The organism is Streptomyces sp. NPDC041205 (assembly GCF_055591765.1).
The window spans coordinates 111,434-166,085 of record NZ_JBVIZH010000005.1 but is presented as its reverse complement, the minus strand read 5'-3'; the positions used below and the strand labels follow the sequence as shown (position 1 = coordinate 166,085).

Annotated in this window: 54 protein-coding genes (2 of these 54 cut by a window edge); 30 read left to right on the top strand and 24 right to left on the bottom strand. The window is 71.9% G+C overall.

From position 1 onward, the window contains the following. A protein-coding gene (serC, locus tag ACZ6BG_RS23315; protein ID WP_469004466.1) for a phosphoserine transaminase crosses the window boundary here: on the top strand, nt 1-397 show its final stretch. It extends 722 nt beyond the left edge of the window; 397 of the gene's 1,119 nt are visible here — the last part of the coding sequence; its start codon lies off the left edge, out of view; the stop codon is at nt 395-397. A 119-nt stretch (nt 398-516) separates the two neighbouring features. On the opposite strand, the gene ACZ6BG_RS23310 is transcribed toward serC, so the two are convergent. Together ACZ6BG_RS23310 and ACZ6BG_RS23305 are read right to left on the bottom strand one after the other, a co-directional pair. Beyond that, a complete protein-coding gene (locus ACZ6BG_RS23310; RefSeq protein ID WP_469004462.1) occupies nt 517-1,398 on the bottom strand; it encodes an ABC transporter permease in 882 nt (293 codons plus the stop codon). Then, the gene (locus ACZ6BG_RS23305; RefSeq protein ID WP_469004460.1) at nt 1,395-2,483 is read right to left on the bottom strand and encodes an ATP-binding cassette domain-containing protein; all 1,089 of its coding nucleotides are present in this window, start codon (nt 2,481-2,483) and stop codon (nt 1,395-1,397) included. The genes ACZ6BG_RS23310 and ACZ6BG_RS23305 overlap by 4 nt, the downstream gene beginning before the upstream one ends. Nucleotides 2,484-2,584: 101 nt before the next feature. Between ACZ6BG_RS23305 and ACZ6BG_RS23300 the strand changes: the two genes are divergently transcribed. Continuing rightward, the gene (locus ACZ6BG_RS23300) at nt 2,585-3,346 is read left to right on the top strand and encodes a TetR/AcrR family transcriptional regulator (RefSeq protein ID WP_469004457.1); all 762 of its coding nucleotides are present in this window, start codon (nt 2,585-2,587) and stop codon (nt 3,344-3,346) included. 17 nt (nt 3,347-3,363) lie between these two features. Here ACZ6BG_RS23300 and ACZ6BG_RS23295 read toward each other — a convergent pair whose 3' ends face one another. Continuing rightward, a complete protein-coding gene (locus ACZ6BG_RS23295; RefSeq protein WP_469004454.1) occupies nt 3,364-4,389 on the bottom strand; it encodes a TolB-like translocation protein in 1,026 nt (341 codons plus the stop codon). Nucleotides 4,390-4,500: 111 nt separating this feature from the next. On the opposite strand from ACZ6BG_RS23295, the gene ACZ6BG_RS23290 reads away from it, so the two are divergent. After that, nucleotides 4,501-5,172, top strand: coding sequence for a GDSL-type esterase/lipase family protein (locus ACZ6BG_RS23290; protein ID WP_469004451.1), 672 nt, complete (start codon nt 4,501-4,503; stop codon nt 5,170-5,172). A gap of 215 nt (nt 5,173-5,387) precedes the next feature. Here the strand turns inward: ACZ6BG_RS23290 and ACZ6BG_RS23285 are convergent, their stop codons facing one another. After that, complete coding sequence (locus ACZ6BG_RS23285) at nt 5,388-6,302, bottom strand: MBL fold metallo-hydrolase (protein ID WP_469004449.1); 915 nt, start codon at nt 6,300-6,302, stop codon at nt 5,388-5,390. A 135-nt stretch (nt 6,303-6,437) separates the two neighbouring features. On the opposite strand from ACZ6BG_RS23285, the gene ACZ6BG_RS23280 reads away from it, so the two are divergent. Beyond that, complete coding sequence (locus ACZ6BG_RS23280) at nt 6,438-7,508, top strand: AraC family transcriptional regulator (protein ID WP_469004447.1); 1,071 nt, start codon at nt 6,438-6,440, stop codon at nt 7,506-7,508. Here the strand turns inward: ACZ6BG_RS23280 and ACZ6BG_RS23275 are convergent. Then, nucleotides 7,505-7,978: a profilin gene (locus ACZ6BG_RS23275; RefSeq protein ID WP_469004445.1), complete on the bottom strand. Its 474-nt coding sequence runs from the start codon at nt 7,976-7,978 to the stop codon at nt 7,505-7,507. The two genes, ACZ6BG_RS23280 and ACZ6BG_RS23275, sit on opposite strands and share 4 nt — an antisense overlap. A gap of 217 nt (nt 7,979-8,195) precedes the next feature. Here ACZ6BG_RS23275 and ACZ6BG_RS23270 point away from each other — a divergent pair, with 217 nt between their 5' ends. Then, entirely contained in the window at nt 8,196-8,810 is a 615-nt protein-coding gene (locus ACZ6BG_RS23270; RefSeq protein ID WP_469004441.1) for a hypothetical protein, read from the top strand. Here ACZ6BG_RS23270 and ACZ6BG_RS23265 read toward each other — a convergent pair. Then, complete coding sequence (locus ACZ6BG_RS23265) at nt 8,779-9,444, bottom strand: TetR/AcrR family transcriptional regulator (RefSeq protein ID WP_469004439.1); 666 nt, start codon at nt 9,442-9,444, stop codon at nt 8,779-8,781. The genes ACZ6BG_RS23270 and ACZ6BG_RS23265 overlap by 32 nt on opposite strands. Nucleotides 9,445-9,630: 186 nt before the next feature. Here ACZ6BG_RS23265 and ACZ6BG_RS23260 point away from each other — a divergent pair, with 186 nt between their 5' ends. Then, entirely contained in the window at nt 9,631-10,470 is an 840-nt protein-coding gene (locus ACZ6BG_RS23260; protein WP_469004436.1) for an NAD(P)H-binding protein, read from the top strand. 67 nt (nt 10,471-10,537) lie between these two features. Then, nucleotides 10,538-12,352, top strand: a complete 1,815-nt coding sequence (locus ACZ6BG_RS23255; protein WP_469004434.1) for a tetratricopeptide repeat protein — start codon at nt 10,538-10,540, stop codon at nt 12,350-12,352. 4 nt (nt 12,353-12,356) lie between these two features. Here ACZ6BG_RS23255 and ACZ6BG_RS23250 read toward each other — a convergent pair whose 3' ends face one another. Both ACZ6BG_RS23250 and ACZ6BG_RS23245 read right to left on the bottom strand, forming a co-directional pair. Further along, entirely contained in the window at nt 12,357-13,364 is a 1,008-nt protein-coding gene (locus tag ACZ6BG_RS23250; protein WP_469004432.1) for a hypothetical protein, read from the bottom strand. 106 nt (nt 13,365-13,470) lie between these two features. Further along, complete coding sequence (locus ACZ6BG_RS23245; protein ID WP_469004430.1) at nt 13,471-13,890, bottom strand: hypothetical protein; 420 nt, start codon at nt 13,888-13,890, stop codon at nt 13,471-13,473. An 83-nt stretch (nt 13,891-13,973) separates the two neighbouring features. Here ACZ6BG_RS23245 and ACZ6BG_RS23240 point away from each other — a divergent pair, with 83 nt between their 5' ends. From ACZ6BG_RS23240 to ACZ6BG_RS23220, 5 genes are all read left to right on the top strand, one after another. Then, nucleotides 13,974-14,783, top strand: coding sequence for a helix-turn-helix domain-containing protein (locus tag ACZ6BG_RS23240; RefSeq protein ID WP_469004428.1), 810 nt, complete (start codon nt 13,974-13,976; stop codon nt 14,781-14,783). After that, the gene (locus tag ACZ6BG_RS23235; RefSeq protein ID WP_469004426.1) at nt 14,780-15,046 is read left to right on the top strand and encodes a DUF397 domain-containing protein; all 267 of its coding nucleotides are present in this window, start codon (nt 14,780-14,782) and stop codon (nt 15,044-15,046) included. Before ACZ6BG_RS23240 ends, ACZ6BG_RS23235 begins: the two co-directional genes overlap by 4 nt. Nucleotides 15,047-15,093: 47 nt before the next feature. After that, nucleotides 15,094-16,380 (top strand): DUF418 domain-containing protein, encoded by a 1,287-nt coding sequence (locus ACZ6BG_RS23230; RefSeq protein WP_469004423.1) that lies wholly within the window; start codon nt 15,094-15,096, stop codon nt 16,378-16,380. Nucleotides 16,381-16,492: 112 nt separating this feature from the next. Then, complete coding sequence (locus ACZ6BG_RS23225) at nt 16,493-17,962, top strand: FG-GAP and VCBS repeat-containing protein (protein ID WP_469004422.1); 1,470 nt, start codon at nt 16,493-16,495, stop codon at nt 17,960-17,962. Nucleotides 17,963-17,964: 2 nt separating this feature from the next. Next, nucleotides 17,965-20,226 carry an FG-GAP repeat domain-containing protein gene (locus tag ACZ6BG_RS23220; RefSeq protein ID WP_469004420.1) on the top strand — a complete coding sequence of 754 codons (2,262 nt, stop codon included), beginning with the start codon at nt 17,965-17,967 and terminating at the stop codon, nt 20,224-20,226. A 67-nt stretch (nt 20,227-20,293) separates the two neighbouring features. On the opposite strand, the gene ACZ6BG_RS23215 is transcribed toward ACZ6BG_RS23220, so the two are convergent. From ACZ6BG_RS23215 to ACZ6BG_RS23200, 4 genes are all read right to left on the bottom strand, one after another. After that, nucleotides 20,294-20,779, bottom strand: a complete 486-nt coding sequence (locus ACZ6BG_RS23215; RefSeq protein WP_469004418.1) for an iron chaperone — start codon at nt 20,777-20,779, stop codon at nt 20,294-20,296. 82 nt (nt 20,780-20,861) lie between these two features. Then, nucleotides 20,862-21,314 carry a pyridoxamine 5'-phosphate oxidase family protein gene (locus ACZ6BG_RS23210; protein ID WP_468457542.1) on the bottom strand — a complete coding sequence of 151 codons (453 nt, stop codon included), beginning with the start codon at nt 21,312-21,314 and terminating at the stop codon, nt 20,862-20,864. Nucleotides 21,315-21,380: 66 nt separating this feature from the next. Further along, nucleotides 21,381-21,794, bottom strand: coding sequence for a VOC family protein (locus tag ACZ6BG_RS23205; protein WP_469004416.1), 414 nt, complete (start codon nt 21,792-21,794; stop codon nt 21,381-21,383). A gap of 68 nt (nt 21,795-21,862) precedes the next feature. After that, nucleotides 21,863-22,324, bottom strand: a complete 462-nt coding sequence (locus ACZ6BG_RS23200) for a carboxymuconolactone decarboxylase family protein (protein ID WP_469005223.1) — start codon at nt 22,322-22,324, stop codon at nt 21,863-21,865. Between the two features lie 65 nt (nt 22,325-22,389). On the opposite strand from ACZ6BG_RS23200, the gene ACZ6BG_RS23195 reads away from it, so the two are divergent. The 3 genes from ACZ6BG_RS23195 to ACZ6BG_RS23185 all read left to right on the top strand — a co-directional run bounded on the left by ACZ6BG_RS23195 (nt 22,390) and on the right by ACZ6BG_RS23185 (nt 24,717). After that, the gene (locus ACZ6BG_RS23195) at nt 22,390-22,998 is read left to right on the top strand and encodes a MarR family winged helix-turn-helix transcriptional regulator (protein WP_469004413.1); all 609 of its coding nucleotides are present in this window, start codon (nt 22,390-22,392) and stop codon (nt 22,996-22,998) included. Between the two features lie 72 nt (nt 22,999-23,070). Next, a complete protein-coding gene (locus tag ACZ6BG_RS23190; protein ID WP_469004411.1) occupies nt 23,071-23,664 on the top strand; it encodes a Uma2 family endonuclease in 594 nt (197 codons plus the stop codon). A 60-nt stretch (nt 23,665-23,724) separates the two neighbouring features. Continuing rightward, on the top strand, nt 23,725-24,717 hold the full coding sequence (locus tag ACZ6BG_RS23185; protein WP_469004409.1) for an aldo/keto reductase: 993 nt from the start codon (nt 23,725-23,727) through the stop codon (nt 24,715-24,717). 314 nt (nt 24,718-25,031) lie between these two features. On the opposite strand, the gene thpR is transcribed toward ACZ6BG_RS23185, so the two are convergent. After that, nucleotides 25,032-25,622, bottom strand: a complete 591-nt coding sequence (thpR, locus tag ACZ6BG_RS23180; protein ID WP_469004407.1) for an RNA 2',3'-cyclic phosphodiesterase — start codon at nt 25,620-25,622, stop codon at nt 25,032-25,034. Between the two features lie 17 nt (nt 25,623-25,639). Here thpR and ACZ6BG_RS23175 point away from each other — a divergent pair, with 17 nt between their 5' ends. Beyond that, complete coding sequence (locus ACZ6BG_RS23175) at nt 25,640-26,173, top strand: GNAT family N-acetyltransferase (RefSeq protein WP_469004404.1); 534 nt, start codon at nt 25,640-25,642, stop codon at nt 26,171-26,173. 95 nt (nt 26,174-26,268) lie between these two features. Here the strand turns inward: ACZ6BG_RS23175 and ACZ6BG_RS23170 are convergent, their stop codons facing one another. Together ACZ6BG_RS23170 and ACZ6BG_RS23165 are read right to left on the bottom strand one after the other, a co-directional pair. Continuing rightward, the gene (locus ACZ6BG_RS23170; RefSeq protein WP_468457327.1) at nt 26,269-27,618 is read right to left on the bottom strand and encodes an MFS transporter; all 1,350 of its coding nucleotides are present in this window, start codon (nt 27,616-27,618) and stop codon (nt 26,269-26,271) included. A gap of 25 nt (nt 27,619-27,643) precedes the next feature. Further along, nucleotides 27,644-28,081: a MarR family winged helix-turn-helix transcriptional regulator gene (locus tag ACZ6BG_RS23165; RefSeq protein ID WP_030361471.1), complete on the bottom strand. Its 438-nt coding sequence runs from the start codon at nt 28,079-28,081 to the stop codon at nt 27,644-27,646. Between the two features lie 165 nt (nt 28,082-28,246). On the opposite strand from ACZ6BG_RS23165, the gene ACZ6BG_RS23160 reads away from it, so the two are divergent. Continuing rightward, the gene (locus ACZ6BG_RS23160) at nt 28,247-28,423 is read left to right on the top strand and encodes a ribbon-helix-helix protein, CopG family (protein ID WP_289949335.1); all 177 of its coding nucleotides are present in this window, start codon (nt 28,247-28,249) and stop codon (nt 28,421-28,423) included. Between the two features lie 73 nt (nt 28,424-28,496). Here the strand turns inward: ACZ6BG_RS23160 and ACZ6BG_RS23155 are convergent, their stop codons facing one another. After that, nucleotides 28,497-29,942, bottom strand: a complete 1,446-nt coding sequence (locus ACZ6BG_RS23155; RefSeq protein WP_469004401.1) for an NCS2 family permease — start codon at nt 29,940-29,942, stop codon at nt 28,497-28,499. A gap of 204 nt (nt 29,943-30,146) precedes the next feature. Here ACZ6BG_RS23155 and ACZ6BG_RS23150 point away from each other — a divergent pair, with 204 nt between their 5' ends. Further along, nucleotides 30,147-30,410 (top strand): DUF2530 domain-containing protein, encoded by a 264-nt coding sequence (locus ACZ6BG_RS23150; RefSeq protein WP_469004399.1) that lies wholly within the window; start codon nt 30,147-30,149, stop codon nt 30,408-30,410. Nucleotides 30,411-30,543: 133 nt separating this feature from the next. Further along, entirely contained in the window at nt 30,544-32,946 is a 2,403-nt protein-coding gene (locus ACZ6BG_RS23145; protein ID WP_469004397.1) for a cation-translocating P-type ATPase, read from the top strand. Between the two features lie 90 nt (nt 32,947-33,036). Here the strand turns inward: ACZ6BG_RS23145 and ACZ6BG_RS23140 are convergent, their stop codons facing one another. From ACZ6BG_RS23140 to ACZ6BG_RS23120, 5 genes are all read right to left on the bottom strand, one after another. After that, nucleotides 33,037-33,816, bottom strand: coding sequence for a calcium-binding protein (locus ACZ6BG_RS23140; protein ID WP_469004395.1), 780 nt, complete (start codon nt 33,814-33,816; stop codon nt 33,037-33,039). A 165-nt stretch (nt 33,817-33,981) separates the two neighbouring features. Continuing rightward, on the bottom strand, nt 33,982-34,761 hold the full coding sequence (locus ACZ6BG_RS23135) for a DUF5707 domain-containing protein (protein WP_469004393.1): 780 nt from the start codon (nt 34,759-34,761) through the stop codon (nt 33,982-33,984). A gap of 91 nt (nt 34,762-34,852) precedes the next feature. Next, nucleotides 34,853-35,710, bottom strand: coding sequence for a calcium-binding protein (locus tag ACZ6BG_RS23130; protein ID WP_469004389.1), 858 nt, complete (start codon nt 35,708-35,710; stop codon nt 34,853-34,855). Between the two features lie 182 nt (nt 35,711-35,892). Then, nucleotides 35,893-39,165: a sacsin N-terminal ATP-binding-like domain-containing protein gene (locus ACZ6BG_RS23125; RefSeq protein ID WP_469004387.1), complete on the bottom strand. Its 3,273-nt coding sequence runs from the start codon at nt 39,163-39,165 to the stop codon at nt 35,893-35,895. 669 nt (nt 39,166-39,834) lie between these two features. Further along, nucleotides 39,835-40,773 (bottom strand): DUF3027 domain-containing protein, encoded by a 939-nt coding sequence (locus ACZ6BG_RS23120; protein WP_469004384.1) that lies wholly within the window; start codon nt 40,771-40,773, stop codon nt 39,835-39,837. A gap of 591 nt (nt 40,774-41,364) precedes the next feature. Here ACZ6BG_RS23120 and ACZ6BG_RS23115 point away from each other — a divergent pair. The 4 genes from ACZ6BG_RS23115 to ACZ6BG_RS23100 all read left to right on the top strand — a co-directional run bounded on the left by ACZ6BG_RS23115 (nt 41,365) and on the right by ACZ6BG_RS23100 (nt 44,906). Then, the gene (locus ACZ6BG_RS23115) at nt 41,365-42,738 is read left to right on the top strand and encodes an MFS transporter (protein ID WP_469005221.1); all 1,374 of its coding nucleotides are present in this window, start codon (nt 41,365-41,367) and stop codon (nt 42,736-42,738) included. Between the two features lie 71 nt (nt 42,739-42,809). After that, on the top strand, nt 42,810-43,310 hold the full coding sequence (locus ACZ6BG_RS23110; RefSeq protein WP_469004382.1) for a DUF2771 domain-containing protein: 501 nt from the start codon (nt 42,810-42,812) through the stop codon (nt 43,308-43,310). Continuing rightward, entirely contained in the window at nt 43,274-44,050 is a 777-nt protein-coding gene (locus ACZ6BG_RS23105) for a futalosine hydrolase (protein WP_469004380.1), read from the top strand. Before ACZ6BG_RS23110 ends, ACZ6BG_RS23105 begins: the two co-directional genes overlap by 37 nt. Continuing rightward, complete coding sequence (locus tag ACZ6BG_RS23100; RefSeq protein WP_469004378.1) at nt 44,043-44,906, top strand: 1,4-dihydroxy-6-naphthoate synthase; 864 nt, start codon at nt 44,043-44,045, stop codon at nt 44,904-44,906. Before ACZ6BG_RS23105 ends, ACZ6BG_RS23100 begins: the two co-directional genes overlap by 8 nt. 204 nt (nt 44,907-45,110) lie before the next feature. On the opposite strand, the gene ACZ6BG_RS23095 is transcribed toward ACZ6BG_RS23100, so the two are convergent. Continuing rightward, nucleotides 45,111-45,494, bottom strand: a complete 384-nt coding sequence (locus ACZ6BG_RS23095) for a cold-shock protein (protein WP_030363393.1) — start codon at nt 45,492-45,494, stop codon at nt 45,111-45,113. Between the two features lie 210 nt (nt 45,495-45,704). Here ACZ6BG_RS23095 and ACZ6BG_RS23090 point away from each other — a divergent pair, with 210 nt between their 5' ends. Next, nucleotides 45,705-45,968 (top strand): hypothetical protein, encoded by a 264-nt coding sequence (locus tag ACZ6BG_RS23090; RefSeq protein WP_380846252.1) that lies wholly within the window; start codon nt 45,705-45,707, stop codon nt 45,966-45,968. On the opposite strand, the gene ACZ6BG_RS23085 is transcribed toward ACZ6BG_RS23090, so the two are convergent. Continuing rightward, nucleotides 45,932-46,588 (bottom strand): HAD family hydrolase, encoded by a 657-nt coding sequence (locus tag ACZ6BG_RS23085; RefSeq protein WP_469004375.1) that lies wholly within the window; start codon nt 46,586-46,588, stop codon nt 45,932-45,934. The genes ACZ6BG_RS23090 and ACZ6BG_RS23085 overlap by 37 nt on opposite strands. A gap of 99 nt (nt 46,589-46,687) precedes the next feature. On the opposite strand from ACZ6BG_RS23085, the gene ACZ6BG_RS23080 reads away from it, so the two are divergent. Genes ACZ6BG_RS23080 through ACZ6BG_RS23065 form a run of 4 tightly spaced genes read left to right on the top strand, consistent with a single transcriptional unit; the run spans nt 46,688 to nt 50,704 of the window. After that, on the top strand, nt 46,688-47,686 hold the full coding sequence (locus tag ACZ6BG_RS23080; RefSeq protein WP_469004373.1) for a FecCD family ABC transporter permease: 999 nt from the start codon (nt 46,688-46,690) through the stop codon (nt 47,684-47,686). Further along, entirely contained in the window at nt 47,683-48,816 is a 1,134-nt protein-coding gene (locus ACZ6BG_RS23075) for a FecCD family ABC transporter permease (RefSeq protein ID WP_469004371.1), read from the top strand. Before ACZ6BG_RS23080 ends, ACZ6BG_RS23075 begins: the two co-directional genes overlap by 4 nt. Further along, the gene (locus ACZ6BG_RS23070; RefSeq protein ID WP_469004368.1) at nt 48,813-49,730 is read left to right on the top strand and encodes an ABC transporter ATP-binding protein; all 918 of its coding nucleotides are present in this window, start codon (nt 48,813-48,815) and stop codon (nt 49,728-49,730) included. Before ACZ6BG_RS23075 ends, ACZ6BG_RS23070 begins: the two co-directional genes overlap by 4 nt. Continuing rightward, nucleotides 49,727-50,704, top strand: coding sequence for an ABC transporter substrate-binding protein (locus ACZ6BG_RS23065; RefSeq protein WP_469004366.1), 978 nt, complete (start codon nt 49,727-49,729; stop codon nt 50,702-50,704). The genes ACZ6BG_RS23070 and ACZ6BG_RS23065 overlap by 4 nt, the downstream gene beginning before the upstream one ends. A gap of 41 nt (nt 50,705-50,745) precedes the next feature. Here ACZ6BG_RS23065 and ACZ6BG_RS23060 read toward each other — a convergent pair whose 3' ends face one another. Continuing rightward, nucleotides 50,746-51,990 carry a hypothetical protein gene (locus ACZ6BG_RS23060; protein WP_469004364.1) on the bottom strand — a complete coding sequence of 415 codons (1,245 nt, stop codon included), beginning with the start codon at nt 51,988-51,990 and terminating at the stop codon, nt 50,746-50,748. Nucleotides 51,991-52,291: 301 nt separating this feature from the next. On the opposite strand from ACZ6BG_RS23060, the gene ACZ6BG_RS23055 reads away from it, so the two are divergent. Then, the gene (locus tag ACZ6BG_RS23055; RefSeq protein WP_469004361.1) at nt 52,292-53,209 is read left to right on the top strand and encodes a trypsin-like serine peptidase; all 918 of its coding nucleotides are present in this window, start codon (nt 52,292-52,294) and stop codon (nt 53,207-53,209) included. A 141-nt stretch (nt 53,210-53,350) separates the two neighbouring features. Further along, nucleotides 53,351-54,652 carry the 5' portion of a helicase-associated domain-containing protein gene (locus ACZ6BG_RS23050; protein WP_469004359.1) on the top strand. Its footprint extends 1,239 nt past the window's final position, so the window shows 1,302 of its 2,541 coding nt (coding positions 1-1,302); it begins with the start codon at nt 53,351-53,353; its stop codon lies beyond the right edge, outside the window.

Here is a 54,652-nt window from a genome sequence, read left to right as displayed (position 1 = left end):
CAAGAACCAGACGTACAACACCCCCGCGCTCGCGACCCTGTTCCTGCTCGGCGAGCAGTTGGACTGGCTCAACGGCCAGGGCGGCCTCGACTGGTCGGTGCGGCGCACGGCGACGTCGGCGCGGACGCTGTACGGCTGGGCGGAGGAGTCGAAGTACGCGACCCCGTTCGTCACGGACCCGGCGAAGCGCTCGCAGGTCATCGGCACGATCGACTTCACCGACGAGATCGACGCGGCGGCCGTCGCCAAGGCGCTGCGCGCGAACGGCGTCGTGGACACGGAGCCGTACCGCAAGCTGGGCCGCAACCAGCTGCGCGTGGCGATGTTCCCGGCGATCGACCCGGCGGACGTCGAGGCACTGACGAAGTGCGTGGACTACGTGATCGAGAAGCTGTAGCCCCGAGCACCGAACACCCCGTACGGGGACGGCCCGGGTACGCGCCAAGCGCACCCGGGCCGTCCTCGTACCCGGAACCAGTCCCCGTACCCGGAACCCGTCCGCGTACCCAACCCCCTTCACCGGCTCAGCCGCTGAAACCTCCGCACAGCCATCGGCAGGAACACCGCCGTCACCACCAGCGGCCACACCACCGCCATGAGCACCGCGTTCTGCTCGACCCAGCTGGGCCCGCCCGCGCCGGGGTTGCCGAAGAGTTCGCGGGCGGCCGTGCCGGTGGACGACACCGGGTTCCAGGCGGCGACGGGCGCCAGCCAGTCCGGCATCAGGGACGGCGCCACGAACACGCTGGAGATCATCGTCAGCGGGAACGCCACCGCGTACAGACCGCCGGCCGCCTCCGCGCTGGGCACGAGCAGGCCGAGCCAGACGCCCACCCAGATCAGGCTGAAGCGCAGCAGCAGAAGCAGCGCGAACGCGGCCACGGCGTTGAGGACGCCGTTGCCCGGCCGCCAGCCGATGGCGAGGGCCGTGAGCGCGAGGATCGTCAGCTCCGCGCAGGCCACGACGAGGTCGGAGAGGCCGCGCCCGGCCGACACCGCGGAGGGCGCCATGGGCATGGAGCGGAAGCGGTCGATGACGCCCTTGGAGGCGTCCGTGACGACGCCCATCGCGGTGTTCATGAAACCGAAGGCCATGGTCATCACGAACATGCCGGGCATCAGGAACTGCTTGTAGTCGCCCTCGCCGCCGGGCACCTTCATGGCCTCGCCGAAGACGAAGCCGTACAGGAGCACGCTGATGATGGGGAAGCCGAGCTGCCAGGCGATCATGATGGGCTGGCGCTGGAAGTGGGTCAGGTAGCGACGGGTGATGTTGAGGGTGTCGGCGACCGCCCAGTACGCCCGCCCGTGCTCGGGCCCGACGGCGAGGCCGCCGCCGCCACTCCCGCTGCCCCCACCGCTCGTCGTCCCGCTCGTCGTCGTCATCACGTCACTCATGCCGCGGCTCCCGTCCGGTCGAACCCCTGCGCCTGCCCCTGCGTTTGGCCCTGCGTCCGCCCCTGCCCGTCCGGCTCCCCCGCGGGCCGACCCCCCGTGAGCCGCAGGAACACGTCGTCCAGGCTCGGCCGCCGCAGCCCGATGTCCTCGACCGCGACGCCCTCGTCCTGGAGGGTGCGCGCGACGTCGGTGAGCGCGGCCACCCGGTCGGTGACCGCGGCCTGCACGCGGCGCTCCGCGTCGACCGTCTCGGGCACGCCGTCCGCGACGCGGGCGACGGCCCTGACGGCGGCGGGCAGGTCGGCGGGCTCGGCGACGACGACTTCGAGCTGGCTGCCGCCGACGGTGGCCTTGAGGCCGTCGGGGGTGTCGTCGGCGATGGCGCGGCCCTGGTCGATGACGGTGATGCGCGAGGCGAGCTTGTCGGCCTCCTCCAGATACTGCGTGGTGAGCAGCACGGTGGTGCCGCGGCCCACCAAGTCCCGTACGGAGTCCCAGACCTCGCTGCGGCCGCGCGGGTCGAGGCCGGTCGTCGGCTCGTCCAGGAACAGCACGGACGGGGCGAGGATCATCGACGCGGCGAGGTCGAGGCGGCGCCGCATGCCGCCGCTGTACGTCCCCGCCCCCTTGTCGGCGGCCGCCTCCAGGCCGAACTGCTCCAGGAGTTCCTGGGCGCGCAGCGCGGCCCGCCGGCCGCCGAGGTGGAAGAGGCGGCCGAACATCTCCAGGTTCTGCCGCCCGCTGAGCATCTCGTCGACCGCGGCGTACTGACCGGTCAGGCCGATGCGGCCGCGTACGACACGGGCGTCGCGCCGGACGTCCGCGCCGCCGACCGTGGCGCTGCCGCCGTCGAGCCGGATCAGCGTGGACAGGATGCGCACCGCCGTGGTCTTGCCCGCGCCGTTCGGACCGAGCAGGCCGTGCACCGTGCCGTGGGCCACGGTCAGGTCGAAGCCGTCCAGGGCCTTCTTGTCGCCGTACCGCTTCTCCAGGCCGCGGGCCCGCACCGCGTACTCGCCGACGTCGTCGCGCCCACCGATTCCACTACCGCTCACTACCCCTCCACCTTCCACTCCCGACCCCATGCCCGACCCCTTTCCCGAGCCAACCCACCGAACCGAGTACACCGTACCCAATTAAGAGTACACCGTACCCAGTTTCCCCCCAAGGGCTTATCGTGAGATCCATGGCGACCACGGAGACCAGCGGCAGCGGCGACATCACACGCAGCCTGGAACTGATGTGGGGCGGCGGCGAGCGCCCCACGCGCGGACCCAAACCGGCCCTGACGCTGGAGCGGATCGTCACCGCGGCCGTGCGGCTCGCCGACGCCGAGGGCATCGCCGCGGTCTCCATGCGCCGCCTCTCCACGGAGCTGGGCACGGGCACGATGTCCCTGTACCGCTACGTCCCCGGCAAGGCCGAGCTGCTCGACCTGATGCTCAACCACGTGCAGGCGCCCGGCGACGACGAGGAGGCCTTCCACGGCGGCTGGCGCGCGGCCGTGGCGGCGTACGGCCGCTCGACGCTGGCGCTGCACCAAAAGCACCCGTGGCTGCTCCAGGTCAACCAGGCACGGCCCGTACTCGGCCCGAGCGCGGTCGGCGGCCTGGAGCGGGTCCTCACGCACATCAAGCCGATGGGCCTGACCGACCCCGAGCTGATCTCAGTCCTGATCATGGTCGAGGGGTACGTGTCGGGAGTCGCCCGCAATCACGTCCACGCGGCCCAGGCCGAGGCCGACTCACAACTCTCCGACGAGGCGTTCTGGGAGGCCCAGCGCCCGGTCCTCGAACGAGTCATGGAAAGCGGCGACTTCCCCCTCCTCTCCACCCTCTCGGAAGACGCCTTCGGCTCGGACTTCGACCACTTCGAATTCGGCCTCCAACGAATCCTGGACGGCCTGGAGGTGTTGGTGGAACGCCGCAAGCAGGAGGCCGCGGGTTAGCCGGGGCCCGTCCGGAGCTAGCTCCCCTTCCTCCCGAACAACCGCTTCAGCCCAAACACCGCCACCAGGACGGCGGCGATGGCGAGAGCACCGCCCTTGTACCCGCCGCCGAACACACCCCCGTCGTCGCCGTCGGCGCCTCCCCCGTCGGACGACGATCCGCCGGGCGACCCCGCCCCCTCGACGTCCCTCGGCTCGACGTCGCTCTCCTGGCCCTCGGTGCCGTACATGAGCCGGGAGCCGTCGGGGCTGTACGTCACCGACTCGCCCTGGCGCTGTAGTGGCACGCTCAGTCGGCCCTCGCGCTTGATCTTGCCGTCGCCCTCCCAGCGGTAGGAGACGCCGCCGAAGTAGCCGCGCAGGGCGAGCTGCTTGCCGTTGGGCGAGAAGGCGCCGTCGGTCGCCCACAGGTCGACGTCGGCGACGCGCTGGAAGACGTTGGTCCGGGACGTGGACATCCGCGCGGGCGGCGGGCCCTGGTAGAGGCTGCCTTCGCCGTCCTCCTTCTTGTCCACGATGTAGACCCGCCCCGTCTTCGGGTGGACCATCATCGACTCGGCGTCACGCGCCCCGTCCGAGTACTTCACCACGTACTGCTTCGCCCGGATCGACTGGTCCTTGAGCTCCTTGGGCTCGGGCAGCTTGTAGATCCACACGAAGGACCACTTGCCGCCGAGGTTGTCCCCGATGTCCCCCACGTACAGATCCCCGTCGGGTCCCATCGAGATCGCCTCGACGTCACGCGGCTTGCCGACGCCCGTCATCGTGACCGTGGCGACGGTCTTGCCGGTGGCGCTGTCGACCGCGTACAGGAAAGCGCCCTTGTCCTGGTCGTTGTGCGTCCAGTACACCCCGGGGTGCGCGCGGGACGCGACGAGCCCGCTGGACTCGGTGATGCGGGGGTCCTTGATGCTGAACCCGTCGTTGCCCTTGCCGTCGTCGGCGTAGGCCGCCGGGGCGGTGAGGACCGTGAGGGCGAGCGCCGTGGACACGGCGACGGCGGCGGTGGCGACACCGGGGACCACAGACGGAAGCGAGCGCATGGCCCAAGCGTGCCATCCGCGCGGCGCACCCGGCCCCGGGGTCGGGCGGCGTGCTCAGCCTCACACGCGGCGGGGCGGCCTGACGCGCCCCGGTACCGCGATGATGAGCGGATGCTCAGGTTCATGTTCGTCGGCGACTCGATGACCATCGGAAGCGCCGGTGAACACACCTGGCGCTACTGGATGTGGCGCCACCTGTGCGCCACCCACGGCGCCCCCTTCAAGATCGTCGGCCCCCGGGAGACCTTGTACGACAAGGCGACCGAGGCCCCCACGTCGTACGAGTACGCCGACCCCGACTTCCCCCGCCGCCACTTGGCGGGCTGGGGCGAGGGCTGGCAGCACCTGACCCCGCTGATCGCCGACGCCGTCAAGGCCGACCGCGCGGACGTCCTCCTCGTCTCCCTCGGCCTCATCGACCTGGGCTTCTACACGAACGCCGAGCAGACCGCCGTGAACGTGGCCCGCTTCGTCGCCGAGGCCCGCCGCGCCAACCCGCGCGTCGCCCTCGCCGTCCTCCCCGTCATACCGAACGTCCGCGCCGAGGACGACCCCGACTTCGCCGCCGAGGTCACCCGCTTCAACGAACTCCTCGCCAAGACCGTCGCCGATCTGGACACCTCCGCCTCCGCCCTGCTCCTGGCCTCACCCCCGTCCGAGTACGACATCCACCTCGACACCTACGACGGCACCCACCCCAACGAGCACGGCGAGCGCAAGCTGGCGGCGGCGTTCGCGGCGGCGATGTGGGAGGCGTGGGGGCTGGGTGGGCCGCCGGAGTAGGCGGCCCGAAGGTCCTGGGGCCGTCGGGCTCCCGGGGGCCCGTCACCTCCCGGGGGCCCGTCACCTCCCGCGGAACCCGGCCGCGACTCCCGCGGACCACGGCCTCAGCCCCGCGAGCCACGACCTCAGCCCCGCGGACCACGGCCTCAGCCCCCGCAGAACTCCGCCTCGACCACCGCGTCCTCCCCCCTCTGCTCGCCCCAGTCCCCTGAGACCTACGCCCCCCACCCCCGAATCCCGAACTTCCCACCCTCCCGCCGCACTTCGGCAACACCCGAGCCACCAAAGTGCGCGGGCACGAACAACTCCCGCTCAGCAGCGGCCCGTTCAAGCACCCGCCGCCGACTCACAGCCGCCGCCTTCGGGTCCTCGCACAGACAGCTGCTGCACCCCGGCTCCAGGATCTGCACCGGCGTGTGCAGCAGATCGCCCACGAAGACGGCCCGGTCCGTGCCGGAGGCGAGCCGCAGGACGGAGGAGCCCGGGGTGTGGCCGGGGGCAGGTTCGAGGGTGAGGTGGCCGTCGATGCGGTGGCCGCCCTCCCACAGGACGGCCTGCCCGGCCCGGACCACCGGCTCCACGCTGTCCGCGAAGATGTTCCGCTGCTCCTCGCGCCGGGCACGCCCGGCGTCGTCGCGCGGCGCGGGGCGTCCGGCGGCGCCCTCCGGCGAGAAGTACGCGTGGTCGGCGGCGGGCATGAGGTACGTGGCGTTCGGGAACGTCGGCACCCAACTGCCGCCCTCCGCCCGCGTGTTCCAGCCGACGTGGTCCCCGTGCAGATGGGTGTTGACGACGACGTCCACGTCCTCGGGGCGTACGCCGACGGCCGCGAGCCGCCCCAGGTAGTCCGTCTCCAGCTGGTCGAAGTGCGGCGAGCCGGGCCGCCGCCGCCCGTTGCCGACGCCCGTGTCGACGAGGACCGTACGCCCCTCGCTGCGCAGCACCCACGTCTGTACGACGCCCACGACCTGGTCGTCATCGGGCTCCCAGTAGTCCGGCTCCAGCCACTCCCGGTGGGCGTCCCACACCTCGGGCGGACAGTCGGGCACGAGCACCCGCCCTGACCCGAAGCGCCCGCGCAGCTCCTCGACCCGCAGGACCTCCACGTCCCCCAAAGTGAACCGCTCCATGACTCCGCCCTCCATCAGCCTCGGGTCGGCCTTCGACCACCGCACCCTCACGCTAGGAGCCACCCATGAGCGCCTCAATGCGCGACGCCCTCATCCAAATACGCGAACGTCTCACTCTCCGCGTACGCTGACCGCATGGACGTGGTGAGCGACGCGATCGCGGCGGTGCGGGTCGGCGCCCCCTCGGCGAACCGGGTGAGGGCGGCGGGGAGTTGGTGCGCCCGGCTGTCCGCGTACGAGGGGGCGGGCTTCCATGTGGTCCTGGCGGGCGGCTGCCAGCTGCTCCTCGACGAGGGGCGCCGGCCGGTCGCGCTGGGCCGGGGCGACGTGGTGCTGCTTCCGCACGGCTCGGAGCACGTGCTCGCGGACGCGACGGCGGAGGGGCCCGCGGCAGCGAGGCGGGCGGTGGACTTCGAGAGCTGGTCGGCCCAGCGGCAGCAGCGGACCCCCGGAACCGGAACCTTTGGCCCCGGCACCCCCGGAACCGGAACCTTTGACCCCGGCGCCCCCGGAACCGACGTCTCCGGACCCGGCACCCCCGCCCCCGACCCCGACACCCCCGAACCCCACACCCCCACCGCAGAGCTGATGTGCGGCAAATACCGCCTGGACCGGGCCCGCGCCCACCCCCTCCTCGCCGAGCTGCCCGACGTGGTGCACCTTCCTGCGGCCCCGGACCGCCACCCCGAACTGCACGCGGCGCTGGGTCTGTTGGCGCACGAGACGACGGGCGCCCGCCCCGGCGCGGACATCGCCGTGCCAGGCCTCCTTGACCTGCTCCTCGTCTACCTGATCCGGGCGTGGCTGGCCGACCGGGCTCAGGCGGGGACGCCGGGCTGGGCGTGCGCGCTCGGCGACCCGGCGGTGGCGACGGCCCTGCGCCTGCTGCACAGGGACCCGGCCCACCCCTGGACGAACGACGCCCTGGCGGCCGGCGCGGGCGTCTCCCGGGCCACGCTGGCCCGCAAGTTCACGGCCCTGGTCGGCCGCCCGCCGATGGCGTACCTGAGCTGGTGGCGGATGACGCGGGCGGCGGCGCTGCTGCGGGACAGCGAGGCGCCCTTGGACGCGATCGCGCGCCGGGTGGGCTACGGCTCGCCGTACGCGCTGTCGCACGCGTTCAGCAGGGAGTTCGGGGTGACGCCGGGGCGGTACCGGAAGCGCGCGGGCACGCCCGGCACCACACCCTGCCGCGAGAGCCCTTAAAGCCCCTTCTTCACCAAGAAGTCCACGAACTTCTCCAGGACGTTGGAGGCGTCGCTGCGGGGCTGCCCCTCCACGTAGAGGCAGGCGACGAGGGCGGTCTTGGACTTGGCGGCGAGGAAGCCGTTGAAGCCGTTCGAGCCGTAGAGCGTACGGACTTCGTGCCCGAGGTTGGCGTACTCGTGGCCGCCGATCCTGACGGACCGGGAGCCCAGGTTCTCCGGCTCGTCGACGAGGGCGCCGAGGAGATAGCCCTCCTTCTCGGTGACCTGGATGTCGTGGGAGGTGGCGAGGGTCCTGCCTTCTGAGTCGAGGATGACGCCGCTGGCGAAGGCGCCGCTGCCCATCAGGTAGTAGTCCATGTACTGCTGCCACTCGTCACCGGGCTTCGTGGACCACTGCCCTCCGGGCCGCTGGTACTGGTCCCCGAAGTCGTCCCCTTGCCCCAGATACTTCTGCCAGCGCTCACGCACAGGTGCCTCCTAGCCGACCGTTCCACTGCTTCTGACGGCGTCCCCCGAGAGGATCTCTCCTGGGAAACGTAGTGTCCGCGACCCGAGTTCCGATATGGAGATCCCGGCCACGGCAGTTCCGGTTCGCCCTGGGGCGATGGGCGCCTCCACCGAACGGTGGAGGAGTTCCAGCCGTGTGGGTGATCCCTTGTCCCAACTGCCCCGCGACGCTTGATCCATGGCACCGAAGATCTTTCACACACCACCGCCGGTCAGCGACACCGAGCGGCCGGTTCCGCGTTGGGCGATGCGGTTGGCGTACGCGCTGCCGCTGCTTCTGCTGCCGTCTTGTCTGTGGCGGTTGCCGTTCGCCGTGCACTTCGAGATGGGGCAGGTGCAGGAGCAGGGCATGCCGTCGTACTGGGTGAGTGTCCCGTACGTGTTGGCGCTCAGCGTGCTCACGGAGGTGACCGCGATCCTGACCATCGGGCTCGTGCGGGGGTGGGGCGAGGTGGCGCCCGCCTGGATACCGGTCATCGGTGGCAGGCGCGTGCGGCCGCTTGCGGCCGTCGTCCCCGCCGTCGTCGGCGGTCTGATCCTCAGCGCGTTGTTCACCAATGTGCCGATCGGCGGCCGCCGCAGGCTCACCGTGTTCGGCGTCGTCGAGACCGTCGAGTACTCCAACAGCGCCTGGCACACGCTCGCCCAGGTGTGCGTCGCGCCGACCGCCGTGTGGGGGCCCCTCGTCATCGCCCTCGCCATCGCGTACTACCGCCGTCGGCGCGGCGGGGCCCCGTCCCGGCTCGTGAGGACGCGCGCGCTCAGCGGGCAGGCGTGTGAAGGATGCCGTTGATCAGGACGTTCAGGTGCCAGGTGTCGCGGTCGCCGGGGGCGAACAGGGCCTCGCGGAGTCCGGTGATCATGGGGTACTTGTCGGTGGGGAGGGACGCGTAGCGGCGGTCGGACGCGGTGATGGTGTCCTCCTTGTCGGTGTCCTTGGTGTTGTACACGCTCTGCTCGGCCGCCGCCGCGGCGACGTGGAGGAAGAGCAGGTCCACGGCCCAGGCGGCGGTGACGTCGTCGAGGCCGCCCTCCTTGAGCAGGGCGAGCATGCGGTCCAGGACGAGCAGCGCGTTGTCGCCGGTGGGGATCACGCCGAGGGCGACGGCGGCCAGGCCCTCGTGGCGGCTCATCGCCTCCGTCGCGGCGGCCATCAGCGCACGAAGCCGCTCCTGCCAGGTGCCCTCCGACGTGAGGGGCACCTGCGCGAGGGCCGCGTCGAGCATCGCCGTCATGAGGTCGTCGCGGTTGGCCACGTAGACGTAGAGCGACGCCGGGCCGGTGTCCAGTTCCTTGGCGACGCGGCGCATCGTCAGGGCGTCCAGGCCGTCGCGGTCCAGGATCTCCAGGCCGGTCCGCACGATGACGTCGCGGCTCAGGGGGGCCTTGGCGGGGCGCGCGCGGCGGCTGATCGGCGGGGTGGTCATGAGGGAAGCGTAGCCCGGGGCGAACGACGTTTGACACGAACAGCGTTCGTTACCTAGCTTGAGGAGGTGACGGGCGAACGTTGTTCGTTACGAACGGGAATCGTTCGCTGCGGAAATCGTTCGCTGCACGAATCGTTCGCCGTTTCTCCTGGTAGCGGCGGCACTACGAAAGGACCCCCAACCCCCATGATCCTCATCACCGGAGCCCGCGGCGCGGTAGCCACCCGCCTCGCCGCCCTCCTCCACGCCGAAGGCCTCCCCCTTCGCCTGGCCTCGGCGCACCCCGACGACCTCACCCCACCCCCCGGCGTGCCCACCACGCGTCTGGCTCTCACCGACCCGGCCGACTTCCCCACGGCCCTGGCGGACATCAAGACCGTCTTCCTCTACGCCTCCCCCGACCGCGTCACCGACTTCGTCGACCACGCCCAACGGGCCGGAGTCGAGCACGTCGTGCTGCTGTCCTCATCGAGCGTGCTGGGCCCGGCCCCCGAGGACGACCCGCTGGCCGCGTCCCATCTCACCGTGGAGAACGCCCTGTTGGCCTCGCCGATCACGACGACGATCCTGCGCCCGGGTTCGTTCGCGTCGAACGCCGGAGCCTGGGCGTGGCCCATCAAGGCCGGCCGCCCGGTGAGCCTGCCGTTCCCGGACGCGCACAGCGACCCGATCCACGAGCTGGACGTGGCGGAGGCGGCCCGGGCCGTCATCCGGGAACTCCGCCACCACGGCGGCACGTTCACCCTGAGTGGCCCCGAGTCGCTCTCGTTCAGCGAACAGATCGACCAACTCGCGGCGGTCACGGGCAGCCCGGCCACGATCAAGCAGGTCACGCGCGAGGAGTGGAAACAGGAAATGGCGGACTACATCCCCGCCAGGTACGCCGACGCCCTGCTGAACTGGTGGGAGTCCAACGACGGCAAGCCGGTCGCCCTGACCTCCACGGTCGAGGAGCTGACGGGCCACCCGGCGCGCCCGTTCACGACATGGGCCGCCGACCACGTCGCCGACTTCACGATCGACTGAGTAGAGCGTTCTAGTCTGTTGTGGGACACGGTGGTTGGGGTGGGGGTCCGGACTACCGTAGGGAGGCATGGCGGGCAACCACATCTCCGGCGGCGAGCAGCGCGACGTCATCCAGGCGCAGTCCATCGGGTCCGTCACGTTCGGCGGGGAACGGGCGGGGGCGCCTCAGCAGCCGTACTTGCAGGACCCCGACCGCTGGCCGCTCGCCCGCGACTGGGACGCCCTCACGGCCGGGGCGCATCGGGCGCGGCCCGGCGAGGACGGCAGCAAGCTCCCGCCGTACGTCGCGCGGGACGTCGACGCCGAACTGCGGGAGCGGGTCCGGGACGCGGCCGAGGAGGGCGGCCTCGTGCTGGTGGTGGGCGACTCCACGGCCGGGAAGACGCGGGCGGCGTTCGAGGCGGTACGGGAACTGCTGGGCGTGTACCGGGTGTTGGCGCCCCCGGTGGGGGCGAGGCTGCGGCCTGCTCCGGAGGTGCTGGAGTGCCACAGGGGCCTGCGGTGTGTGGTGTGGCTGGACGACTTGGAGCAGTACCTGGGGCCGGAGGGGCTTGAGCCCGAGGTGCTCGCGGAGTTCGTACGGCTGCGGGTGCCGGTGGTGGCGACGATGCGGCTGAAGCCGTACGAGACGTTCAGTGCGGGCGATGACGACGGCGCCGATGCCGGGGGCACCGCGCAGAGTTGGGCCGGGCTGGGGGCGCGGGTGCTGCGGATGGCCGAGGTGGTCGACCTGGAGCGGCTGTGGAGCGAGGGCGAGTTGTCCCGCGCCGGGGACAGTGACGACTCGCGGATCGCGGATGCGGTCGCGCACCACGGGACGTACGGGATCGCCGAGTACATGGCGGCCGGGCCGGTGCTGTTGCGGGAGTGGCAGCGTGCTCGCCGGGCGTGCGGGCATGCGCGTGGGGCGGCGCTCGTGACGGCGGCCGTGGATCTGTCGCGCGCTGGGTTGCGAGGGCCGTACTCGCGAGGGGTGCTGGTGGAGGTGCACGAGCGGTGCCTGGCGGACGCGGGTGGTTCGGTGCTGCGACCGGAGGGGATCGAGGAGGCGTTCGCGTGGGCTTCGCGGGTGCGGCTGGGGGTGACGAGTCCGTTGGTGCCGGTGAGGGAGGGGTGGTGGTCGGCGTTCGACTATCTCGTGGACGGGGCGGAGGCGGCGGTGCCGGATTGGGTACGGGAGACGGCGCTCGCGCACGCGGGCGATGACGCCGAGCGCTTCGCCGTCGCGACGAGCGCCTACCAGGGCGGTGCGCTCCAGGTCGCGGAGGCGGCCGTGCGGCCACTGGCCGAGAAGGGCGACTGGCGAGCCATGTGTAACCTCGCGCTCCTGCTGGAGGGGACCGACCGCGCCGAAGAAGCCGAAACCCTCTACCGCCAAGCCCACGAAAAGGGCCACCCCGACGCCACAGTCAACCTCGCCGTACTCCTGGAGCAGGCCGGCTGCACTGAAGAAGCCGAAACCCTCTACCGCCAAGCCCACGAAAAGGGCCACCCCGACGCCACAGTCAACCTCGCCGTACTCCTTGACGAGACCGGCCGCACCGAAGAAGCCGAAACCCTCTACCGCCAAGCCCACGAAAAGGGCCATCTCTACGCCACGACCAACCTCGCCGTGCTCCTGGCGCAGACCGGCCGTACCGAAGAAGCCGAAACCCTCTGCCGCCAGGCCCACGAAAAGGGCGACCTCGCTGCCACGACCAACCTCGCGCTCCTCCTACGCCGGACCGACCGCGCTGAGGAGGCCGAAACCCTCTACCGTCAGGCACTCAACCGAGGCCACCCCTATGCCGCGCACGACCTCGCCAACCTGCTGGCTGCCACGGGGCGCACGGATGAAGCGGAGGCCCTCCGCAGCCAGTTCACCAACAGCGCCCCGGACTGATCCCTCACCCCACACCCCCGACCAGCCCCGCAACCCGCTCCCTCCACACCACCCCCCTCACAACCCCCACCTGCCCCGCTGCCGCCCCCACCCGGCACCGCCCGCACTCCCGCTCCTCCCCCACCCGCCGAAACACGTGCTCATCCCCGGGCCCCTCGCACGTCACCAGCACCCCAGCCCCGACCCCGACCGCAGCACCAACTCCCGCCCCGGACCCGGCCAAGGGCACCCCCTCCCCCGCCGCCGGAAGCTTCCGCTCCAGCCGATGTCGTACGAACGCGGCAGCGGACCGCACGCCCTCCGCCGGTAACCCGGCCGTCAACGCGAACCGCAGCTCCGCCGCCGAGACGCCCCGGCGCAGCCACTCCGCCGCCACGTCCGCGAGCCCTCTGGCCTCCCGCACCCCGAGCAGCAGCTCCCGGCTGGCATGCCGCAGCGACAGCAACACCCGTTCCGCTTCGGCGACTTCCGGCGCGGGCTCCGATCCGGACTCAGGCTCGGGATCGGATTCGAGTTCGGATTCGGGTTCGGGTGGGAGGGCGGAAAGATCTTCCCCCACGTTCTTGTCCGGGTAAGAGCCACCGACCTCCCGACCCCTCGGCCCACCGACCGTCCGTCGCTGAGCACTCGGCGACACAGGCGACACAGGCGGCACCGGGGGCTCGGGCGGCCCAGGGCAACCGCCCTCCCGAACCACCCCCGCCCCCTCACGCGTGAGAGTGACGTTCGCCAGCAACTGGTCCGTGATCCAACGCCCCCGCTCTCCCTGCCACCGCCACTCGTGCAAGTAGCCGCCGTCGGCTAGCAGTTGCTTGGCTCGCTGGTAGGCCCGACCCGTGATCCCCAGGCGAGCCGCATGCCCGCTCAGCGACTTGGCCGACGCGTCCGCGTCCGGGAGCCCCTGTACGTACAGGAGCAGAATCTTCGCGTCGCTGTTCAGGCACGGATGCCGTACGACGTCGTGCGAAGCCTTCGTGTAGCGCCGTGCAGGCGCGATAGCATGCCGAAGCATCCCGGTGGACCTCTATTCCACTCGGTGGTGAAGGTCCTCGGGTGGTGTTGCTAGCACCTCCGAGGACCGCTCCATGCGCGCAACTGCACAGAGCGTGATTGCGCGGTCACCGTACCGTAGTCAAGACCCGCTCCACCATTTGTTGCAGCAACTCACCCTCCACGAACGGCGTTTCCCACGTCGGCAGCGAGCGCCAGCCCAGCGGGTAAGTGTTGCCGTCCAGGGCGGGTACGCCGACGAAGGCGACGCCCCGGCCGTCGCGGCCGAGCGCCCGGGCCCCACCGCGCCAGACGTGCAGGGCGGCCGTGCCCGCGCGCAGCACGAAGTACATGTTCCGGGCGCCTGCCGCCTCGCGGATGATCGGGCCCGCCTTGAAGTCGGTGAACTGGATCAGTTCGTACGCGACTTGGTCGCCCAACTCGCCGGGGATCCGGATCGCGTCGAAGAGGACGCCGGTGTGGCGCAGGGCGTGGCCGTGGGTCGGGATCCAGGGGTGGACGAGGGTGGGGGGATTTTCCAGGTTCATGGAGCAGATGTTTACGGGCGCTCACATACTGTGACCAGGGCCTGGTGGAGGCCGTGCGATGTTGTGCACCTGGGGAGGACGCTGTGCACTCCAGTGAACGGGGCTCGGAGTCCTTCGGCGCGCTGCTGAGGTTCTTCCGTGAGCGGACCGGGCTGACGCAAGAGGGGCTTGGCAATCACGTCAAGTACTCCAAGTCGCAAGTCGCGATGGTGGAGCGAGGAGAGCGCCCGCCCAAGGGGCAGTTGGTCGTCATCGCGGACGACGTACTGGGTGCACAAGGTGCACTTTTGCTTCTGGCTGAGAAGGAGTTCAAGAACAGCGGTCTTCGGCCATGGACCGAGGACTACCTGGCTGAGGAGCAGAAGGCCGTATCGATCCTCTCGTACCAGAACCATGTGATGCCCGGACTGATTCAGACCGAGGCGTACGCACGTGCTGTCTACAACTGCAACTACTGCCCTGCGCTCGACGATGAGGAGATCGAGGCTCGCGTGGCTGCCCGACTCGCGCGTCGGCAGCTCTTCGAGCGAAAGCCCCTGCCGGTTCTCAGCTTCATCGTGGAGCAGAGTGTCCTGACCCGGCCGCTCGGTGGCGAACCGGTCCTCAAGGAGCAGCTCTACCACATGCTCGATATCGGACGGCTCCGCCACGTTCAGATTCAAGTCATGCCTCACAACAGGGAGACCCACGCATCGCTCATGGGGCCGATGATCCTGCTGGAGACTGCTGAGCGCTCTCAGGTGGCGTACATCGAGGGCCACAAAGGTGGCTACTTCGTAAGCGAGCAGCCTGACTTGGGCAACCTAATGGGCAAGTATGGCATTCTGCGGGCGCAGGCACTGGCCCCAGAGAATTCGGCGAAGCTGATCGAAAAGGTGGCACGGGACCTATGAGCAAGGGCCCCATCTGGACCAAGTCCTCCTACAGCGGCGACGATGGCGAGTGCCTTGAGGCGGCCCGGATCTGGACCAAGTCTCCCCACAGCACCGACGAGGGCGAATGCCTTGAGATGGCCCCCTGCCTCACCCCTGCCGGACAGGCAACCGCCATCCACATACGCGACTCCAAGAACCCAACCGGTCCGATCCTCCACCTCCGCCCCGCCACCTGGACCGCCTTCCTCGCCTCACACTCACCTTTGGGTAGCCGCAGATAGCCGATCGGCTGACGCTCGGCCCGGGGCGGCAGCCATAGCGTCGAAGCATGACCTTCGACATCGCTGCCGACGAGGCGAACCGACCTGTGGCCCCCCGCCCGACAGGGGTCCGCGCAGCCGAGCGCGCCCTCGCACCAGACCTCGCCCGGGGCCTGATGCTGCTGTTCATCGCGATGTCGAACACGGCGTTCCACCTGTGGAATTCGGAGTACGGGCCATCGGGCTGGCAGCCGGTGAACGGCGGCTGGCTGGACCACACGGTGCAGTTCGCGATGATCGTGGGCCTGGACCTCCGGATCTATCCGCTGTTCGCGTTCCTGTTCGGGTACGGAATGATGCAGCTGTATCTGCGCCAGACGGCGACCGGCACGTCCGGGCGGAAGGCGGCCGCGCTGCTGCGCAAGCGGAGCCTGTGGATGCTGGTCATAGGGCTGGCGCACGCGTGGTTGCTGATGGCGGGGGACATCGTCGGGTACTACGGGCTGCTGAGCCTGGGCCTCGGCTGGCTGTTCCTGCGGCGCGGGGACCGGGCGCTGAAGTGGTGGATCTGGATATCCGTGACGGTGACGGTCGCGGCGGCGGTGCAGCCGGTCGTGACGGCGGCGCTCCAGGGCGAGTTGGGCTCGCTGGGGGACGCGGGGGCGGATCCGGGGAGCGAGGCGTACGGGGCGGGCGAGGAGAGCTGGCTGACGGCGGCGGGCACGCGCATGATGACCAGCTTCTTCCTGGTGGGCGTCGCCGCACCCCTCGTGCTGGTGACCGGCGGTGGCTTCATCTTCCTGCTGGGCTTCTGGGCGGCACGGCGCCGCATCCTGGAGGAGCCGGGCAAGCACCTGAAGCTGTTGCGGGGCACGGCGATCGTCGGGATAGCGGTCGGCTGGCTGGGCGGACTGCCCGCGGCCCTGGCGCACGTCGGGGCGCTGGACGTACCGGCGGATGTGGAGAGCGAGTCGGGCGCGCTGATGGCGCTGCGGGACGTCACGGGCAGCGCGGCGGGTCTCGGGTACGTGGCGCTGGTGGCCCTGTTCGTCCACTGGTGGACGCGGCGGCAGGAGCGGCAGCGCGGGGACAAGTCGGCCAAGGCCGTCATGGCGATCTCAGCCGTGGGCAAGCGCTCCCTGTCCTGCTATCTCACGCACTCCCTCCTCTTCGCCCCGCTGCTCGCCGCCTGGGGCCTGGGCCTCGGCAAGCACCTGACCAGCGCGACCATGGTGCTCTTCGCGGTGGGTGTGTGGCTGGTGACGGTCGCGGGGGCGTACGCCCTGGAGATACGGGGGAAGCGCGGCCCCGCGGAGACACTCCTGCGGCGCCTGATGTACGGGAAACGGATGTGAGCGTTCCCGCCCGTCTGCGCTTATCATCTGGCTGGATTTGATCTTTTGGCGGCTATTCCGGGCATCCGGACCTCCGGTTCGCCCGGTCCGCCATGGGAAGTGGGGGGACCACATGCGCCGCAGAGCGCTCACCGCGGCCGCCGTATGCGCGGCCGCACTCGTCGGGACGACAGGGCTGGCACCCGCCGCCCTGGCCGCACCGACGGCGGACACATCAAGCAAGCAGGCGGGCACCGCAGCCACGCGGGGAGACACGGCAGACGCCAAGGCCGACTTCAACGGCGACGGTTTCCCGGACCTCGCCATCGGCGCCCACACCGCCACCGTGGGCGACATCAAGCGCGCGGGCGTCGTCACCGTGGCGTACGGCTCGGCGACGGGCCTGAAGTACGAGACGGCGGGCATTCTCAGCCAGGCCACCCCGGGCGTCCCGGGCGAGCCGGTCGCGGACGGGAAGTGGCGCGAGGTCAGCGCCGCGGGGGACCTGGACGGCGACGGGTACGACGACCTGGTCGTGCACTACCTCCAGAAGAACATGGTGCTGTGGGGGAGCAAGGACGGCATCACGGGCGAGGGCACCGCCCTGCCGCCCGGCAACTACACCTCGGCCTCGCCGAAGCTGCTCGGCGGCGGCATGGGCGTGGGTGACGTCAACGGCGACGGCGTCGACGACTTCGTGAGCCGCGCCGCCGACGGCCACTCCTACGGCGTGACGGCCCTGCTCGGCCCGCTGAACCGCACCACGGGCAAGCCGGCCGGGGTGTGGCACCGCGCCGTGGACAAGGAGGACAAGCTCGTCATCGGCACGGTGTACGTGGGCGACCTCACGGGCGACGGCATCGACGACGTCGTGGCCAGCGGCGGCGTCGTCCTCGGCAGCGGCAAGCCGGGCGGGTTCGTGCTGAAGGGCTCCGCCGACGGCTGGGTCAAGGGCAGCGAGTTCGGCGGCCCGTACGTGCGCGAGGACTCCATGCCCTCCGCGTTCGGCGACCTGAACAAGGACGGCTACCAGGACCTGGTCACGGGCTACCCCCGCCAGAACAAGGTCTACGTGACGTACGGCGGCAAGGACGGCGTCAGCACCACCGTGAAGTCCCGCGCGTACACGCAGGCCAGCGCGGGCGTCCCCGGTGCCGAGGAAGCGGGCGACAAGTTCGGCTCGTCCCTCGCCATCGGCGACACCGACCGCGACGGCCACCCGGACCTGGTCGTCGGCGCCTCGTACGAGACCGGCTCCGACGCCGCCGCCACCGGCTCGGGCGCGATCACCGTGCTGCGCGGCAGCGCCGACGGCATCACCACGACCGGCGCCGCCTCGTTCACGCAGAACTCACGTGGCATACCGAGCACTTCGGAGAAGGACGACCACTTCGGCGCCTCGGTGGCCGTGGTCGGCTCGGGCACCGACGGCGCCACGGAGCTGTACGTCGGCGGCAACGGCGAGGACGGCTTCAAGGGCCGCGTCTGGAAGCTCGCCACCGGCGCCTCCGGTGTGACCGGCGAGGGCGCCACCAGCTTCCACCTCGGCACGGTCGGCGGCCCCGTGACCGGCGGCAACTTCGGCTACCGGATGGCGGGCTGACCATGACCAGCAGAAGCGCCAGAAGCAACAGAAGCAACAGAGTCGGCGGATCCAACAGGCCCAGCAGGAGCGCCAGTTCGGCCCTCCTGGGCGGTGCGCTCGTCTCCGCCCTCGCCCTGGGCGCCGCCGCACCGGGCGCCCAGGCGACCACGCCCACCACACCCAGCGCGGTCACCAAGGCGCCCACGCCCGCGAACGCCGTCCCGACCGGACTCGGACCCTGGGCCGCGCCCAAGGAACTGCCGGGCGTCACGGGCGTCGTCGACCTGAAGGCGACCTCGGGCGGTACGGTCGCCGGGCTCTTCACGCAGGACGGCAAGACCGTCCTGTCGGTGCGGCCCGCGGGCAGCACCACCTGGGGCCCCGCCACGCCCGCGCCGGGCGCCACGCTCCAGCGCACCGACGACGGCGCGCTCTCGCTGCTGTCGTGGACGGACGCGGGCGACAACGGCAGCCGCACCCTGAAGCTGTCCCGCATCGCCCCCGACGGCAAGGACTTCGGGCCCGCCGAGGACGTCACCACCGGCACGCTCGCCCGCGACTGGGCGCACTCGCGCACGCAGTTGACCACGCTCGCCGCCAACGCCAAGGGCCACCAGGCCGTCGCGTGGATGGACGCCGAGCACCGCCTGACGGTCGTCGACCGCAGCGGCCCGGACGGCGAGTGGTCCGCACCCAAGACCCTCGACCGGCTCCCCGACCCGATCGTCCGCGAGGACAACGTCTACAACTACGTCCTGTGGGACCTGCGCGTCGCCGTGGACCCCACGGGCACCGTCGGCGTGATCTGGGGCGGCAACAGCTACTACACGGGCGACGGCGTCGACCCGGACCCGTCGGCGTACAAGTGGCACTACAAGTTCCTGGAGAAGCCCGCAGCCGGCGGCTCCTCCTGGAGCGCGCCGCGCGACCTGCCGCAGCTCGGCGAGAAGCCGAAGCAGGTCACGCTCGCCGCCCACCCGAAGGGCGGCTTCCACCTGCTCGCGAACGGCGCCTACGCCCGCAAGACGGCCGACGCGACCGAGTGGGGCGCGGCCGAGCAGACCGGAGTGGGGGCACGGACGTACGCGCCCGCCGAACTGCTCACCACCCCGAACGGCGACGTCACGGCGGTCGGCTTCATCGGCAAGGGCACCCCGGGCGTCGCCACCCGCCCCGCCGACAAGGGCAGTTGGGGCGGGCCCCGCAAGCTCGCCTCGTACGTCGACCCCGAGTCACTGGGCGCGGCGGCCACGGCGAACGGCACCGTCGTCGTCACGTACACCCAGAAGCGCTTCGAACTCGGCCGCACCGTCCGCAAGGACTTCGTCGCGCAGACCGTCAAGGGCGGCGACCTGTCCAAGCCGCGCACCCTCAGCGCGCAGACGAAGGACAGCGCGAGCACCGGCCTCGTCGCCGCCGACGACAAGGGCCGCCCGGTGGCGGTGTGGACGCAGCAGGCCGCCGACGGCAAGCGCGCCACGTACACGGCGACCACGGGCACCCGCGCGAAGCCGCAGTGGCACGACTACGCCGACGACTCCCGAGGGGACGTCGTCGGCCTGTCGCTCAGCGACTCGATGAAGCTGTACACGGGCGACGCCACGAACCCCACGGAGACGTTCTACGCCTCCCCCTGGGACGACAAGGCGCGCGTCGTGCCGTTCGGCGACGCCGACGGGGACCGCTGCAACGACCTGATCGTGCGCCTTCCCGACGGCGAGGCCCGCCTCTACACCCCGGTGTGCGGCGGCCTGCCCACCCCGGACTCGCCGTACCAGCGTCTGGCCCGGGACTGGAGCAAGTACGACACGCTCCTCGCGAGCGGCGACCAGACCGGCGACGGCCGCCCGGACCTGCTGGCCCGCGACAAGGCCACCGGGGACGTGTACGTGTACGCCCACGACGGGGCGGCGGGCTTCAAGCCCCGGGTGAAGGTCCGTTCCGCCTGGACCGGCTACACCCGCGTGATCGGCGCGGGCGACCTCAACGGCGACGGCATCGGCGACGTCCTCGCCCTCGACAAGTCCGGCGAGCTGTGGCGCTACGACGGCCTGCGCACCGGCAAGTTCGAGGACCGCGTCCGCGTCTTCAAGGACTGGGGCGCTTCGTACAAGGACGTCATCGGCGCCGGTGACGTCAACGGCGACGGCAAGCACGACCTGCTGGCGCGCGACACGAGCGGCCGCCTGTGGCTCAACGCGGGCAAGGGCAACGGGACGTTCGGCAACCGGGTCGCGTCCGGCGAGGCGCCGTACTGGAAGCAGTGGGCTTCCCTGGGCTAGCCCAGGGAAGCCCCTCGGCGGCAGCCCCAGGGCTGCCCGGCGGTCGCCGCACCCCGCGGCGGCCGCCTCAGCCGACCGCCGTCTTGATGAGCTGCCCGATGCGGACCTCATCGGCGGCGGTCAGCTCCGTCAGGGCGAACACGGTCGGCCACATGGTGCCGTCGTCGAGCCCGGTCGCCTCGTCGCTGAAGCCCAGCGTGGCGTAGCGCGTCTTGAACTTCTGCGCGGCCTGGAAGAAGCACAGGACCTTGCCGTTCCTGGCGTACGCGGGCATCCCGTACCAGAGCTTGGGCGTCAGCTCCGGCGCGTTCGCCTTCACGATCTCGTGGATCCGCTCGGCGAGCACCCGGTCCGCCTCCGGCATCTCAGCGATCTTCGCGAGCACGTCGACCTCCGGATCCGCCTTCGCCGAGCGCGAGCCGCGCCGCGAGGAGGCCTTCAACTCCTTCGCGCGTTCCTTCATGGCGGCCCGCTCCTCCTCGGTGAACCCCTCGTGCTTCTCACTCTGCTCGACGGCGGCGGCGCTCTTGGTGGTCTTCTTGGCGGTAGCCATGACAGTTCCTCTCAGAAGGACTTGGGGACGAAGGGCTGACGAGCGAAGGGCTTACGAGCGGCGGACTTGCGGACGTGCGACGTCAGGCGAGCCAGTGGCCGTCGCGCATGAGGTCGCGGCCCTGGATCTCGTTCGCCTCGCGCCAGGCCTGGATGCGCCGGGGCCGGATGCGGAAGTACTGGTAGGGCTCGTCGAGCTCGCGCGGGTCGAAGCCGGTCTTTGCGGCGAACGTGTCGCCCGTGCCGGGGGCGAGGTCGGCGAGGTCGACCGGTTCGGCGGTGCCCTGGACGGCGACCACGTCACGGGTCGGCCCGAGGCCGAGGCGCACCTGGCCGTCGGCGAGGAGGTTACGGCCGGTGACCGAGGCGCGCGGCGTGGAGATGAGGAAGGCGGTGCCGTCCCAGGAGTACGAGAGCGGGACGAGGTGGGCGCCCGCGGGGCCGGACGTGGCGACCCAGACGTCGATGTCGCCCTCCAGCCGTGCGCGGGTGTCCCGCAGCCTCTCCGCCAGCGGGCGCGGCCCGGCGGGCGTCAGATCGGCCTGTTCCTTCGCGGCGGTGCGGGCCTGGGCCCAGGCGGGACTGCACATGCGGCGGCCCCCTCAGCCCTGGAGTTCCTGGATGCGGATGAGGTTGCCCGCGGGGTCGCGGAAGGCGCAGTCGCGGACGCCGTAGGGCTGCTCGGTGGGCTCCTGGACGACCTCGGCGTCGGCGGCCTGGACCTTCGCGAAGGTGCCGTCGAGGTCGTGCGTGGCCAGCAGGATCCAGCCATACGTGCCCTTGGCCATCATCTCGGCGATCACGCGGCGCTCGTCCTCGGTGATCCCGGGGTCGGCGGCGGGCGGCGCGAGCAGGATGGACATGTCGGGCTGGCCGGCGGGGCCGACGGTGATCCAGCGCATCGCGCCCTGGCCGACGTCGGTGCGGACCTCGAAGCCGAGGGCGTCGCGGTAGAAGGCGACGGAGGCGTCCGGGTCGGTGTGCGGAAGGGCCGTGGTGTGAATGGTGATGTCCATGGCTGATATTTAACTGCGGCCCGGAGACCGGCGCTTCTCGATTCCTGACCGGTCACCGGGGCCCTGGCTCAGACGGCGCCCGTGAGCCGGTTCGCGAGGGTCGACATCGTGTACGTACCGATGCCCATGACGACCTCCAGGGCGTTGCGCTCCGTGTAGCCGTGCGCCAGGAACGCCTTCACGTCGGCGTCGTCCACGCCACCGGCGCGCTCAAGGACGCGGAGCGTGAACTGCCGTACCGCTTCGAGGCGTTCATGCCCCTCGGGCAGCTCCCCGCCCTCCCGGAGCGCGGCCACGAGCGCCGCGTCGGCGCCGAGCTTGCGCAGCTTGCCGGTGTGCAGCGTGACGCACACGTGGCAGTCGTTGCGCACGGCGATCGTCATGATGACGGTCTCGCGGGCCAGCGGGTCCAGCATCGTGCTCTCGAACTTCGCGCTCAACTCCAGGAAGCCGGTGAGCAGTTCGGGCGACTCGGCGAGCCGCCCGACGGCGTCCGGCAGCACGCCGAAGGCCCGTACGACGCCCTCCATGGCGGGGCGGGAGGCTTCCGGGGCGGTCTCAAGGGTGTGTGCGGCGAACAATCCGGCCCCCTAAAATGGACAACATGGTTGACGATAAGAAGGTAAACCAGGTTGTCGAAAAAGGGAAGGGGCCGACTCAGGGGTCGGCGCGCCCGGAGCAGGGGGCCACGGGGGCACCGGCGAGCACGGCGGCACCGGAAGCCGCAGCCGCGCCCGCCCCCGACCGCCCCGGCTACGAGCTGCCCCTCCTCCTCTTCGCCGGATTCCGCACCCTCATCGACCGTCTGCACGCCGACCTCGCCCGCCAGGGCCACCCCGACCTGCGCCCCGCGCACGGCTTCGCGATGCAGGCCGTCGGCGCGGGCGGGGCGAGCGCCAGCGAGATCGGGCGGCGCCTCGGCGTCACCAAGCAGGCGGCGGGCAAGACCGTGGACCGCCTGGTCGCCCTCGGGTACGCCGAGCGCGCCGACGACCCGGCCGACGCCCGCCGCAAACTGGTCCGCCTCACCCCGCACGGCCTGGACGCCCTCGCCCGCTCGGCGGCGGTCTTCGACGAGCTGCGCGCGGAGTGGGCCCACACGGTCGGCGCCCACCGCCTCGCGGCCTTGGAGGACGACCTCCGCGCGGTCGTCCCTCCGGAGGCGTTCCGCCTGGACGCGGCGGGGTGGCTGGGCGGGGCGTGACGTCGCCTCCGTGCGTATCGTTGTACTGCGCGGCTGCGGGGATTCGAACGGCGGCCGGGGAGGAGCGCCACGATGACCGTCGCAGAGACCGGCAGGTTCGAAATGGCCGACGATGACGCCGCCGAGTGGGGCTTGGACGAATGGTTCGAGCTGATCGAGCGGGCGATCCCCGAGGGAATCAAGGCGGAAGTCGTCGAGGGGGCCGTCTCCATGGTGCCGCAGCGCAACGTGCACTGGCAGATCATCCGAAGGATCCTCTACGCACTGGATGACAGGTTCAGCCGGGACGTGATGGCGATGACGGACGTACGCATCGACTTCCCCGGGTACCAGAACGGCTTCTGCCCGGACATGGCCAAGCTCCGCGACGGAGCAAAGCCGGACGAGGAAGGGCGCTGGCGCTACGAGGACGTGGAGTTCGTCGCCGAGGTCATCTCCCGAGGCACAGGAATGAACGACTACGGCCCGAAGAAGGCCACCTACGCCGAAGCCGGTGTCGCCGTCTACTTCATCGCCGACCCCTACCAGGGCCGCTGTCACGTCTACACCAACCCCAAGGACGGCGAGTACCTCACCGAGTCGAGGGCCTCCTTCGGCGACGAGATCGACCTGACCGGCACCGTCGTCGACCTCGTCCTCAAGACCTCCGACTTCCCCCGCGACTGACCACCCCCGCCCCCACACCCCCTTGTCTAGAGCCCACTCCACCCCGTTGGCTAAGACCCCATGAAGTACACACAGCTCGGCCGCACCGGACTCAAGGTAAGCCGCCTCACTCTCGGCACGATGAACTTCGGGCCGCAGACCGGGGAGGCGGAGAGCCACGCCATCATGGACGCCGCGCTCGCCGCGGGCATCAACTTCTTCGACACCGCCAACACCTACGGCTGGCACGAGAACAAGGGCCGCACCGAGGAGATCATCGGCACCTGGTTCGCGCAGGGCGGTGACCGTCGCGACAAGGTCGTGCTCGCCACGAAGGTGTACGGCAACATGACGCCGGACGGCGTCGCCCCCTGGCCGAACCACGACAAGCTCTCGGCGGTCAACATCCGCCGCTCCGTGGAGGCCTCCCTCAAGCGCCTGCAGACCGACTACATCGACATCTACCAGTTCCACCACATCGACCGGAACACCCCGTTCGAGGAGATCTGGCAGGCCGTCGACGTCCTCGTCCAGCAGGGCAAGATCCTGTACGCGGGCTCCAGCAACTTCCCCGGCTACAAGATCGCCCAGGCGAACGAGCTGGCCGCCCGCCGCGGCGGCTACGGCCTGGTCACCGAGCAGTGCCTCTACAACCTCGCGGAGCGCCGCGCCGAGATGGAGGTCCTGCCCGCCGCCCGGGACTACGGCCTCGGCGTCATCCCCTGGTCCCCGCTGCACGGCGGGCTGCTCGGCGGCGTCCTGAAGAAGGAGGTCGAGGGCGGCCGCCGCGCCTCGGGCCGGGCCGCGTCGGCCCTCACCGACCCCGCGACACGCGCGCAGGTCCAGGCGTACGAGGACCTGCTCGACAAGCACGGCCTGCACCCCGGCGAGGTCGCCCTGGCCTGGCTGCTCACCCGCCCCGGCGTCACCGGCCCGATCGTCGGCCCGCGCACGGCGGACCAGCTCGACTCGGCCGTACGGGCCGTCGAGCTGAAGCTGAGCAAGGACGTGCTCCTGTCGCTCGACGAGATCTTCCCCGGCCCGGGTCCGTCCCCGGAGGCCTTCGCCTGGTGAAGGGGCTCGTCATCGCCTGGTGAGAGGGCCTGTCCCTGGTGAGGGCTCCTGTCCCTGGTGAGGGGTTGCGTCCCCGGTGAGGGGTTCCGTTCCCGGTGAGGGGCCCCGCCCCCGGTGAGGGAGCCATCGCCCGGTGAGGGCTTCCCTCCCCGGTGAGGGGCTCTCACCCCGGTGACGGCGGCGGGACACACGCACGCGCTCGCGGCGGCCTCGGCTATTGGCCGAGCGCCGCCGCGAGCGCCACGACGACGAACATCAGCACGAGCACACCGGCCATGATCCGGTTCCTGGTCTTGGGGTTCACGCCATCGAGGTTAACCGGCCGCGTCCGCGCCCTTCGCGGCGCCTCCCAGCGGCCACCGCCCCACCGCCTCGTACCGTGGCCGCTCCCCCGGCACCCCGCTCGTGGGCAGATTGCTGCGTACGAGCACCAGCTCGGGCACGGTCCAGGGGGTGCCGGCGAAGGCGCTCAGCGCTTCGACGTACGGCGTGAAGTCCGCGTCGCCGCGCGAGCGGGCCAGCGTCAGGTGCGGGCGGTAGGGCCGGTGCTCGGTCATCGTGACGCCCGCCTTCCACGCGGCCGCCTCCGCCCGCCCCGCCAGGATCCGCAGCTCGGCGACCGCGCCGCCCGCCCCGGCCCACAGCGCCCTGCCACCGAAGTGACCGCCGCCGCGCAGCGACAGCGCGAACGGCGCCGTGCGCCGCGCCGCCCGCTCCATGCGCTCGCACACCCCCGGCACCACCTCGTCGGGCACCTCGGCCAGGAACGCCAGCGTGAAGTGCCAGTTCTCCCGGCTCGACCACCGCACTCCGTCGGGGCCCGGCAGCTCCCTCAACCCCGCCACCACACCGGCCAGTTCGTCCGCCACCTGCTCCGGAGGCAGCACCGCCGCGAAAAGTCTCATGCGACTAGCCTGCCTCCATGGACGATTTGGATCACTCCGATTCCGTACGCATCCGCGCCGCCGGACCCGCCGACGTCCCCGCCTTCCTCGGCATCCTCGACGACGCCGTCGCCTGGCTGGTGTCCCGGGGCCACACGAAGCAGTGGGGCACCGAGCCGCTGTCGCGGAACCCGAAGGTCGTCGAGGCGATCGAGAAGTACGTGGCCACGGGCTCGCCGTGGATCGCCGAGGTCGGCGGGGAGCCCGCGGGGATGCTGATGCTCACCGACGGCCCCGGCTCCTACGTTCCCCCGGTCGCCGAGCCCGAGCAGTACGTCCACTACCTGGCCACCGACCACCGCTTCGGCGGCCTGGGCGTGGGCCGCGCCCTCCTGGCCCACGCCGCGGCCGAGACCCGGAGGAAGGGCATCTCCCTGCTCCGGGTCGACTGCTACGCGGGCAACGAGGGCCGCCTCGTCGCGTACTACGAGAGCAACGGCTTCGTGAGGACGGAGTCCTTCACGGAGAAGGACGGCACGTGGCCGGGCCAGGTCCTGGAGATGCGCCTGTAAGCACCCAGGTGGCGCCCCGAAGGGGCGCGGGGAACTGCGCGACCAGCCCCCACCGGGCAGCAGCCCGACGAGAACGCGCAGTCCCCCACCATCCGCTATGCCGCAGGCGCCAACTCCCGCTCCCGGGCGACGAACTCCACGTGGGTGCGGCCCCGCCGCAGGTCCACCTTCAACCGGAGGTTGGCCGCGCGCGCCAGCATCAGGCCGACCCCGAGCGCGGCGACAGCCACGATCAGCCCGCCCAACGCGAAGCTCACGCGCACGCCATACGCATCGGTGAGCCACCCGAACAACGGCCCGCCGAAGGGCGTACCGCCCACGAACACCATCATGAACAGGCTCATCACCCGCCCCCGCATCTCAGGGTCGGTGGCCATCTGCACCGAGGAGTTGGCGGTGACGTTGACGGTGAGCCCGATGGCGCCGACCGGCACGAGCAGCGCGGCGAAGGCGTACGCACTGGGCACCGCCGCGACGGCGATCAGCGCGACGCCGAACAGACCGGCCGCGCCCGCGAGCATCCGAAGCCGCGAGGACCGCCGCCGAGCGGCGAGCAGCGCCCCGATCAGCGACCCCGCCCCCATCAGCGTGGTGAACAGGGCGTACATGCCGGAGCCGCCGTGGAAGACGTCGTCGGCGTACGCGCTCAGCCAGATCGGGAAGTTGAAGCCGAACGTGCCGATGAAGCCGATGAGCACGATCGGCCAGATCAGCTCCGGGTGCCGGGAGACGTAGTTCAGGCCCTCGCGGAGCTGCCCCTTGCGGCCGCGGGGCGCGAGCGGGCTGCGGGTCAGCTCGGCGGTGCGGATGAGGAGGAGTCCGGTCAGCGGCGCGAGGAAGGACAGGCCGTTGGCGAGGAACGCCCAGCCGGGGCCGACGGCGGCCGTGACGAGGCCCGCGACGGCCGGGCCGATGAGGCGCGCGGACTGGAAGTTCGCGGAGTTCAGCGAGACGGCGTTGCGGAGCTGGTCGGGGCCGACCAGCTCGGACACGAAGGACTGCCGGGTCGGGTTGTCGACGACGGTCACCAGGCCGGTGAAGAACGCGGTGACGTACACATGCCAGACCTGGACGTGTCCGGAGAGCGTCATCGCGGCCAGGAAGAGGCCGCCCACACCCATGGCGCCCTGAGTGAAGAAGAGCAGGTTCCGCTTGGCGAACCGGTCGGCGATGACCCCGCCGTACAGGCCGAAGAGCAGCATCGGCAGGAACTGCATCGCGGTCGTCACGCCGACGGCGGCGGACGACCCGGTGAGGCTGAGCACCAGCCAGTCCTGGGTGATGCGGGCCATCCAGGTGCCGGTGTTGGAGACGGCGGCTCCCGCAGCGAACAGCCGGTAGTTCCGGATGTGCAGGGAGCTGAACATGGACGTCTTGTGGGGGCGGACAGGTTTGTCGAGGGCGGTTGGTGCGGGGGCGGAGTCTGCTCCGGATCCCGTACTCAAAAGGGTTCGCCTCCTTGGCGTCGGGTCAGAGGTGGGCCAGCTTCTCCAGGACCGGCGCGGCGGCGCGCAGCGCCTCCCACTCGTCCTCGTCGAGGTCGGCGGCGAGGTTCGCGAGCCACGCGTTCCGCTTGCGGCGGCTCTCCTCGAGCATGGCTTCGGCCTGCTCGGTCTGGGTCACCACCTTCTGGCGGCGGTCCTCCGGGTGCGGTTCGAGCCTGACCAGGCCCTTGGCTTCCAGGAGCGCGACGATGCGGGTCATCGACGGCGGCTGCACATGCTCCTTGCGGGCGAGTTCACCCGGTGTGGCGCTGCCACAGCGGGCGAGGGTACCGAGCACCGACATCTCGGTGGGGCTCAGCGACTCGTCGACCCGCTGGTGCTTGAGTCGACGGGAGAGGCGCATCACGGCGGAGCGCAGCGAGTTCACGGCGGCAGCGTTGTCGCCATGGGAGAGGTCCGGCATGTTCTTTAGCGTAACTCATTACCCTAACTAAAGACCACTCGGTTACCCACGAGGGAAGCCCGGGTTGCCCGTGATCTGGCACACAGAACCCTCTCGTCACCCAAATGAGTGAGCTGGATTCGGAAAGCCGGGCGTCCCCCACGAGAGGGCGGCAACGCTGTCCTCATGGGATCGACAGTGCTCAGCCTGCGGATAGACGGCGATCTGCTCGACCGGATCCGGCAGCACGCCGCGAAAAGAGGAATGAGCGTCCAGGACTATGTGGCCCGGACGCTCATCCGTGATGACTTCGACGAGCGATTCAAGTCGTCCGTCGAGGCGACGGAGAAGTTCTACGCCTAGGGGGGGACGCCCAAGGGCACCGCCGGGGCCCCCGCCCCCGGCCCGCACCCGCGACCCGCGCCCCTTCGGGGTGCTACGTGAGACCGAGCGCCGGCATCAGGTAGTAGAAGGCGAACACGGCGGACACCGCGTACATCGCGACCGGCACCTCACGGCCCCGTCCGGCCGCGAGCCGCAGCACGGTGAAGGCGATGAAGCCCATGCCGATGCCGTTCGTGATCGAGTACGTGAACGGCATCATCAGCATCGTCACGAACGCCGGGATCGCGATGGTGTAGTCGCTCCAGTCGATCGCACCGATCGAGCCGGACAGGATCAGGAAGCCGACCGCGAGCAGCGCGGGCGTGGCCGCCTGCGAGGGCACCATCGTGGCGAGCGGCGTGAGGAACAGCGCCACGGCGAACAGGCCGCCGGTGACGACGTTGGCGAGGCCGGTCCGCGCGCCCTCGCCGACGCCCGCCGTGGACTCCACGAAGCAGGTGGTGGCCGACGCGGAGGAGGCGCCGCCCGCGGCGACCGCGATGCCGTCGACGAAGAGCACCTTGTTGATGCCGGGCATGTTGCCCTTGTCGTCGGTCAGGTGGGCCTCGTCGCCGATGCCCATGATCGTGCCCATCGCGTCGAAGAAGCACGACAGGAGCACGGTGAAGACGAAGAGCACGCCCGTGAGCACGCCGACCTTGTCGAAGCCGCCGAACAGGCTGATCTCACCGACCAGGCCGAAGTCGGGCGTGGAGACCGGGTTGCCGGGCCACTCCGGCGTCGTCAGGCCCCAGGACGGCACGTCCGCGACCGAGTGGATGATCATGGCCAGGATCGTCATGGCGATGATCGAAAGGAGGATCGCGCCCGGCACCTTGCGCACCAGGAGCACCAGCGTGAGCAGCACGCCGAGGACGAAGACGAGGACCGGCCAGCCGTTGAGGTGACCGTCGCCGCCGAGCTGGAGCGGCACGGTGGTGTGCGCGGCGTCGGGGATGCGCGAGACGAAGCCCGCGTCGACGAGGCCGATCAGCATGATGAACAGGCCGATGCCGATCGCGATGCCCTTGCGCAGCCCCAACGGCACGGCGCTCATCACGCGCTCCCGCAGGCCGGTGGCCACGAGCAGCATCACCACGAAGCCCGCGAGGACGACCATGCCCATGGCGTCCGGCCAGGACATCCGGGGCGCCAGTTGCAGGGCGACCACGGTGTTCACGCCGAGTCCGGCGGCGAGGGCGATCGGTACGTTGCCGATGACGCCCATGAGCAGCGTGGTGAACGCGGCCGTGAGGACGGTGGCGGTGACCAGCTGCTTGTTGTCGAGCTGGTGGCCGTACATGTCCTTGGCGCTGCCGAGGATGATCGGGTTCAGCACGATGATGTAGGCCATCGCGAAGAAGGTGGCGAAGCCGCCCCGTACTTCCCTGGCCAGGGTCGAGCCCCGCTCCGTGATCTTGAAGAAGCCGTCGAGCCCGCCCTGCGGGGAATTCGGGGGCTGCTTGGCGTCGACCGGAGCGCTGGCCGAGGGGGACATGCGGGACCTCATGACCTCTGTGGAACGGAATGGGCCGGGCTTGTGCGAAATTGTGTCTTCGTACGAAAGCAACTGGCCATTAAGAAGCCGTTTCAGTATGAATACATGAACGAGAAATGGCCATCTCCGCGCGTAGAGCCTTGTGGCACAAGGGGTGCGAGCGCCCGCGGAGGGCCGGAATCGGCCCCTACTAAGCTAGGGGTCATGGCGAAGTGGACACCCAAGCACGAGGCGCCGGAGCCCCTGGAGGGCCCGATCGTCGCCACCATCACCGGCGGCACGATCCTCTGGTTCGCCCTCTTCGTCGTGCAGCTGCCGTTCTACGGCTGGTTCGACGACCGCGACATCACCTGGTGGGTGTGGACCTGCCTCGCCGGTGGCGGCCTCGGCCTGATCGGCATCTGGTACGTCCGCTCGCGCGACGCGGCGATCAAGCGGGCGCGGGCCGACGCCTCGGACAGCGCCTGAACGGACGGTTCCGGCCCGGTGTAATCCGTCGGCAGTACGGCATACGACCTGAGGGCAAACCCCGTCCTACCGAGGTCGGATCTTTCCGGTACTCAAGGGGTGAACCCCCCGCTCCCCCCGTACCGTCGTCTGCATGACGCATATCGACGCGGGCGCCGAGCTGGACCCGGTCCACCCGGTGGCGCCGCCGACGGCACGGGCCACCGGCCTCACGGCGGCCGAGGTCGCCGAGCGGGTCGCCCGCGGCGAGATCAACGACGTACCCGTCCGCAGCAGCCGCTCCACCACCGAGATCGTCCGCGCCAACGTCTTCACCCGCTTCAACGCCATCATCGGCGTGCTCTGGGTGATCATGCTGTTCGTGGCGCCGATCCAGGACAGCCTCTTCGGCTTCGTGATCGTCGCCAACACCGGCATCGGCATCATCCAGGAACTGCGCGCCAAGAAGACCCTCGACGGGCTCGCCGTCATCGGCGAGGCCAAGCCCACGGTCCGGCGCGACGGCGTGGCCGCGGAGATCTCCACCTCCGAGATCGTCCTCGGCGACCTGGTGGAGCTCGGCCCCGGCGACAAGATCGTGGTCGACGGCGAGACGGTCGAGGCCGACGGCCTCGAAGTCGACGAGTCCCTGCTCACCGGCGAGGCCGACCCGGTCCTGAAGAAGCCCGGCGACAAGATGATGTCGGGCTCGTTCGTGGTCGCGGGCGGCGGCGCGTTCACCGCCACGAAGGTGGGCCGCGAGGCGTACGCGGCGCAGCTCGCCGAAGAGGCGAGCCGCTTCACGCTCGTCCACTCCGAACTGCGCTCGGGCATCTCCACGATCCTCAAGTACGTGACGTGGCTGATGATCCCGACCTCGATCGGCCTGATCATCTCCCAGCTGGTCGTCAAGGACGACAACTTCAAGGAGTCCATCGCCTACACGGTCGGCGGCATCGTCCCGATGATCCCCGAGGGCCTGGTCCTGCTGACCTCCGTGGCCTTCGCGATCGGCGTGATCCGCCTCGGCCGCAAGCAGTGCCTGGTGCAGGAACTCCCCGCCATCGAGGGCCTCGCGCGCGTCGACACCGTCTGCCTCGACAAGACGGGCACGCTCACCGAGGGCGGCATGGACGTCACCGAGCTGCGCCCCCTGAACGGCTCCGACGAGAGTCACGTACGCAAGGTTCTCGGCGCCCTCGGCGAGTCCGACCCGCGCCCCAACGCGTCCCTCCAGGCCATCATCGACGCCTACCCCGACAGCGACGAGTGGCGCTGCACGGAGTCGCTGCCGTTCTCCTCCGCCCGCAAGTACAGCGGCGCCAGCTTCAGCGAGGGCGACGGCGAGAACTCCACCTGGCTGCTCGGCGCCCCCGACGTGCTGCTCCCCACCGGCGACCCGGCCCTCGACGAGATCGAGGAACTCAACCACCAGGGCCTGCGCGTGCTGCTCCTGGCCCGCGCCGCGGGCGACCTGGACGCCCCGGACATCGCGGCCGGGGCCCACCCCACCGCCCTCGTCGTCCTCGAACAGCGACTGCGCCCCGACGCCGCGGACACCCTGCGGTACTTCGAGGAGCAGAACGTCCAGGCGAAGGTCATCTCGGGCGACAACGCGGTCTCCGTCAGCGCCGTCGCGGGCAAGCTCGGCCTGCCCGGCGCCGAGAACACCGTCGACGCCCGGCAGCTCCCCACCGACCAGGACGAGATGGCCGAGGCCCTGGACGCCAACTCCGTCTTCGGGCGCGTCACCCCGCAGCAGAAGCGGGACATGGTCGGCGCGCTGCAGTCCAAGGGCCACACGGTCGCGATGACCGGCGACGGCGTGAACGACGTCCTCGCCCTGAAGGACGCGGACATCGGCGTCTCCATGGGCTCGGGCTCCGAGGCGACCCGCGCGGTCGCCCAGATCGTCCTCCTGAACAACAGCTTCGCGACGCTGCCGTCGGTGGTCGCGGAGGGCCGCCGCGTCATCGGCAACATCACACGCGTGGCGACCCTCTTCCTCGTCAAGACGGTCTACTCCGTAGTCATCGCCCTGCTGGTGGTCTGCTCCCAGGTGGAGTACCTCTTCCTGCCCCGCCACCTGACCCTGCTCTCCACCCTCACCATCGGCGTCCCGGCGTTCTTCCTCGCCCTGGCCCCCAACAAGGAGCGCGCGAAACCGCACTTCGTCCGCCGGGTCATGCGCTACGCCCTGCCGGGCGGCATCATCGCGGCGGTCGCCACCTTCGCCACGTACCTCCTGGCCCGCCACCACTACACCGGCGAGGGCGCCCGCGAGGCCGAGACCAGCGCGGCCACGCTGGCCCTGTTCCTGGTGTCGTTGTGGGTCCTCGCGATCATCGCCCGCCCCTACACCTGGTGGCGCATCGCCCTGGTCGCCGCCATGGGCTTCGCCTTCCTGCTCGTCCTCGTCATCCCCTGGCTCCAGGACTTCTTCGCCCTGAAGCTGGTCGGCACGACGATGCCGTGGGCGGCGGTCGCGATCGCGGCGGTCGCGGCGGCGGCGATCGAGTTCGCCTTCCGCTGGGTCGACCGCCGCTTCGCGGCGTAAGGCCGGCCCCTGGGCCTTGGGCGGTTCTTCCCCGCGGGCCGGTGGGGGCTTGTCGCGCGGTTCCCCGCGCCCCTTTTGGGGGCGCGGGGCTCAGCGTACGTCGACGGAGTCCCCGGTCGACGTGACGGCCGGGGTCGTCGACGTACCCGCGAAGACATAGCGGAAGGTGCCGTCGGCCGACGCCTTCACCGTCGTCTTCAGGTTGCCCTTCGTGTCGGACGCGACCGTCTTGACGGTCGTGTAGGACGCGGCGCCCTTCTTCTTGAACTGCAGCTTCACCGGCTGCTGGGTGTAACCCGCGTACTTCTTCGTGCCCCAGTTGGCGCGGGTCAGGGCACCGGCCACCGTGATGGTCCTGCCCTTCTTCACCGGCTCCGGGGAGGCGTTGACCGTGAGCTTCGCGGCGCGTTGGAGGCGGACCTTCATGGGGTACGAGTCGACGACGGTCATGTCGTCGTCCTCGGCGCGCGCGTAGGCGAAGACCTTCCAGTCGTCGGCCAGGGAGTTCTTCTTGAGGTTCTTCTTCGGGTCGGCGATGACGGTGCCCGTGCATGTGGCGGTCTTCCCGTTCACCTCGGCACACGCCAGACCCGAGGCCTCGTCGAAGAACAACTCACCGTCCTTGTCGGCGAAGTTCCGACCGTGCCACAGCGCGGCGGCCGCCACCTCGATCCCGGACGGGTCGGTCGCGGTGACCGAGACCTTGAACTTCTTGGCGGAGGTGCCGACCACGACGTCCTTGCCGCCGTTCACCACGACCTTGGTGATCTCGACGTCGCCGTCGGCCTCGTCCGCGTGTGCGGCCGGAACGGCGAGGACGGAGAGGGCCAGAGCGCCGGTCAGCGCGCTCACAGTGGCACGTATGCGCATGCGATTCCCCAACTGGAAAGCGGGGCCCCACGTGCATGGATCGTCACGCGGGGCCCCGGTGATCGAGGAGCCTGTTGGCTCTCAAGATCAGACATGCGACAGGCATCACTGGTTGTACGCAGCCGCTTCACCGGCTGCGCACGACTCGCGATGGGTCAGGTGCCGTCAGCGGACGTCGACGGCGTCGCCCGCGGACGTCACGGCCGGGGTCGTGGACGTACCCGCGAAGACGTAACGGAAGGTGCCGTCCACCGACGCCTTCACCGTGGTCTTCAGGCTGCCCTTGCTGCCCGACTTCACCGTCTTGACCGTGGAGTAGGCGCTCGCGCCCTTCTTCTTGAACTGCAGCTTCACCGGCTGCTGGGTGTAGCCCGCGTACTTGTTGGTGTCCCAGTTGGCGCGGGTCAGGGCACCGGCCACCGTGATGGTCCTGCCCTTCTTCACCGGCTCCGGGGACGCGTTGACCGTGAGCTTCGCGGCGCGCTTGACGCCGACGGTCTTGTACGTCTCCTTGATGGCGTGGTCCTCGGCGCTGCCCTTGGCCAGCAGGCCGGCCATCACCTTCCACCGGCCCGCGTTGTTGTTCGCGAGCTTGCTCGGGGAGGCGACGAGGGTGAGCTCGCAGGTGCCGGTGGTCGCGTCGACCTGGGTGCACTTGGCGTCGTTCCCCGGGGCCAGGACGGCCGTCAGGTGCCCGGGCTCGAACTTCGAGCCGCGCCACAGGATGGCCATGCCGTCCTTGATCCCCTTCGGGTCGGTGCCCGTGACGGTGACCGTGATCTTCTTGCTGGACGTGCCGACCACGATGTCCTTGTCGCCGTTCACGACGACCTTCGTGATCTTGGTGTCGCCCTGGACCGAGTCGGCGGCCTGCGCGGCCGGGACGGCGAGGGCGGACAGGGCGAGGGCGCCGGAGACGGCGATGACGGTGGCACGGGTACGCATGATGTTCCTCAAGTGGTGCGGGCCCCGCGGCGCGCCGGGGTGGCTGCGCCGCGGGGCGGGGGTGAACTGGGGGCCTGCCGGAGGGCTTCGGTCAGCGGACGTCGATGGCGTCGCCCGCGGACGTCACGGCAGGGGTCGTGGACGTACCCGCGAAGACGTAGCGGAAGGTGCCGTCGACCGACGCCTTCACCGTCGTCTTCAGGCTGCCCTTGCTGTCCGACTTCACCGTCTTCACGGTGGAGTAGGACGAAGCGCCCTTCTTCTTGAACTGGAGCTGCACCGGCTGCTGGGTGTAGCCCGCGTACTTCTTCGTGTCCCAGTTGGCGCGGGTCAGGGCGCCCGAAACCGTGATGGTCCTGCCCTTCTTCACCGGCTCCGGGGACGCGTTCACCGTCAGGCGGGACGCGCGCTTCAGGCGGACGTCCGACTTGAGGCCCGTCGGCTTGACCAGCTCGTTGTCGTTGTTCCGCACGGCCGCGTAGACGTTCCAGCGGACGCCCGCGCCGACGTTGCCGAGCCGCGCCGGGTCGGCGGTGACGTTGAGCGTGCAGGTGGAGGTGGTGTCGTCCACCTGCACGCAGGTGGGGTTGTACTCGGCCTCGGTCGCCGGGGTGATCAGGGCGGCCGTGTCCAGGTCCGGGCCGAGCCACAGGAAGCCGCTGGAGACCTTGATGCCGACCGGGTCGCTGGCCGTGATGGCGAGCGAGAACTTCTTCTTCGCGGTGGTGCCGATCACGACGTCCTTGCCACCGTTGACGGTGACGTCCTTGACGGTGACGTCGGCCGCGGCACGGCGCGCGCCCTGGGCACCCACGGCGTCCCCGGCGTCGGCGACGGCAGCGGACGGCTTGGGGGCGGCCGGCTCGTCACCCGCGTGGGCGGCCGGAACAGCGAGAGCGGACAGAGCCAGGGTGCCGGACACAGCGGCGACAGCGGCACGGATACGCATGGTGTTTTCCCCAGGTGGAGAAGGGGGCCGCGCGATGTTGAAGCCCGCTCGCGAAGTCCCGGTGATCTAGGAGTCTGATTGACTCGGCAGATCAGACCCACAACCCTGGCCAGAGGTTGTACGAGGGGTGCCGCCCCACCCCGGCCGGTCCCCAGGGCATGTCCGATGTGTCGCCCCGCCCCCTAGTCGAACCACCGATCCCGAGCCAGCTCCTCCGTGCGCGACGGGTCCTCCAGGAGCGCCGCCACCTCGAACCGCCGCGGCCACTGCCGGGCCGCCCACGCGAGGCCCGCGGCCACGCCCTCCACGGTCGCCGCGTGCACGACCCCGTCGGGGGTGCGGCGCCACTCCAGGTCGACGCCGTCGGCGACCAGCTCCTCGTGCTCCCGGTACGTCGCCGGGGTCGCGGGACCGAGCAGCACCCGCACGGACTCCGGCACCTCGTGCTCCACCCCGCCCTCGGGGTCGACCTCCGCCGCCACCCACTCGCTCAGGCGCCGCACCTGGAACAGCTCCGCCAGGTCGGCCGCCCGGGACGGGGCGACGGGGAGCAGCGGCACGCCGGAGGCGAACGGCAGCAGGTCGGGCGCGTCGGCGACGACCGCGTCCGCCGCGTCGACGATCACGATCTCGCCCGCGTCGCCGTCCGGGCCGCCGCCCAGGACCGCCCGCACCTCGTCCGGCAGCGTCACCTGCTCAGGGTCGAGGTCCGCGAGCGCCCCGTACAGCGCGTGCAGTTGGGCCGCGGAAACAGTCCGCTCCGGGTCCGCGAGCCGGTCGAGCAACTCGGCAGCGCCGCCCGGCTCCGCGAGCAGCGAGCCGACCGACGTCCGCACGCCGAGCGCCCGCAGCACCTGCTCGTCGTCGAACCCGGACGCGTCGGCGTCGTCGTACAGGCCGTCGAGCAGCGGGTCACCACCCGCCGCCCGCAGACCCGCGGGGCGCCGCCCGCCGAGCACCGGGTGGCCGCGCAGCCACCACGCCGTGTACGACCGCACGCTCTCCGTCGTGCCGTCCGGAAGGAGCACCCGCACCGGCTGGGTCAGCGCGTCGCGCAGCGGCGGCCGGGACAGCAGGGCGAGGGCCCGCGGCCAGGCGTCGTCGTCGACGAGGTCGAGGTCGCGCACGGCGACGACCTCCGTGGCGACCGGCGGCACCGGCGTGTCCGGCAGCCGGTCGATGATGTCCTCGCACCACACGTCGACGGCGTCGAGCAGCCCCGCGTCGTCGGGCTCCGCGAAGTCCCCGTCGCGGGGCTCCAGTTCGTCGGGGTCGAGGACCACGTCGGTGGCCCGTACGAGCGCGAACGAGGCGAGCACCCCGCACGCGGCGAGCGGCTGCTCGCCCCAACGCTCCGCCAAGTCGGCGTCCACCCCGGCGAGTTCACCCTCCCGCATGACCGACTCGAACGCGCTGCCGGGCAGCACCAGCTCCCCGGCGGGCGCCAGTTCACCGTCCTCGTCGGGCAGGGCGAGCGCCCCGAGCCAGGGCTCGTCACCGGGCGCGAGATCCGCGTCCCGTACCAGGGTGAGGACCAGGTCGGCCAGCTCCTCGGCGTCCAGGGCCCCGTCACCGCCGGGTCCGTCGCCGTACCAGCTGTCGTCGTCCAGGGACGCCGCGACGGCCGCCCGCACCTGCGGGGTCGTCAGGACCGCGCGGGGCGTGGCGGGCAGGGCGCCCAGCTTCTCCAGGAGCGGATGGGCGGCGTCGGCGTGCGCGACCTTCAGGCCGATCCTGGCGAGGGCCGCGGAACCGCTCCCGTCGGCGGTGCCGGTGCCCGGCGCGGGCAGCAGGACCTGGCGGGGGCCGATGGTGGTGCGGCCGTCGGCGAGCGGCACCGGCAGGCCCGAGAGCCGGTCCGGGTCGACCCCGGCGAGGGTGTCGTAAAGACGCCGCCACCAGGACGGCTCCCGCTCCAGACCGGCGAGCCGGTCCACGGCCTCGGTCAGCGGGACGCGGGCGACGCCGAGCGTACGCAGCTCGCCGCGCCGCTCAAGGCCCGCGGGCAGCAGGCTGGGCAGCACCTCGGCGAGGACCCGCACGGTGTCGGCGCCCGCGCCCTCCACCACCTCCGCGTCGCGCGGCCGCAGCGTCTCGGGCACGGCGGCGGCCTCCGCGTCCAGCCACTCGTCACCGCCGGCGTCGCCGTCCGTCCGCGCGGGCGGCACGGCGGGAGGAAGGAACGCGGTGCGCGGCAGCCGGTCGAGTACGGCGCCCCGCAGCGCCCCGTCCAGCTCGCTCTGGCCGAGCGGACCCGGCACCAGGCCGATGACGCCCTCGGTCACCGGCCGCCAGGCGGCGAGGAGTTCGGCGTACGCGTCCGCCGCGCGCTCCACCAGGAAGTCCGTGAGCGGGCCCGGCGCGGCGTGGCGGCGGCTGGTGTCCAGCGGGAACGAGGCGATGAGCAGGGCGGGTACGCCGAGGGGCTCGTCGCTGGGGGTGGGCGCGTGCACGACCGCGCTCGTCCGCGGCCGCTCCGGGGCGCCGTCCGGGCCCGCGGGCACGGCCCACGTCAGATGCCAGTACGGGCGCTGCCGCTCCTCGACGGGCCGGTCCACGAGCAGCTCGGGGGCCAGCGTGCCCTGGCGGCTGACGGTACGCCAGCGGGTCGTGCCGTCGCGGCTGTCCTGTACGACGGTGTACGGGCCGTCGGCCGCGCGGCGCATCGTGCGGGTCGGGCCGCCCGGCACCGTGACGGTGACCTCGTCGAGGCCCGGCAGGGCCAGCAGCAGCGCGTCGTCGACGCCCTCCAGGAGGCGGGCCACCAGGTCCTGCGCGGCGGCGTCCCGCAACGGCAGGATGACGACGGTGTCGTACCCGTCCGGGGCGGTGCCCTCCGCGGGCAGCGGCAGCCGCAACAGCGGTACGTGGCCGTCCCTGCGCCGGATCTCGTCCCCGAGGCCCGGGCTGAACCTGGCCGTCTCGGCGGCCAGTTCGCGGGCCTCCCCGAGCGAGAACCGGACGCCGCCGGTGCGGCCGACGACGGCGGGGGCGTCGGAGACGGCGAGGACGGCGGCGAAGCCCACGCCGAAGCGGCCGGTCGTCCGCCTGGGGGCGGGGTCCTCGTGGGCCTGGTCGGCCTGCTGTCCGTTCGGGCGGTCCAGACGGTTGTCGTCGCGGTCCTCCCGCTTCGCGGAGGCCCGCAGGGTGGACAGCGACTCGACGCCCGTCGCGTCCAGGGGGGCGCCCGTGTTCGCCGCCGCGAGCACTCCGTCCTGGAGGGTCAGGGCCAGACGGCCCGGTACGCCCGCCCGGGCGGCGGCGTCCGAGGCGTTCTGGGCGAGTTCCACGACCAGGCGGTCACGGTAGCCGCCGAGAGCCATGTCCTCCTCGGCGTTCGCGTCCTCGCGGAACCGGGCCGGGCTCGCCGCCCAGGCCTCCAGGACTGAGCGGCGCAGGCGGGCGGTGCCGAACGGGTCGGTGCCCTCGTCGGCCGGCCGCACGGTCTTGCTCACGTGGTCGCTCTCCCTCTGCCTGCGGACGCGGGGCCTGCGGCCGCGGGCTGTGGTCGTGGTGGTGGTCGTCGTCGGGGGGCGACGGTATCGCGTCCCGCTGGGGGGTGGATCTCGGGTGCGCCGCGCTGCGCGCAGCGTGCGTCCCACCCGCCCACCCGTTCACCCCGAACATCCCGTTCAGGAGCTTCGCGTGCGGGCCCGGTGGGTGGGTACACCGCGCTGCGCGCGGTGCCTGCCCCACCCGCCCACCCGTTTGCCCGGCACATCAAAGCCGGCGAGCTTCGCGTGCGGCCCGGCGGTCAATTCCCACCGCGCTGCGCGCGGCGGCGCGCCCACCCGTCACTCGGAACCGGACGTTGGGGGCAAACGGGTGGGCGGGCGGGGAAAGCGCCGCGCGCAGCGCGGTGTAACACCCACCGACCCGCACGCAAAGCTCCCCAGCCTTGATGTTCGGGGTGAACGGGTGGGCGGGCGGGGACAAAGCACCGCGCGCAGCGCGGTGTAACACCCACCGACCCGCACGCGAAGCTCCCCAGCCTTGACGTTCGGGGTGAACGGGTGGGCGGGCGGGGACAAAGCACCGCGCGCAGCGCGGTGTAACACCCACCGGCCCGCACGCGAAGGGGTGCCGGAACCCGGGCGTACCCGGAGTCCCAGGAACCGTAGAGGCTAGGAGTGGCCCAGGTCCTCGCCGGCACCCACCGGCAGCACCGAGCCGGAGTCCGGCGCGGGCCGCAGCGGCAGCACGTCGACCTTGGTCTCGTCGAGCACGGGCGGAGCCGGCCGCGGCGGCTTCGGCATGACGGCCGCCTCGGAGTGCCCCCCGCACCCGTACGAGAGGGACACCACCCGTCCGTCCGCAGGCCCGAACTCATTGGCGCACACCCCGAACGCCTGCCCGAGCGACCCCCCGATAGGCACGAGGAACCCACAGCTGACGCAGGGCGCGGGCGCGGCCTGCGCCATCGGGGTCTTCGGGCCGTACGCCTCCTCCCAGCGGTCGGCGGCGGTGTGCAGCCCGTACCGGGAGAGGACGCGGGCGCGCCGCAGCCCCAGTTCGTCGGCGATCGCCGCGAGCGACCCGCGGGCGGGCGCGACGGTGAGGTCGGCGGGCGACCCCGCGGTGACCTCGGCGTCCTCCGCCTCGACGCGCTCGGCCATGTCCTCGGACAGGACGGAGTTGGGCGGCGGCTCGTCCTCGCCGGAGTAACCGGGTTCGAGCCGCAGGTCCTCCGCGTCGGTGGGCAGGAGGTCGCCGGGACCCATGTCGCCGGGCCGCAGCCGCTCGCTCCAGGGCACCCACTCGGGGGCGAGGAGCGCGTCGGGTCCGGGCAGCAGGACGGTCTCGTCGAGGGTGACGACCTTCGCGCGGGAGGCGCGGGCGACGGTCACCGCCCAGCGCCAGCCCCGGTAGCCCAGTTCCTTGCACTCGAAGAGATGCGTGACGACGCGGTCGCCCTCGACGACGACCTCGACGTGCTCACCGACCACCCCCGGTGCGGCGGCCTCCTCGGCGGCGGCACGGGCCAGGCCGATCGCCTCGGCGCAGAGACGGTCGGGGGTGCGCGGGGTGCGCGGGGTACGGCTTCGCGTTGTCGCTGCGCTCACAAGTATCGCTTCTCTCCTACGCCGTCTCACGAGTGCGCCACTCTTACGCGGCGGCACGGACGGAGCGGACCAGTGGGCCGCGTCGACGTCCGCGCCCGACGTCACCGGGCGCACCTACGCCATCCATTCTGCGGGATGGCCTGCAGGCGCGCGGCCGAGGACTGCTGCCGCAGGCGCGTTACGCACGCTACCTTCTCCTGGCCCCTGGGCCCACACCGGCGTACCGGGCGCCTGCGCGGGGCCGGCCCCGCGCGGCCCCGTTTTCCGGGCCTGCGGCCCTCGTCCTCAAACGCCGGACGGGCTTTTTTCTCCCACCCACCCGCCCTCGCTGTCCGTACCTCGGCCAACAGCCCGGCACCTTCACCAGCCCGTCATGGGGGTACCCCTTGCTCCTTGAGAGCTTGGGGGAGTTCGAGGACGAGGCACGGAGCGCCGATCAGGGGGGTCCAGGGGGCGCGGCCCCCGGTTTCGGTGAAGGGGTGGGACTGGGGCGCCCCGTGAGGGCCACGAGTGGTTATCCCGCTACTCCACCCCCGGACGGGGCACTATGACTGGGTGACTGGCGTCAGGTCGTCGTCTCGGCGAGCGGGCATCCCGGGTGCGGCAACCCGCGCGGCCCGAGCGCTGGGCCGCGCCCTGCACCTCCCGTTCACCGGCACGGCGAAGGGCATCCGCAAGGCGACCCACGCCCACGGAGCGGGCGAGTCGGGCCTGGGAAAGCTGATCGAGCTGCACGCGGTGAACGGCGCGGGCGACGTGATGATCACGATCGCGCTGGCGTCGACGGTGTTCTTCTCGGTCCCGACGGACGAGGCAAGGGGCCGGGTCGCCCTGTACCTGGCGATCACGATGGCCCCGTTCACCCTCCTCGCCCCGGTCATCGGCCCCCTCCTGGACCGCCTCCCGCACGGCCGCCGCGCGGCGATGGCGGGCGCGATGCTGGCGCGGGCGGTGCTCGCGCTGACGCTGTCGGGCGCGGTGGTGACGGGCGGCCTGGAGCTGTATCCGGCGGCGCTGGGCGTCCTGGTGGCGTCGAAGGCGTACGGGGTCGTGCGCAGTGCCGTCGTGCCACGCCTGCTGCCACCAGGCTTCTCCCTGGTGAAGGCGAACTCCCGGGTGACCCTCAGCGGCCTCCTGGCCACGGGCGTGGCGGCACCGGTCGGCGCGGGCCTGCAGGCGCTGGGGCCGCGCTGGCCGCTGTACGGGGCGTTCGTGCTGTTCGTCGCGGGCACGGTCCTGTCGTTCACGCTGCCCCACAAGGTGGACTCGGCGAAGGGCGAGCACAAGGCGCTGCTGGTCGCCGACGAGGAGCATCTGCACCTGGCCCGCGCCCGGGACCGCGAGGACACCTCCCGCAGACGGCGTCTGGGGCTGCGTGCCGTCGGCCCGTCCGTGACGCACGGCCTCGTCGTGAACGCCGCGCAGCGCGGGCTCTCCGGGTTCCTCATCTTCTTCCTCGCCTTCCTGCTGCGCGAGCATCCGCTGGCCGGGCAGAGCGCGGCGGTGTCGCTGGGCATCGTGGGCGTGTCGGCGGGCGCGGGCAACGCGCTCGGTACGGCGGTCGGGGCGTGGCTGAAGGCCCGGGCCCCGGAGCTGATCATCGTGACGGTGGTGGCGGTCGTCCTGGGGGTGGCGGTGTGCGCGGCGCTGTTCGTCAGCCCGGCGGGCATCGCCGCGCTCGCGGCGGTCGCGGGCTTCGCGCAGGCGCTGTCGAAGCTGTCGCTGGACGCGCTGATCCAACGGGACGTACCGGAGGAGGTGCGGACGTCGGCGTTCGCGCGGTCCGAGACGCTGCTGCAGATGGCGTGGGTGGTGGGCGGCGGCATCGGCATCGCGCTGCCGCTCAACGGCACGCTGGGCCTGTGGGTCGCGGCGGGGATCATCGCGGTGGGCTGGGTGCCGACGGTGAAGGGGCTCCTCGCGGCGGCCCGCAGGGGCGGCGCACGACGCCCCCGCGTCGCCTGACGCCCGGCGCGAGTGGCGGCACGCCGCACCCACCTCGCAGTCGTCACCCCGGCGCCCGATAGCCTTCCGCCATGACCTTCCTGGTACCCCGCTCGGCGCGTCGCCGCCGCACCGTCGCCGCTCTCGGCGCCGCCTCCGCCGGACTTCTCGTCCTGTCGGCCTGTGACAAGCCGACGCCGCTGGCCACCGTGACGGTCGGCAGCGACTCCGTGCACTCCGAGGCGTCCTGCTACAACGACGGCAAGGAACTGACGGAGTCCGAGGTTCAGGACTGCCTGAAGGGCAAGAAGGACATCAAGTCCATCACCGTCGACCCCGACGAGAAGGTCCGCTTCGGCGTCGACCCGGAGATCGCCGACAAGGGCTGGACGCTCCTGATGAACGGCCGCCCGCTGACCGAGGCCAGCAAGAAGACGTACGTCGTCATCCCGGGCAGCGTGTTCTTCAACCAGCAGTACGGCGGCAGCGGCGACGCGACCACGGTGAGCCTCCTCGAGGGCGGCAAGGCCGAGGGCGGTGCCAAGGCCACCGGCCTGTGGTCGTTCAAGTTCAAGAAGGACTCGGACGCCTGACCGGGACCGCACCACGGACCCGGCCTCCGGGCCCGCGCGTCCTGATCGCCACCGCGGTCCCCGCCGAGCGGGACGCGGTGGCGTCCGGCCTGTCCCAGCAGCCCGACACCCCCGGCGGTGACCGCGACCCCGTCGTCGACCTCCTCGTCGCCGGGGTCGGACCCGCGGCCGCCGCTGCCGCCACCGGCCGCGCGCTCGCCCTCGCCTTCGCCGCCGACGCCCCCTACGACCTGGTGGTCTCCGCCGGTATCGGCGGCGGCTTCCAGCCCGGCGCCCCCGTCGGCTCCCTCGTCGTCGCCGACGCCGTCACCGCCGCCGACCTGGGCGCCGAGACGCCCGACGGGTTCCTGCCCGTCACCGACCTGGGCTTCGGCCGGGTCACCCACGTCCCCCCGCCCGCGCTCGTGAGCGCCCTGGCCGCCGCCACCGGCGCCGCGGTCGGCCCCGTCCTGACCGTCTCCACCGTGACCGGCTCCGCCGCCCGCGCCGACGCGCTGCGCGCCCGCCACGCCGGTGTCCTCGCCGAGGCCATGGAGGGCTTCGGGGTCGCCGAGGCCGCCGCCCTGTACGGGCTTCCCGTCCTGGAGGTCCGCGCCGTGTCCAACCCGGTGGGCCCCCGCGACCGGGACGCCTGGCGGATCGGGGCCGCGCTCGCCGCGCTGACCGGCGCCTTCGGGAAGTTCACGCCCGTACTCGGGAAGCTCACGCCCGTACTGGAGAGTTGGAACAGGCATGACTGACGCCCCGCCCCGGTCCCTGAAGATCGCCTACTCGCCCTGCCCGAACGACACCTTCGTCTTCGACGCGTGGGCGCACGGGCGGGTGCCGGGCGCCCCCGAACTCGACGTCACCTTCGCCGACATCGACATCACCAACGGCATGGCCGAGCGCGGCTCCGCCGGGTTCGACGTCCTGAAGGTGTCGTACGCCGTCCTGCCCTACGTCCTCGACGAGTACGCGCTGCTGCCGTGCGGTGGGGCGCTCGGGCGGGGGTGCGGGCCGCTCGTGCTGACCCGGGAGGCGGGAGCCGACTTGAGCGGGAAGACCGTCGCCGTCCCCAGCGAGAAGTCGACCGCCTATCTCCTCTTCCGGCTCTGGGCCGCGGACGTCCTGCCCGGCGGGGTCGGGGAGATCGTCGTCCTGCCCTTCCACCAGATCATGCCCGCCGTGCGGGACGGGAAGGTGGACGCGGGGCTCGTCATCCACGAGGCGCGGTTCACGTATCAGGACTACGGGTTGCACAAGCTCGCGGACATGGGGGAGCACTGGGAGGCCGTCACGGGGCTGCCCATTCCGCTCGGGGCGATCATCGCTCGGCGGGCGCTCGGGGAGGACGTCCTGCGGGGGCTTGCCGCTGCCGCCCGCACTTCCGTGCGGATGGCCTGGGACGATCCTGAGGCGTCCCGGGCCTATGTCCGTGAGCACGCCCAGGAGATGGATCCCGCCGTCGCCGATCAGCACATCGGGCTCTACGTCAACGAATTCACCGCCGACCTCGGCGAGGACGGCTACGCAGCCGTCCGGGGGCTCCTCACGCGGGCGGCCGCGGAGGGCCTCGTGCCCGCGCTGCGCCCCGGGGCGCTGGCGTTTCCGTGAGGGGTGGGGTGCCCTGCCGGGGGCTCCCCAAGCCCGCCCCTTCCCGATCCTGGGGGCTCCGCCCCCAGACCCCCGCTCCTCAATCGCCGGACGGGCTGGAAAATCCAGCCCGTCCGGCGATTGAGGACGAGGCGCGAAGCGCCGATCAGCGGGGGTCCAGGGGGCGGCAGCCCCCGGTTTCGGAGAAGGGGCGGGGTTGGGGAACTACACGTCCAACTGGTCGGCCACCGCGCGGAGGAGGCCCGCGATCTTCGCGCCCGAGGCCTTGTCCGGGTAGCGCCCCTTTTCCAGCATCGGCGTGATGTTTTCGAGCAGAGTCGTCAAATCCTGGACGATGGACGCCAGTTCGTCCGGCTTGCGCCGCTGCGCCGCGGCGACGGACGGCGTCGGGTCGAGCAACGTCACGGAAAGAGCCTGATCCCCCCGCTGCCCGGCGACCACGCCGAATTCCACGCGCTGGCCGGGCTTGAGGGTGTCGACGCCGTCGGGCAGTACGGAGGAATGCACGAAGACGTCGCCGCCGTCGTCGCGGGAGAGAAAGCCAAAGCCCTTCTCGCTGTTGAACCACTTGACCTTGCCGGTAGGCACGTGAAGTCCTCGTCCTCGTACTCGTCGTCGTACTCGTCTGTGCCGCGACGCGTTCCGGCGGACGGGTCGGTCCGGCCCGCCGGGCGTAAACGGCTCTGGATAGCAGTACAGCGGGTCGCCCCGACCCGCCGGATCCAAGACTATTGGTCCCCGGGCCGGTGACAAGACGTCCCCGGTTTCTTCCTACGCGCTGGGAACTACCCTGGTCCGGTGCGTGACAAAACCCAAGCGAATTCCACCGGACCGGGCGACGGCCTCGTACGGATTGGCGCGATCGTTTTCTTCGTCGGCGCCGTGGCCACACTGGTCACGGTGGCACCGCTGTTCCTCGGCGGCGACACTTTCCCACCCATCGCGTACGCGGTCTGCATGCTGATGGGGGTGGGCTTCCTCATCGCGGGCGCGGGCGTGCTGCGCGGTATCGCGGTGCAGCGGCGTCAGGCCAGGTCGGCGACGGAGCCGTCCGCCCGGTAGGCCGCGAGCCAGGCGGGGAACAGGGTCAGGTCGTCGAGTACGACGTCCGCGCCCGCCGCGCGCAGTTCCGCTGCGTCACACGGCCCGGTCGCCACCGCTACGGACAGCGCGCCCGCCGTACGCGCGCCGCGTACGTCGCCGGTGTGGTCGCCGACGTACACCGACGCCCCGTGCTCGGTCAGCGCCTCCGCCTTCTTCTCCGCCCACAGGTCGCCTATGACCGCGTCCACGTCGATGGCCAGATGCTTCAGATGGAGCTTCGCGTTCGGCTCGAACTTGGCGGTCACGACCAGGGCGCGGCCGCCCGCCGCGTGCACCGCGTCGACGGCCTCGCGGGCTCCGGGCAGCGCGGGCGTCGCGGTGATCGCGTATGTGGGATACATCTCACGGTAGAGCGTGGCCACGGCGGCGACACGATCGGCTGGAAACCAGTGCTTCAACTCCTCCTCAAGCGGCGGTCCGAGCCGGGTGATCGTCAGGTCCGCGTCGATGTACGTCCCCGTACGCGCGGCGAGCTCCAGGTAACAGGCGTGGATGCCGGGCCGGGAGTCGATCAGCGTCATGTCGAGGTCGAAGCCGACGGTGAGGGGGGCGGTGGTCCGGTCGGTCCGTGAGGTCATGGGGCCATTGTGCCGAGGCCCGCGGATCCCCGGCGGGGACCCCGGCCCCGCTTAGACTTAGCCAAGCCTTACCAGCCCCTGCGAAACGAGCCCCAGCCGATGCGTGTGTCCGTCAGACGCGCTGTCGCGATGACGGCGGCCGTCGTGGCCCTGCTGCTCGCGATCCTGTTCAGCCTCGCCGTCGGCGCCCGCGCGATCGCGCCCTCCGCCGTCCTCGACGCCCTCCTGCACGGCGGGCACAGCGACGCCGCCGAGGTGATCCGGGAGCTACGGGTGCCCCGCACCGTCATCGGCGTGATGGTCGGCGCCGCCCTCGCCGTCGCCGGGACCGCCCTGCAGGGCATCACCCGCAACCCCATCGCCGACCCCGGCATCCTCGGCATCAGCCAGGGCGCCTCCGTCGGCGTCGTCCTCGCCATCGCCTACGCGGGCGTGCACACCCTCACCGGCTACGTCTGGTACGCCTTCGCGGGCGCCGGGATCGCCTCCGTCGCCGTGTACGCCATCGCCAGCAGCGGGCGCGGCGGCGCCACCCCCGTCAAACTCGCCCTCGGCGGCGCCGCCATCAACGCCCTGCTCGTCTCCGTCACCACCGCCGTCCTCACCACCAAGGCCTCCGCCCTGGACGAGTTCCGCTTCTGGCAGGTCGGCTCACTGTCCGGCCGCGACGCCGACATCGCCGCCCAGATCTGGCCCTTCCTGCTCGTCGGGCTCCTCCTCGTGCTCTTCGTCGCCCGCGGCCTCGACGCCCTCGCCCTCGGCGAGGACGTGGCCAAGGGCCTCGGCCAGAAGGTCGCGACGGTACGCGTCGTGGGCGGCCTCGGCGCCACGGTCCTCACCGCCGTCGGCGTCGCCGCCGCCGGACCCATCGCCTTCATCGGCCTCGCCGTCCCCCACATCGCCCGCGCCATCATCGGCAGCGACCACCGCTGGGTCCTCCCCCTGGCGGCCCTCCTGGGCCCGGTCATGCTCCTGGTCTCCGACACGATCGGCCGCGTCGTCTTCCCGCCGAGCGAGGTCCCGGCGGGGGTCATGACGGCTCTGATCGGGGTGCCGTTCCTGGTGACCCTGGTCCGCCGAAAGGCGGTGGCGGCATGACGAAGACCGATGACCGATCCGCTTCCGGCCACCCGCCCGCTGCCTCCAAACGCCCTGCCCCCGGTGCCGGGCAACCGTTCCGCGCACGTCCCCCCGGCTACGCCCTACTCCGGTTCCGAAGGGCCGCCTTCCTCCTCCACCGCCGCTCCGCCGTCGTCGCGCTGGCCCTCGGCCTGGCCCTCGCGGCCGCCTGCCTGGCGTACCTCTGCGTCGGCGAGACCTTCGTACAGCCCGTCGAGGCCCTGAAGGTCGTCTTCGGGCACCCCTCCCCCGACGAGCTGGTCGTGGGCACCCTGCGCGAGCCGAGGATGACGGTGGGCCTCCTCGTGGGCGCGGCCTTCGGCGTCGCGGGCGCCCTCATCCAGACGGTCGCCCGCAACCCCCTGGCCAGCCCGGACATCATCGGCATCAGCCAGGGCGCGAGCGCGGTGACGGTGGGAGCGATGACGTACGGCGTGACGTCGTACACGCTCCTGCCGTACCTGTCCGTGGCCGGCGGCATCCTCGCCGCCCTGCTCGTGTACGTGTTCGCCTGGCGAGGCGGCCTGCACGCCACCCGCTTCGTCCTCATCGGCATCGGCTTCGCCATCGCGCTCCGCTCGGTCACGACGCTGTTCATGACGAAGGGCGACTACCTGGTCGCGCAGCAGGCGCAGATCTGGATGACGGGTTCGCTGAACGGCCGCGGCTGGCCGGAGGCCGACCCGCTCGCCCTGACCCTGCTCGTGCTGCTCCCGTTCGTGGCCTGGGCGGCCCGCGCCCAGCGCACGGCGGCGATGGACGACGACACGGCGACGGCCCTCGGCGTGCGCCTGGGCCGCGTCCGCTTCGGCCTGGTCCTGCTCGGCGTGGTGCTCGCCTCCGTGGCGACGGGCGCCGCGGGCCCGGTCGACTTCGTGGCCCTGCTCGCCCCGCAGATCGCCCGCCGCCTCACCCGCACCGCCCAGATCCCGCTGCTGAGTTCGGCCCTCCTGGGCGCGCTGATCGTCGTGCTCGCCGACCTGCTCGCCCGGAAGCTGTTCGCGCCCACGGAGCTGCCGGTGGGTGTCCTCACGGCGGCCGTCGGGGCCCCGTACCTGATCTGGCTCATCATCCGCAGTCGTTCCGTACGCAATGGAGGCACCGCGTGACCGCCCCCGCCCCCGCAAGCACGGCGGCCGCCCGCCTCACGGCCCGCGAGCTGACCCTCGCGTACGAGGACCGCACCGTCGTGCACGACCTGGACCTCGCGATCCCCGACGGCAAGGTCACCGTCATCGTCGGCCCGAACGCCTGCGGCAAGTCCACGACCCTGCGGGCCCTCGGACGGCTCCTGAGGCCCAGGAGCGGGGCCGTCCTGCTCGACGGCGAGGCCCTCGCGAAGCTGCCGACACGGCACATCGCCCAGCAGGTCGGGCTGCTCCCGCAGACGCCCGTCGCCCCCGAGGCGATCACCGTCGGCGACCTGGTGGCACGCGGGCGCCAGCCGCACCAGCGCTGGTGGCAGCAGTGGTCCGACGCCGACGAGACCGCGGTGACCGAGGCCATGGAGCGCACCGACGTGGCGGCGCTCGCCGAGCGGTCCGTGGACGAGCTGTCGGGCGGGCAGCGGCAGCGCGTGTGGATCGCGATGGCGCTCGCGCAGCAGACGGACATCCTCCTCCTGGACGAGCCCACGACCTATCTGGACATCTCCCACCAGGTCGAAGTCCTCGATCTGGTACGTCAGTTGGCCGCGCCCACACCGGAGGGCGACCGGGGCCGGACGGTCGTGGTCGTGCTGCACGACCTGAACCAGGCGGCCCGGTACGCCGACCACCTCGTCGCCATGAAGGAGGGGCGGGTGGTCGCCCGGGGAACGCCCGCGGAGATCGTCACCGAGGAACTCGTGCAGGAGGTCTTCGGCCTGCACTGCGTGGTCGTACCCGACCCGGTGACGGGCTCGCCGCTGGTGGTGCCGGGCACGCCCTGGCAGCCGCCGGCCACCGGGAAGTCCGCGGCCCCCGCCGGGCCGTCGGCTCCCTTGGACAAGAAACCACCCCTCGACGAAAGGCCCACGTCATGACTGGTTTCCCCCGCCGCCGCGCCCTCACCGCGGGCGCCCTCGCACTGTCCGGCGCCCTCGCCCTCACCGCCTGCGGGTCCGACTCGGACGACTCCGGCGACGGCTCGGGGTCGGGTTCGGGCAAGACGCACACGGTCAAGACCGCCATGGGTGACGTGAAGGTGCCGGTCGAGCCGAAGCGGGTCGTCGTGCTGGACACCGCCGAGCTGGACTCCGCGATCACCCTCGGCGTGAAGCCGGTCGGCGCCACGCACGTCGAGGCGGCCGAAGGGTTCCCGGGTTATCTGCCGAAGGACGAGGTCGCGGGCGTCAAGGACGTCGGGGAGATGCTGAACCCCAACATGGAGGTCATCGCCGGGCTCAAGCCCGACCTGATCCTCACGTCCAAGATCCGGCACGGGGCGAAGTACGACCAGCTCAAGCAGATCGCGCCGACGGTGATGACGGAGACCACCGGCTACCCCTGGAAGGAGAACTTCCAGACCCACGCCGACGCCCTCGGCAAGAAGCCCGAGGCGAAGAAGGCCGTCGCCGACTACACCGCCCACGCCAAGAAGGTCACGACGGCCGTCGGCGGCCCCGCGAAGGCCAAGGCGACCGAGGTCAACATCGTCCGCTTCGTGGAGGGCGCGGACATCCGCGTGTACGGCGAGCAGACGTACGTCGCCACGATCCTCAAGGACGTCGGGCTCGGCCGGCCGCCGCTGGCGAAGAAGGCCAAGGACGGGTTCTCGTACGACCTGAGCCCCGAGAAGATCGACATGGCCGACGCGGACGTCATCTTCCAGTCCACGTACGGCGATCCGGAGAAGTCCAAGCAGACCCGGACCGTGCGCAGCGGGCTGTGGAAGAACATGCAGGCCGTGAAGTCCGGCAACGTCCACGTCGTCGACGACGAGCTGTGGATCCAGGGCATCGGCTACACGGCCGCCGCGAAGATCCTGGACGAGTTGCAGGCCGACCTGACGAAGTAGCCTTCCGGCCGCCCGGTCCTCAGAGTCAGAGGAGGGCGGCCCTAGTCCGCCGACGGCCGTCGCCGCTGCGCCCTCCACACCAGGAAGAGCGCGGAGGCGACGGCCGCCCCGCGGACCACCCACGGCCAGGTGTCGGCCACCGCCTCGTTCATGTGCCCCTTGACGATGGGCTCGCCCCACTTGCCCTGCGAGCGGCCCCACAGCCAGGCGACGCCCGACGCGATGGCGAGGCCCGGCACCACGAACACGCCGACCTTCCGCTCCGCCGGGCTGAGCTTCCGCGAGAACCAGGCGACGACCCAACCGCCCGCCAGCGCGAACCAGTTGCCGATGACGGCGCCGACGACGAGCGCGATCGCCGCGAGCAGCGGAACGGGGTTGGCGAGGGCGCGGGCGAGACCCGCCTTCGCGTTGGCGCCCTTCGCCACCGGCGCGGGCTCGTCCTCCTCGGCGGTGTCCTCCTCGGGGACGGCCTTCGCGGCGGGCGCGAGCAGCCGCCGCAACCGGCCGCGCGGGGCGGCCTCGACGGCCTCGTCCTCCGCTGCCCCCTCTGCCCCCTCTTCTTCGGCCTCGTAGACCTCTTCGTCGTCGTACTCGTCCTCGGCGTCCTCGGTCCCCGGCGCGCCGGGGCCCCGCTTCGCCATGCTCACCGAAGGACGCTTCAGCATCTCGGGGATCTCCACCCCGCCGACGAAGCCGTGCACGGTGTCCTTGCCCGCCGCCGGCGAGCTGTCGACGCGCCACCAGTCCGGCTCCAAGTCGGCGCCGGTGACGCCCAGTTCGTCCGTGCCCGCGAGGTGCGGGGGCGCGGGGCGGGGCTCGGGGCGGGGAGCGGGCGGCGGGGCGGCGGGGCGGCGCCTGGCGGGGCGGGCCTTCGCGGGGCGGGCAGGACGGGCAGGGCGCTCGGGGGCCGGGGGCTCGGGGGCGGGCCGCGCGGGGTTGTCCGTGGCCGCGGGGCGCTCCGTCGCCGGGCGCGGGCGGGGCCGCGGGACGACTCGGCGCAGGCGGCTGGTCTGGGGTTCCGCGCGCTGTTCGGGGATGGCGGCGCTGATGTCGTCGGGATTGTCGGCCGCCGCGTCGACCAGTTCGTCGGGGGTGCCGAGGCCGTCCAGGATGCGGCGGATCGCGGCGGGGCTGTCGGCGGCGCCCGCGCGGCGGCGGTCGATCTCGCCGCGCAGCCCGGAGACGAGCCGCATCCGGGTGCCGGACGGCAGTTGGCGCTGCTGGGCCACGTCGCCGACGCGGCTCAGATAGTCGAAGACGAGCTGGTCGCTCTCGATCCCCACGAAGTTCCCTCCGGGGCTGCGGTGTTGTGGCCCGACCTCGACGTTACCGTGATCCGCGGCGCCCGGCCCCCCTGCCCCTGAGGTGGCCGCACCGCCCGGGCCGTCCCCCTTCCGTCGCATGCTTCTGCCACGGACCTCTGCCACGGACTTCTGTCACAGAACAACGACAGCGCCAACCGAACACACGTGTTCCCCGTTCTTGTAGAGCAGCCCGACACCCTCTGTTCGTTGATCGCTGTTCGTTGATCACTGTTCGCTGTTCGTCGTTCGCCGCCCGCACCGAGTCGAGGAGACCCCCGCCATGACCGCCACACCCCCTTCCCTGTTCCGGCGCCTTCGTGGCCGCGCCAAGGGGCTCGCCGTGGCCGGTGCGGCCCTGGCCGTCGCCGCGCCCGTCGTGGTAACCGCCGCGGCCGGTCAGGCAGGTGCCGCCGCCGACCCGACCTCCGCGCTGAAGTTCACCGCCGCGGAGCGCAAGGACGCCCTCGCGTACTGGACGCCCGCCCGGATGAAGGCCGTCGGCAGGTCCGTGGACCTCGGCCCGTCCGGCCCGAAGGCCAAGCCGTGGCAGGGCCCCGAGCTCAAGACCGTGGGCCGCCTGTTCTTCGTCAACTCCGGCGGCGCCGACACCTGGTGCACCGCCACCGCCGTGAAGAGCGCCAACCGCTCCGCCGTGATGACCGCCGCCCACTGCGTGCGCCGGGGCTCCTCCCCCGTGAACACCAACATCGAGATGGTGTTCGTACCCGGCTACCACCAGGGCAAGGCACCCCACGGCGTGTTCCCGGTCCGCCAGGCCATCACCCCGCGCGCCTGGGAGACGGACTCCACCGACGACATGGCCACGTTGGTCGTCGCCCCCGACAAGAACGGCAAGAAGCTCACCGACGTCGTGGGCGCCCGCGCCGTCGCCTTCAACCGCCCCGTCGGCGGCACCGTCTCCGCCCTCGGCTACTCCGCGACCCGCCCGCAGCGCGGCGAGTCCCTGCTGCGCTGCGTCGGTACGGCGAAGAAGGAGCACGGCACGCAGGCCATCCCCTGCGACATGTCCGGCGGCTCCAGCGGCGGCCCCTGGTTCGCCGACTTCAACGCGAGCACCGGCCGGGGCACCCTGATCTCGGTCAACAGCGCGCTGGACTCCCTGGAGCCGACGAAGATGTACGGAGAGGTGTTCGGGGGCCTGGCCAAGAAGGTGTACGACCGGGCGCAGCACGCCTGACGGCGGGAGCGGCACGCCTGACGCGGCGGGCGCGGGCCCCTGAACCGGCGCCCGCGCCGCGCCTGACGCCCGGCCCCGCGCGGTGCCGCGCGGGCGCCCGCCCCGGCCCGGCCCGGCGGGCGACCCGCTACCGTGGCGAGGATGAGCACCCCGGACGCCCCCCGTTCCCTGGCGGAAGCCCTCCGGGCGAGCGACGACGCGGCCATGGTCGCGTTGTTGCGGACCCGGCCGGACCTCCTGACGCCGGTCCCGAACGACCTCACACAGCTCGCGACGCGCGCGGGCACGCGGGCGTCCGTCGTGCGCGCGCTCGAACGGCTGGACCGGTTCTCGCAGCAGGTCGCGGAGGCGCTGGCGGTGGCGCGGGAACCGGCGACGTATCCGGAGCTGCTGGGGTTGCTGGCGGGGGACGACGGGGCAGCGGGTGGGGTCGGGGCCGACGGGGCCGGGGCCGGAGCCGTTGGGGCCGGGGCCGGGACGGCCTGGGACGACGCGGCCGGGACCGAGACGGCCTGGGCCGACCGGGCCGAGTCCGATGCGGCCGGGACCGGAGCCGCCGGGGTGCGCGGCGCCCTCGACCGCGCGCTCGCCACGCTGCGCGGGCAGGCCCTCGTCTGGGGCGGCGACGACCGGCTCCGCCTGGTCCGCACCGCCCGCGAACTCCTCGCGCCCACCCCGCAGCGGCCGTCCCCGACAGGGCTCGGGCCGACCGTCGCGGAGGCGATGGCGGGGATGTCACCGGGGCGGGTGCAGACCCTGGTCGCGGCGGCGGGGCTCGCCGCGACGCACGACGCGGTGTCGGCCGTGGAGGCGCTGACGGCGCTGTTCACCGACCGCGAGCGGATGGCGGCGCTCCTGGACGAGGCGCCCGCCGAGTCCGTGGAGGTCCTGTCGCGGCTCGTGTGGGGGCCGCCGTACGGCCAGGTCACCGCCGAACCGGCGGCGCACCTGCGCTGGCTGATCGACCGGGGCCTGCTCCTGCCGACCGCGCCGGGCACCGTCGTGCTGCCCCGGGAGGCGGCCCTGCACCTGCGCGGGGGCCGCGCCCACCGCGTACTGGAGGCGACCGCGCCGCCCGTCGAGGCCGCGCGCGAACACCGTCCACAGGTTGTGGACGCGACCGCCGCGGGCCAGGCGCACATGGCGCTCGCCACCGTCGAGGAACTGCTCAAGGACTGGGACGAGGGCGGGCCCGCGGTGCTGCGGGCGGGCGGCCTGAGCGTGCGCGACCTGAAGCGGACCGCGGTGGCCCTCGACGTGCCGGAGCCGCAGGCCGCCTTCTGGGTGGAACTCGCGTACGCCGCCGGGCTCCTCGCGGCCGACGGCGAGGCCGACGAGCGGTACGCGGCGACGCCCGCGTACGACACCTGGCAGGAGCTGCCCGCCGCCGAGCGCTGGGCCCGCCTCGCCACGGCGTGGCTCACCGCGACCCGCACGGCGGGC

Excerpts from the sequence above, each read along its gene's own strand:
- ACZ6BG_RS23265 (WP_469004439.1), bottom strand. The coding sequence starts at position 9,444 with ATGACCACCCCGCCGATCAGCCGCCGCGCGCGCCCCGCCAAGGCCCCC.
- ACZ6BG_RS23270 (WP_469004441.1), top strand. The coding sequence starts at position 8,196 with ATGGCACCGAAGATCTTTCACACACCACCGCCGGTCAGCGACACCGAG.
- ACZ6BG_RS23200 (WP_469005223.1), bottom strand. The coding sequence starts at position 22,324 with ATGGAGGGCGTCGTACGGGCCTTCGGCGTGCTGCCGGACGCCGTCGGG.
- ACZ6BG_RS23245 (WP_469004430.1), bottom strand. The coding sequence starts at position 13,890 with ATGAACCTGGAAAATCCCCCCACCCTCGTCCACCCCTGGATCCCGACC.
- ACZ6BG_RS23185 (WP_469004409.1), top strand. The coding sequence starts at position 23,725 with ATGAAGTACACACAGCTCGGCCGCACCGGACTCAAGGTAAGCCGCCTC.
- ACZ6BG_RS23295 (WP_469004454.1), bottom strand. The coding sequence starts at position 4,389 with ATGCGCTCGCTTCCGTCTGTGGTCCCCGGTGTCGCCACCGCCGCCGTC.
- ACZ6BG_RS23310 (WP_469004462.1), bottom strand. The coding sequence starts at position 1,398 with ATGAGTGACGTGATGACGACGACGAGCGGGACGACGAGCGGTGGGGGC.
- ACZ6BG_RS23135 (WP_469004393.1), bottom strand. The coding sequence starts at position 34,761 with ATGCGTACCCGTGCCACCGTCATCGCCGTCTCCGGCGCCCTCGCCCTG.
- ACZ6BG_RS23300 (WP_469004457.1), top strand. The coding sequence starts at position 2,585 with ATGGCGACCACGGAGACCAGCGGCAGCGGCGACATCACACGCAGCCTG.
- ACZ6BG_RS23155 (WP_469004401.1), bottom strand. The coding sequence starts at position 29,942 with ATGTCCCCCTCGGCCAGCGCTCCGGTCGACGCCAAGCAGCCCCCGAAT.
- ACZ6BG_RS23225 (WP_469004422.1), top strand. The coding sequence starts at position 16,493 with ATGCGCCGCAGAGCGCTCACCGCGGCCGCCGTATGCGCGGCCGCACTC.
- ACZ6BG_RS23130 (WP_469004389.1), bottom strand. The coding sequence starts at position 35,710 with ATGCGTATCCGTGCCGCTGTCGCCGCTGTGTCCGGCACCCTGGCTCTG.
- ACZ6BG_RS23250 (WP_469004432.1), bottom strand. The coding sequence starts at position 13,364 with ATGCTTCGGCATGCTATCGCGCCTGCACGGCGCTACACGAAGGCTTCG.
- ACZ6BG_RS23175 (WP_469004404.1), top strand. The coding sequence starts at position 25,640 with ATGGACGATTTGGATCACTCCGATTCCGTACGCATCCGCGCCGCCGGA.
- ACZ6BG_RS23205 (WP_469004416.1), bottom strand. The coding sequence starts at position 21,794 with ATGGACATCACCATTCACACCACGGCCCTTCCGCACACCGACCCGGAC.
- ACZ6BG_RS23215 (WP_469004418.1), bottom strand. The coding sequence starts at position 20,779 with ATGGCTACCGCCAAGAAGACCACCAAGAGCGCCGCCGCCGTCGAGCAG.
- ACZ6BG_RS23055 (WP_469004361.1), top strand. The coding sequence starts at position 52,292 with ATGACCGCCACACCCCCTTCCCTGTTCCGGCGCCTTCGTGGCCGCGCC.
- thpR (WP_469004407.1), bottom strand. The coding sequence starts at position 25,622 with ATGAGACTTTTCGCGGCGGTGCTGCCTCCGGAGCAGGTGGCGGACGAA.
- ACZ6BG_RS23230 (WP_469004423.1), top strand. The coding sequence starts at position 15,094 with ATGACCTTCGACATCGCTGCCGACGAGGCGAACCGACCTGTGGCCCCC.
- ACZ6BG_RS23140 (WP_469004395.1), bottom strand. The coding sequence starts at position 33,816 with ATGCGCATACGTGCCACTGTGAGCGCGCTGACCGGCGCTCTGGCCCTC.
- ACZ6BG_RS23080 (WP_469004373.1), top strand. The coding sequence starts at position 46,688 with ATGCGTGTGTCCGTCAGACGCGCTGTCGCGATGACGGCGGCCGTCGTG.
- ACZ6BG_RS23220 (WP_469004420.1), top strand. The coding sequence starts at position 17,965 with ATGACCAGCAGAAGCGCCAGAAGCAACAGAAGCAACAGAGTCGGCGGA.
- ACZ6BG_RS23280 (WP_469004447.1), top strand. The coding sequence starts at position 6,438 with ATGGACGTGGTGAGCGACGCGATCGCGGCGGTGCGGGTCGGCGCCCCC.
- ACZ6BG_RS23305 (WP_469004460.1), bottom strand. The coding sequence starts at position 2,483 with ATGGGGTCGGGAGTGGAAGGTGGAGGGGTAGTGAGCGGTAGTGGAATC.
- ACZ6BG_RS23150 (WP_469004399.1), top strand. The coding sequence starts at position 30,147 with ATGGCGAAGTGGACACCCAAGCACGAGGCGCCGGAGCCCCTGGAGGGC.
- ACZ6BG_RS23110 (WP_469004382.1), top strand. The coding sequence starts at position 42,810 with ATGACCTTCCTGGTACCCCGCTCGGCGCGTCGCCGCCGCACCGTCGCC.
- ACZ6BG_RS23190 (WP_469004411.1), top strand. The coding sequence starts at position 23,071 with ATGACCGTCGCAGAGACCGGCAGGTTCGAAATGGCCGACGATGACGCC.
- ACZ6BG_RS23260 (WP_469004436.1), top strand. The coding sequence starts at position 9,631 with ATGATCCTCATCACCGGAGCCCGCGGCGCGGTAGCCACCCGCCTCGCC.
- ACZ6BG_RS23165 (WP_030361471.1), bottom strand. The coding sequence starts at position 28,081 with ATGCCGGACCTCTCCCATGGCGACAACGCTGCCGCCGTGAACTCGCTG.
- ACZ6BG_RS23075 (WP_469004371.1), top strand. The coding sequence starts at position 47,683 with ATGACGAAGACCGATGACCGATCCGCTTCCGGCCACCCGCCCGCTGCC.
- ACZ6BG_RS23285 (WP_469004449.1), bottom strand. The coding sequence starts at position 6,302 with ATGGAGCGGTTCACTTTGGGGGACGTGGAGGTCCTGCGGGTCGAGGAG.
- ACZ6BG_RS23290 (WP_469004451.1), top strand. The coding sequence starts at position 4,501 with ATGCTCAGGTTCATGTTCGTCGGCGACTCGATGACCATCGGAAGCGCC.
- ACZ6BG_RS23160 (WP_289949335.1), top strand. The coding sequence starts at position 28,247 with ATGGGATCGACAGTGCTCAGCCTGCGGATAGACGGCGATCTGCTCGAC.
- ACZ6BG_RS23085 (WP_469004375.1), bottom strand. The coding sequence starts at position 46,588 with ATGACCTCACGGACCGACCGGACCACCGCCCCCCTCACCGTCGGCTTC.
- ACZ6BG_RS23255 (WP_469004434.1), top strand. The coding sequence starts at position 10,538 with ATGGCGGGCAACCACATCTCCGGCGGCGAGCAGCGCGACGTCATCCAG.
- ACZ6BG_RS23145 (WP_469004397.1), top strand. The coding sequence starts at position 30,544 with ATGACGCATATCGACGCGGGCGCCGAGCTGGACCCGGTCCACCCGGTG.
- ACZ6BG_RS23235 (WP_469004426.1), top strand. The coding sequence starts at position 14,780 with ATGAGCAAGGGCCCCATCTGGACCAAGTCCTCCTACAGCGGCGACGAT.
- ACZ6BG_RS23065 (WP_469004366.1), top strand. The coding sequence starts at position 49,727 with ATGACTGGTTTCCCCCGCCGCCGCGCCCTCACCGCGGGCGCCCTCGCA.
- ACZ6BG_RS23195 (WP_469004413.1), top strand. The coding sequence starts at position 22,390 with ATGGACAACATGGTTGACGATAAGAAGGTAAACCAGGTTGTCGAAAAA.
- ACZ6BG_RS23100 (WP_469004378.1), top strand. The coding sequence starts at position 44,043 with ATGACTGACGCCCCGCCCCGGTCCCTGAAGATCGCCTACTCGCCCTGC.